The organism is Facklamia lactis, assembly GCF_015863205.1.
GTDB classification, from domain to species: Bacteria; Bacillota; Bacilli; order Lactobacillales; family Aerococcaceae; genus Facklamia; species Facklamia lactis.
This window is the reverse complement of sequence record NZ_JACBXQ010000002.1, coordinates 1-57,671: the sequence shown is the minus strand read 5'-3', so window position 1 is coordinate 57,671 and position 57,671 is coordinate 1. Positions and strand designations below refer to the sequence as shown.

Annotated in this window: 53 protein-coding genes and 2 pseudogenes (1 of these 55 running past the window's edge); 45 read left to right on the top strand and 10 right to left on the bottom strand. The window is 35.1% G+C overall.

The window, feature by feature from the left end; all coding sequences use genetic code 11:
• The 4 genes from HZY91_RS03170 to HZY91_RS03155 all read left to right on the top strand — a co-directional run.
• Positions 1-1,174, top strand: the 3' portion of a protein-coding gene (locus HZY91_RS03170; protein ID WP_197114719.1) for an acyltransferase family protein. 668 nt of this gene lie to the left of the window's left edge; the window shows 1,174 of its 1,842 coding nt (coding positions 669-1,842); the start codon falls outside the window, past its left edge; it ends in the stop codon at positions 1,172-1,174.
• 19 nt (positions 1,175-1,193) lie between these two features.
• Positions 1,194-2,120 (top strand): ribonuclease Z, encoded by a 927-nt coding sequence (gene rnz, locus HZY91_RS03165; protein ID WP_197114717.1) that lies wholly within the window; start codon positions 1,194-1,196, stop codon positions 2,118-2,120.
• Positions 2,121-2,181: 61 nt separating this feature from the next.
• Positions 2,182-4,509: a single-stranded-DNA-specific exonuclease RecJ gene (gene recJ / locus HZY91_RS10930; protein WP_197114715.1), complete on the top strand. Its 2,328-nt coding sequence runs from the start codon at positions 2,182-2,184 to the stop codon at positions 4,507-4,509.
• Complete coding sequence (locus HZY91_RS03155) at positions 4,509-5,021, top strand: adenine phosphoribosyltransferase (RefSeq protein WP_197114707.1); 513 nt, start codon at positions 4,509-4,511, stop codon at positions 5,019-5,021. Before recJ ends, HZY91_RS03155 begins: the two co-directional genes overlap by 1 nt.
• Positions 5,022-5,058: 37 nt before the next feature.
• Here the strand turns inward: HZY91_RS03155 and lexA are convergent, their stop codons facing one another.
• Entirely contained in the window at positions 5,059-5,673 is a 615-nt protein-coding gene (gene lexA / locus HZY91_RS03150) for a transcriptional repressor LexA (protein WP_197114705.1), read from the bottom strand.
• Between the two features lie 99 nt (positions 5,674-5,772).
• Between lexA and HZY91_RS03145 the strand changes: the two genes are divergently transcribed.
• The 7 genes from HZY91_RS03145 to HZY91_RS03115 all read left to right on the top strand — a co-directional run bounded on the left by HZY91_RS03145 (position 5,773) and on the right by HZY91_RS03115 (position 15,022).
• Positions 5,773-6,021, top strand: a complete 249-nt coding sequence (locus tag HZY91_RS03145) for a DUF896 domain-containing protein (protein WP_197115243.1) — start codon at positions 5,773-5,775, stop codon at positions 6,019-6,021.
• Between the two features lie 64 nt (positions 6,022-6,085).
• The gene (locus HZY91_RS03140) at positions 6,086-6,304 is read left to right on the top strand and encodes a YneF family protein (RefSeq protein ID WP_197114703.1); all 219 of its coding nucleotides are present in this window, start codon (positions 6,086-6,088) and stop codon (positions 6,302-6,304) included.
• Between the two features lie 362 nt (positions 6,305-6,666).
• Positions 6,667-8,421, top strand: a complete 1,755-nt coding sequence (locus HZY91_RS03135; RefSeq protein ID WP_197114701.1) for an ABC transporter ATP-binding protein — start codon at positions 6,667-6,669, stop codon at positions 8,419-8,421.
• The gene (locus HZY91_RS03130) at positions 8,411-10,192 is read left to right on the top strand and encodes an ABC transporter ATP-binding protein (protein WP_197114693.1); all 1,782 of its coding nucleotides are present in this window, start codon (positions 8,411-8,413) and stop codon (positions 10,190-10,192) included. Before HZY91_RS03135 ends, HZY91_RS03130 begins: the two co-directional genes overlap by 11 nt.
• Before the next feature lie 147 nt (positions 10,193-10,339).
• On the top strand, positions 10,340-11,701 hold the full coding sequence (locus HZY91_RS03125; protein ID WP_197114692.1) for a bifunctional metallophosphatase/5'-nucleotidase: 1,362 nt from the start codon (positions 10,340-10,342) through the stop codon (positions 11,699-11,701).
• A 226-nt stretch (positions 11,702-11,927) separates the two neighbouring features.
• Positions 11,928-12,944, top strand: coding sequence for a D-alanine--D-alanine ligase family protein (locus tag HZY91_RS03120; protein WP_197114691.1), 1,017 nt, complete (start codon positions 11,928-11,930; stop codon positions 12,942-12,944).
• A 605-nt stretch (positions 12,945-13,549) separates the two neighbouring features.
• A complete protein-coding gene (locus HZY91_RS03115; RefSeq protein WP_197114690.1) occupies positions 13,550-15,022 on the top strand; it encodes a M20/M25/M40 family metallo-hydrolase in 1,473 nt (490 codons plus the stop codon).
• A 51-nt stretch (positions 15,023-15,073) separates the two neighbouring features.
• On the opposite strand, the gene HZY91_RS03110 is transcribed toward HZY91_RS03115, so the two are convergent.
• A complete protein-coding gene (locus tag HZY91_RS03110; protein WP_197114689.1) occupies positions 15,074-15,703 on the bottom strand; it encodes a lysophospholipid acyltransferase family protein in 630 nt (209 codons plus the stop codon).
• A 109-nt stretch (positions 15,704-15,812) separates the two neighbouring features.
• On the opposite strand from HZY91_RS03110, the gene HZY91_RS03105 reads away from it, so the two are divergent.
• The 7 genes from HZY91_RS03105 to HZY91_RS03075 all read left to right on the top strand — a co-directional run bounded on the left by HZY91_RS03105 (position 15,813) and on the right by HZY91_RS03075 (position 22,716).
• Positions 15,813-16,601, top strand: coding sequence for a glutaminyl-peptide cyclotransferase (locus HZY91_RS03105; protein WP_197114687.1), 789 nt, complete (start codon positions 15,813-15,815; stop codon positions 16,599-16,601).
• Between the two features lie 17 nt (positions 16,602-16,618).
• Positions 16,619-17,758 carry a tRNA guanosine(34) transglycosylase Tgt gene (gene tgt / locus HZY91_RS03100; protein WP_197114685.1) on the top strand — a complete coding sequence of 380 codons (1,140 nt, stop codon included), beginning with the start codon at positions 16,619-16,621 and terminating at the stop codon, positions 17,756-17,758.
• A gap of 71 nt (positions 17,759-17,829) precedes the next feature.
• The gene (yajC, locus tag HZY91_RS03095) at positions 17,830-18,243 is read left to right on the top strand and encodes a preprotein translocase subunit YajC (protein ID WP_197114683.1); all 414 of its coding nucleotides are present in this window, start codon (positions 17,830-17,832) and stop codon (positions 18,241-18,243) included.
• A gap of 123 nt (positions 18,244-18,366) precedes the next feature.
• The gene (gene dinB / locus HZY91_RS03090) at positions 18,367-19,485 is read left to right on the top strand and encodes a DNA polymerase IV (protein WP_197114681.1); all 1,119 of its coding nucleotides are present in this window, start codon (positions 18,367-18,369) and stop codon (positions 19,483-19,485) included.
• A 12-nt stretch (positions 19,486-19,497) separates the two neighbouring features.
• Positions 19,498-20,313, top strand: a complete 816-nt coding sequence (locus tag HZY91_RS03085; RefSeq protein WP_197114671.1) for a ZIP family metal transporter — start codon at positions 19,498-19,500, stop codon at positions 20,311-20,313.
• Positions 20,314-20,405: 92 nt separating this feature from the next.
• The gene (locus tag HZY91_RS03080; RefSeq protein WP_197114669.1) at positions 20,406-21,737 is read left to right on the top strand and encodes a DRTGG domain-containing protein; all 1,332 of its coding nucleotides are present in this window, start codon (positions 20,406-20,408) and stop codon (positions 21,735-21,737) included.
• Between the two features lie 4 nt (positions 21,738-21,741).
• Positions 21,742-22,716: a DHH family phosphoesterase gene (locus tag HZY91_RS03075; protein WP_197114660.1), complete on the top strand. Its 975-nt coding sequence runs from the start codon at positions 21,742-21,744 to the stop codon at positions 22,714-22,716.
• Between the two features lie 47 nt (positions 22,717-22,763).
• Here the strand turns inward: HZY91_RS03075 and zwf are convergent, their stop codons facing one another.
• On the bottom strand, positions 22,764-24,206 hold the full coding sequence (gene zwf / locus HZY91_RS03070) for a glucose-6-phosphate dehydrogenase (protein WP_197114658.1): 1,443 nt from the start codon (positions 24,204-24,206) through the stop codon (positions 22,764-22,766).
• Between the two features lie 347 nt (positions 24,207-24,553).
• On the opposite strand from zwf, the gene HZY91_RS03065 reads away from it, so the two are divergent.
• On the top strand, positions 24,554-25,888 hold the full coding sequence (locus HZY91_RS03065) for a DEAD/DEAH box helicase (protein WP_197114656.1): 1,335 nt from the start codon (positions 24,554-24,556) through the stop codon (positions 25,886-25,888).
• 49 nt (positions 25,889-25,937) lie between these two features.
• Here HZY91_RS03065 and HZY91_RS03060 read toward each other — a convergent pair whose 3' ends face one another.
• Positions 25,938-26,837, bottom strand: coding sequence for a DUF1189 family protein (locus HZY91_RS03060; RefSeq protein ID WP_197114654.1), 900 nt, complete (start codon positions 26,835-26,837; stop codon positions 25,938-25,940).
• 91 nt (positions 26,838-26,928) lie between these two features.
• Positions 26,929-29,601 (bottom strand): YfhO family protein, encoded by a 2,673-nt coding sequence (locus tag HZY91_RS03055; protein WP_197114652.1) that lies wholly within the window; start codon positions 29,599-29,601, stop codon positions 26,929-26,931.
• A 186-nt stretch (positions 29,602-29,787) separates the two neighbouring features.
• Between HZY91_RS03055 and HZY91_RS03050 the strand changes: the two genes are divergently transcribed.
• From HZY91_RS03050 to HZY91_RS03020, 7 genes are all read left to right on the top strand, one after another.
• Positions 29,788-31,911, top strand: a complete 2,124-nt coding sequence (locus HZY91_RS03050) for a peptidoglycan D,D-transpeptidase FtsI family protein (protein WP_197114650.1) — start codon at positions 29,788-29,790, stop codon at positions 31,909-31,911.
• 79 nt (positions 31,912-31,990) lie between these two features.
• Positions 31,991-32,455, top strand: a complete 465-nt coding sequence (locus HZY91_RS03045) for a helix-turn-helix domain-containing protein (RefSeq protein ID WP_197114648.1) — start codon at positions 31,991-31,993, stop codon at positions 32,453-32,455.
• 14 nt (positions 32,456-32,469) lie between these two features.
• Positions 32,470-33,099 carry an endolytic transglycosylase MltG gene (locus tag HZY91_RS03040; protein WP_197114646.1) on the top strand — a complete coding sequence of 210 codons (630 nt, stop codon included), beginning with the start codon at positions 32,470-32,472 and terminating at the stop codon, positions 33,097-33,099.
• 96 nt (positions 33,100-33,195) lie between these two features.
• Positions 33,196-33,348, top strand: coding sequence for a 50S ribosomal protein L33 (gene rpmG / locus HZY91_RS03035; RefSeq protein ID WP_197114643.1), 153 nt, complete (start codon positions 33,196-33,198; stop codon positions 33,346-33,348).
• Positions 33,349-33,461: 113 nt separating this feature from the next.
• The gene (locus tag HZY91_RS03030) at positions 33,462-34,145 is read left to right on the top strand and encodes a rhomboid family intramembrane serine protease (protein WP_197114641.1); all 684 of its coding nucleotides are present in this window, start codon (positions 33,462-33,464) and stop codon (positions 34,143-34,145) included.
• A 12-nt stretch (positions 34,146-34,157) separates the two neighbouring features.
• Positions 34,158-35,117 carry an ROK family glucokinase gene (locus tag HZY91_RS03025; RefSeq protein WP_197114639.1) on the top strand — a complete coding sequence of 320 codons (960 nt, stop codon included), beginning with the start codon at positions 34,158-34,160 and terminating at the stop codon, positions 35,115-35,117.
• Between the two features lie 20 nt (positions 35,118-35,137).
• Positions 35,138-35,533, top strand: coding sequence for a rhodanese-like domain-containing protein (locus HZY91_RS03020; RefSeq protein ID WP_197114630.1), 396 nt, complete (start codon positions 35,138-35,140; stop codon positions 35,531-35,533).
• Between the two features lie 46 nt (positions 35,534-35,579).
• Here HZY91_RS03020 and HZY91_RS11190 read toward each other — a convergent pair whose 3' ends face one another.
• Positions 35,580-35,711: a DUF4044 domain-containing protein gene (locus HZY91_RS11190; RefSeq protein ID WP_197114629.1), complete on the bottom strand. Its 132-nt coding sequence runs from the start codon at positions 35,709-35,711 to the stop codon at positions 35,580-35,582.
• 146 nt (positions 35,712-35,857) lie between these two features.
• Here HZY91_RS11190 and gnd point away from each other — a divergent pair, with 146 nt between their 5' ends.
• The 3 genes from gnd to HZY91_RS03000 all read left to right on the top strand — a co-directional run bounded on the left by gnd (position 35,858) and on the right by HZY91_RS03000 (position 39,641).
• Complete coding sequence (gene gnd, locus HZY91_RS03010) at positions 35,858-37,303, top strand: NADP-dependent phosphogluconate dehydrogenase (RefSeq protein WP_197114627.1); 1,446 nt, start codon at positions 35,858-35,860, stop codon at positions 37,301-37,303.
• A 141-nt stretch (positions 37,304-37,444) separates the two neighbouring features.
• On the top strand, positions 37,445-38,146 hold the full coding sequence (locus HZY91_RS03005) for a response regulator transcription factor (RefSeq protein WP_197114625.1): 702 nt from the start codon (positions 37,445-37,447) through the stop codon (positions 38,144-38,146).
• 1 nt (position 38,147) lies between these two features.
• Entirely contained in the window at positions 38,148-39,641 is a 1,494-nt protein-coding gene (locus HZY91_RS03000) for a sensor histidine kinase (RefSeq protein WP_197114623.1), read from the top strand.
• Positions 39,642-39,688: 47 nt separating this feature from the next.
• Here the strand turns inward: HZY91_RS03000 and yidC are convergent, their stop codons facing one another.
• Positions 39,689-40,642, bottom strand: coding sequence for a membrane protein insertase YidC (yidC, locus tag HZY91_RS02995; protein WP_197114621.1), 954 nt, complete (start codon positions 40,640-40,642; stop codon positions 39,689-39,691).
• A 184-nt stretch (positions 40,643-40,826) separates the two neighbouring features.
• On the opposite strand from yidC, the gene HZY91_RS02990 reads away from it, so the two are divergent.
• The 13 genes from HZY91_RS02990 (at position 40,827) to rplS (ending at position 54,130) form a co-directional block, all read left to right on the top strand.
• Positions 40,827-43,637 carry a DNA translocase FtsK gene (locus HZY91_RS02990; RefSeq protein ID WP_328751687.1) on the top strand — a complete coding sequence of 937 codons (2,811 nt, stop codon included), beginning with the start codon at positions 40,827-40,829 and terminating at the stop codon, positions 43,635-43,637.
• 182 nt (positions 43,638-43,819) lie between these two features.
• Positions 43,820-44,848, top strand: coding sequence for a BMP family lipoprotein (locus tag HZY91_RS02985; RefSeq protein WP_197114619.1), 1,029 nt, complete (start codon positions 43,820-43,822; stop codon positions 44,846-44,848).
• Between the two features lie 152 nt (positions 44,849-45,000).
• Positions 45,001-46,566, top strand: coding sequence for an ABC transporter ATP-binding protein (locus HZY91_RS02980; RefSeq protein ID WP_197114617.1), 1,566 nt, complete (start codon positions 45,001-45,003; stop codon positions 46,564-46,566).
• Positions 46,566-47,651, top strand: coding sequence for an ABC transporter permease (locus tag HZY91_RS02975; protein ID WP_197114615.1), 1,086 nt, complete (start codon positions 46,566-46,568; stop codon positions 47,649-47,651). Before HZY91_RS02980 ends, HZY91_RS02975 begins: the two co-directional genes overlap by 1 nt.
• Positions 47,651-48,607, top strand: a complete 957-nt coding sequence (locus HZY91_RS02970; RefSeq protein ID WP_197114612.1) for an ABC transporter permease — start codon at positions 47,651-47,653, stop codon at positions 48,605-48,607. Before HZY91_RS02975 ends, HZY91_RS02970 begins: the two co-directional genes overlap by 1 nt.
• A 647-nt stretch (positions 48,608-49,254) precedes the next feature.
• Positions 49,255-49,581: a YlxM family DNA-binding protein gene (gene ylxM, locus HZY91_RS02965; RefSeq protein WP_197114610.1), complete on the top strand. Its 327-nt coding sequence runs from the start codon at positions 49,255-49,257 to the stop codon at positions 49,579-49,581.
• A gap of 19 nt (positions 49,582-49,600) precedes the next feature.
• Entirely contained in the window at positions 49,601-51,064 is a 1,464-nt protein-coding gene (gene ffh, locus HZY91_RS02960; protein ID WP_197114608.1) for a signal recognition particle protein, read from the top strand.
• Between the two features lie 89 nt (positions 51,065-51,153).
• On the top strand, positions 51,154-51,426 hold the full coding sequence (gene rpsP, locus HZY91_RS02955; protein WP_197114606.1) for a 30S ribosomal protein S16: 273 nt from the start codon (positions 51,154-51,156) through the stop codon (positions 51,424-51,426).
• Between the two features lie 38 nt (positions 51,427-51,464).
• Positions 51,465-51,740: a KH domain-containing protein gene (locus HZY91_RS02950; protein WP_197114604.1), complete on the top strand. Its 276-nt coding sequence runs from the start codon at positions 51,465-51,467 to the stop codon at positions 51,738-51,740.
• 133 nt (positions 51,741-51,873) lie between these two features.
• On the top strand, positions 51,874-52,398 hold the full coding sequence (gene rimM / locus HZY91_RS02945) for a ribosome maturation factor RimM (RefSeq protein ID WP_197114602.1): 525 nt from the start codon (positions 51,874-51,876) through the stop codon (positions 52,396-52,398).
• Positions 52,388-53,113: a tRNA (guanosine(37)-N1)-methyltransferase TrmD gene (gene trmD, locus HZY91_RS02940; RefSeq protein WP_197114600.1), complete on the top strand. Its 726-nt coding sequence runs from the start codon at positions 52,388-52,390 to the stop codon at positions 53,111-53,113. The genes rimM and trmD overlap by 11 nt, the downstream gene beginning before the upstream one ends.
• A 13-nt stretch (positions 53,114-53,126) precedes the next feature.
• On the top strand, positions 53,127-53,651 hold the full coding sequence (locus HZY91_RS02935; protein ID WP_197114598.1) for a histidine phosphatase family protein: 525 nt from the start codon (positions 53,127-53,129) through the stop codon (positions 53,649-53,651).
• Between the two features lie 131 nt (positions 53,652-53,782).
• Positions 53,783-54,130 (top strand): 50S ribosomal protein L19, encoded by a 348-nt coding sequence (gene rplS, locus HZY91_RS02930; protein ID WP_197114595.1) that lies wholly within the window; start codon positions 53,783-53,785, stop codon positions 54,128-54,130.
• Positions 54,131-54,229: 99 nt separating this feature from the next.
• Here rplS and HZY91_RS10920 read toward each other — a convergent pair.
• Positions 54,230-54,370 (bottom strand): annotated as a pseudogene (locus tag HZY91_RS10920) (site-specific integrase); the annotation flags it as partial.
• A gap of 103 nt (positions 54,371-54,473) precedes the next feature.
• Here HZY91_RS10920 and HZY91_RS02920 point away from each other — a divergent pair.
• Complete coding sequence (locus tag HZY91_RS02920) at positions 54,474-54,635, top strand: hypothetical protein (protein WP_197114591.1); 162 nt, start codon at positions 54,474-54,476, stop codon at positions 54,633-54,635.
• Between the two features lie 83 nt (positions 54,636-54,718).
• The gene (locus tag HZY91_RS02915; RefSeq protein ID WP_197114589.1) at positions 54,719-55,270 is read left to right on the top strand and encodes a hypothetical protein; all 552 of its coding nucleotides are present in this window, start codon (positions 54,719-54,721) and stop codon (positions 55,268-55,270) included.
• Between the two features lie 101 nt (positions 55,271-55,371).
• Here the strand turns inward: HZY91_RS02915 and HZY91_RS02910 are convergent, their stop codons facing one another.
• The gene (locus HZY91_RS02910) at positions 55,372-56,178 is read right to left on the bottom strand and encodes an Ig-like domain-containing protein (RefSeq protein ID WP_197114587.1); all 807 of its coding nucleotides are present in this window, start codon (positions 56,176-56,178) and stop codon (positions 55,372-55,374) included.
• Between the two features lie 306 nt (positions 56,179-56,484).
• On the opposite strand from HZY91_RS02910, the pseudogene HZY91_RS10915 reads away from it, so the two are divergent.
• Positions 56,485-57,348, top strand: a pseudogene (locus tag HZY91_RS10915) (DegV family protein).
• A gap of 21 nt (positions 57,349-57,369) precedes the next feature.
• Here HZY91_RS10915 and HZY91_RS02890 read toward each other — a convergent pair.
• Positions 57,370-57,671, bottom strand: a 302-nt coding sequence (locus tag HZY91_RS02890; protein WP_197114581.1) for an IS3 family transposase, incomplete at its 5' end; no start/stop codon positions are given.

The window sequence follows — 57,671 nt, the reverse complement described above, 5'->3', positions numbered from 1 at the left end:
ATTAAATCCTAAACCTATACCCAAAAAAGTAACCCTCATCCTCAATATTGTGGGGCTGATTGGGCTCATTTTGGCTTTTCTGATGGTTAAATTTATGTTTGGAACGAAGCCGTTTGCCTATCGTTTCGGTTTAACTTTATTTACGATTGTATCATCTCTATTAGTAGTATCTGCTATACACCCTTCAAGTATTTGGAATAAAATATTTTCTTTTAAGCTCTTTACTTTTATTGGTCAGCGTTCTTTTTCTTATTATTTATGGTATTATCCAGTCTATTTGTTAGTTCCTCAAGACTTAACATTCCTAAATAATAAACCTTGGCTAAACTATGGCTTACAAATTATTCTCATTGCAATATTAGCTGAAGGTACGTATCAAATTTTTGAAAAACGTAGTATCAGTTTACCTTTAGGACAAGATTTTAATTGGAAAAAAACACGCTACCAGCTAGATTATTTAAGGAAAAATCCGCATACGCTCTTTGGGGTCAAATTTTTAACAGGTTTTTATGTGTTTACGCTAATTATGGGGACGATTGGAATGGTGTTATCCTCACAAAACAAAGGGAATCAAGCAAGTAACGAAATTGAAACCATTATTAAAAATAATTTAGAGATAGCTGATAAAACTCAGCAGGGAGAAACAGAAAAAGTTGTTAATAATATTGAAGGTCTAGATCAAGAAGTATTATTATATGCGAATGGACTTGAGGTCACTTTTATTGGGGACTCAACTTTAGCGGCAGCGACAGAGCGGTTAAAAGATGTTTTTCCTAAGAGTATTGTTGATCCGGAAGTTGGTCGCCAACTATATAATTCTTATGATGTGGTATATAGTTTAGCTCAAAATGGTCAATTAAAACCGACTGTCATCACAATGTTAGGGTCGAATGGTACTTTTACGACCGGTCAGATTGATGATTATATCGAAGCGGTTGGTACAGATCGAGATCAGTTTTTTGTGAATGTCTTAGCTGAGCGTCCGTGGACGGATGATGCTAATAGGCAATTATTAAGCGCGGCTCAAAGATATGGTAATGTCAAAATTATTGATTGGGCCAATTATGCACGTGATCATTCAGAGTGGTTTGCTAGCGACGGTATCCATTTGAACGATGAAGGAGCGCAAGAGTTGGCTAAGTTTCTTGCTAAGGAAATTTATCGTCAGCGCTAGTATTAGGAAGGTTTTATATATGAAAATACAATTTCTAGGAACAGGAGCAGGTGTCCCTGCGAAACAACGTAATGTATCATCTTTAGCTTTAAAATTATTAGATGAATTAAATGAAATATGGCTTTTTGATTGTGGAGAAGGGACTCAACACCAGATTCTAAAAACGACTCTTAAACCGCGGAAAATCAGTAAAATTTTTATAACCCATTTGCATGGTGACCATATCTATGGTTTACCGGGGTTTTTGAGTTCAAGATCTTTTCAAGGTGGTGAAGGTCCTTTAGAGATTTATGGACCAGTTGGAATTAAGCAATTTCTTCAATCGACTTTATCCATTTCTAAAAGTAATTTGCTCTATCCTTTATCGATTTTTGAACTGAAGGCCGAAGGTGGCGAAATTAATTTTTCTAATCATTGGACAGTAACCTATATGCCTTTGGAGCATGGGATTTTGTCGTATGGTTATCGTATTCAGGAACCGGATGCCCCTGGCGAGTTATTAGTGGATAAATTAAAAGAATATCGCATCCCTAATGGGCCAATTTATGGCCAATTAAAAAGGGGAGAGTGTGTAAGGCTAGAAGATGGGAGGATACTGGAAGGCAAAGATTTTATTGCTGAGCCACGTCCCGGTCGGATTGTAACAATTTTAGGGGATACACGTTACACTAAAACAAGTATTTCACTGGCTCAAAGAGCCAATTTATTGGTTCATGAATCGACGCATGAAGCGAGTGAGGCAAAGATGGCTAGAGCATATTTTCATTCGACATCTGTCCAAGCTGCAACAGTTGCTAAAGAAGCTCAAGTAGAACAGTTGCTAATGAATCATATTTCTGCTCGATATATAGGGAAAGCCGTTTACCAACTTCAAGAAGAAGCAAGACAAGTTTTTCCTGCTAGCTATGTAGTGGATGATTTTGACGAATTTGATATTCATTATTAGCTTAAAATTAAACCATTTTAAAAGTTATTAATCATAATATAAATATGATGTAGGTGATTAAGTGAATTCATTTAAATATCAATGGATAGCTCAAAATAATGAGTATGATAATGATTTTAAGACAAAAATTCAGAAAGCGGGATTAAAATTTTCTCCCGCTTTTTTACGTTTATGTTGGAATCGTGGACTTACTAGTCCCGAATTAATAGAGGAAGCGATTAATCAACAACCAACAATATTTCATGATCCATTCGCATTATATCAAATGGATTTGACCATTGAGCGAATTCAAAAGGCTGTTAGTCAAGAAGAAAACATATTAATTTATGGTGATTATGATGCAGATGGTATTACTTCTACGTTAATTTTACAAGAAGCGATAGAGGCAATAGGAGGAAAGGTTCAGGTTTATTTGCCGAATCGTTTTATTGATGGCTATGGACCAAATATAAAAAGATATCAAGAATTTGTGGATGCCGGGATTCATCTAATAATCACAGTTGATAATGGTGTTGCAGGTCACCAAGCGATTGATTATGCCATGCAATCTGGTGTGGATGTGATTGTCACGGATCACCACGAGATACAAGAATCACTTCCGAATGCTTTTTCAATTATTCATCCTCGACATCCAAAAGGGAATTACCCTTTTGGGGAACTTTCTGGTGCAGGTGTTGCATTAAAAGTGGCCACAGCTTTGTTAGAAGAAATTCCTACTGAGGCAATTGAATTAGCAGCAATTGGAACAGTTGCAGATATGGTTTCTTTAACGGATGAAAATCGCACAATCGTACTTAGTGGTTTGACTCTAATGAAAGAGACTCAGCGAGTGGGGCTACAGCTGTTGTTGAAAGATTCGTTAGAGAAGAATGATAAGATAAATGTAGAAACAATCGGTTTTATTATTGGACCACGATTAAATGCGGTAGGACGTTTAGGAGATCCTACTCCTGCTTTAGAATTTCTTAGTACTTTTGAAGATATGAGAGCACAAGAATTATTAGTTTATCTCAATCATCAAAATACGAAAAGACAAGAGCTTGTTAAAGAGATTACACATTCAATTATACATAAAGTGGAGAGTTTAGAGGAAGTGCCTCTGGTGATTATTGCAGGAGAGGCGGAATGGCATCCTGGGGTTTTGGGAATTGTGGCAAGTCGCCTGACTGAAAAATACCAGTGTCCGGTGCTTTTATTCCACTATGATGATGAACGAAAAATATATAAAGGTTCGGGGCGTTCAATTGAGCATATCAATCTTTTTAATTGGTTATCGGAACATCGAGAATGGTTAATGAATTTTGGGGGACATAGTCAAGCTGCAGGTTTAACCGTTGAGGAAAAGAATTGGGATTCATTTTTAAAGGCAATGGCAGATGATGCTGAAGCAAAGCGTGATGTAATTCTCCAACCTATCCCATTGCAAATTGATTTAGAAATGCAAGCTGATGAAGTTTCGATTCAATTAATTGAAGAAATTAATTTATTAGGTCCCTTTGGAATTGATAATCCTAAACCAATAGTTGCTTTTTATGATGTGTTGATTAAAGAGAAGCGCTTAATGGGAAATGATAAACAACATGTTAAAATGGAAATCAAAACGTTTGAAGAAGATAAGAATTTGACAGGAATTGCTTTTTCGATGGCAAAGGTCTTAAATGAAGTCAAAGTGGGTAGCAGAATATCTTTGGTGGGGGATTTGAGCATTAATGAGTGGCGAAATAAGCAAAATGCTCAGCTCATCGTGAAAGATTTTGGCTCGAATGGGCCACTGTGGGTAGATTGTCGAGCGAGTGTTGTTCCGCCAGATTTATATCAATTGCCATCTAGTTTATTTGTATTTGATTCAAAAAAATACTGTGATCTTTTTGCCGATAAGATTCACAATAGTAGTAAGGTGATTACTTATTTTGATCAATTAGAATCAGAGTTAGACGGGTTGGCTAATTTAGTCATCATGGAACCTCCTCAAGATTTGACTCAGTTAAAAATAATTTATCAGAAAGTTGAATGGAAAAAAATATATTTGGGTTCTTATGTGTCAGAATCCAAATATTTATCTGGCACCCCGACTCGTAAGAATTTTGCTGATTTGTATCGATTTTTACAAATTAATAAAGAATTTAAGTTAGAACAGTTAGGACAAGTAGCTAAAGAACTCCAAATCCCATTAGTTAAAATTAAAACGATGATTGTAGTGTTTTTTGAAGCAAATTTTGTTAATATAGAAAATGGTCTTGTGACTATGCAAGAACATCGTCAAGAGAAGATCGATTTACTTAGCTTACCTGCTATGCAAAAGTATCAGTCAGCTATGAAAGCTGAGGCTCTCTTGAATTATGAAACCATTGATGTCATTCAACAGTGGATAGACGAGGAGATAATATAATGGACTACGAAAAATTTATTGCACGTGTGGATAATTACCCTGAGGAAGGAATAATCTTTCGAGATATTACACCTCTGATGGGAAATGGCGAAGCATTTCGAGCTGCTACTCAGGAAATTGTGGATTATGCAGAAGCATTAAAAGTAGACATGGTGGTGGGACCTGAAGCCCGTGGTTTTATTATTGGATGCCCAGTTGCTTATGCATTAGGAGTAGGATTTGCTCCTGTTCGTAAGAAGGGAAAGCTTCCACGTGAGACAGTGGAAACTGATTATTCTTTAGAATATGGGAAAAATGTTCTTCAACTTCACAAAGATGCGATTCAACCAGGGCAAAGAGTGCTATTAGCGGATGATCTATTAGCGACTGGGGGAACAATTGGGGCCTCAATTAAATTAGTAGAAGAATTAGGCGGTATCGTTGTCGGGTGTGCCTTTTTAATTGAATTAGATGATTTAAATGGTCGTGAAAAATTACAAGGCCACGATTATTTTACTTTAATGCATTATTAAGAAAAAGCCACTAGCTGTGTCTAGTGGCTTAATATAGTTAGAAATACCGAGTTAAGCTAACAACTTTGCCTAAAATACTAACATTTGAGAGGATAATATCTTCCATATTGTCATTTTCGGGTCGAAGGATAATATGGTTGCTTTTGCGATAAAATGTCTTACAGGTTGCTTCATTCTCATCAGTTAGAGCAACGACAATATCACCATTGTTAGCAGAGGATTGTTTGCGAACCGTAATCATATCACCGTCCATGATTCCGACGTTAATCATACTTTCGCCTTTGATAATGAGCATAAATAATTCACTGGGATCATATTGTAGATCAATCGGTTTTGGGTAATAATCCATCGCTTCTTCTTCTGCTAGAATTGGCGCACCAGCGGCAACATAACCTAAAAGTGGAACTTTATCTGGTTTGATCCCAAGCATCTTAAGACCAAGATGGGAGATTTCAATGGTACGAGTTTTACTTGGATCTCGATCAATAAAGCCTCTTTCTTCTAGTCGGTCTAAGTGACCGTGAACGGTTGAAGGAGAAGACAAACCGGCTCTTGAACCGATTTCCCTTACGGTCGGTGGGTAGCCGTTTTCTTGTAGGAGTTGATAAATACTTTCTAAGACATTTAGTTGTTTTGTTGTTATTTTAGTCATTTACACCCACTCTTTCTTTATGTTATTTTAATTATACCAAAAAGAGAAAGAGATGACAAACAAACGTTCGTAAAAATCTATTGAGGAGGAATTGTTATACTGTCCAAAGAAAAAATCAATCGTATTAATGAATTGGCACGTAAAAAGAAAACTAGTGGTTTAAGTGAAGATGAACAAGTGGAACAAGAGGAATTGCGTCAAGCCTATTTAGCTAATTTTCGAAAGTATTTAGCGACTCAAGTGGAAAGCGTTAAAATTGTTGATCAAGATGGTAATGACTTAACATCGGAAAAAGTTAAACAGATTCAAAAAGAAAAAGGTCTTCACCAACGCCAAACTGAAAATTAGATGGAAATTTAAAAATAAATTGTTTAAAATAGAATAGATATGTTCAAGAAGGGGGAGAAAAAAGATGCCAACTTTCGGATGGATTATTCTAGTAATTGTGGCCTTAGTAGTTGGGGCAATTGTAGGCTTTTTTATTGCACGAAAATATATGATGGATTATTTTAAAGAAAATCCACCTATTGACGAGCGAATGATTACTCAGATGATGGCACAAATGGGGCAAAAACCGTCAAAGAAAAAAGTTCAGCAAATTATGAATTCTATGAAAATGCAGAATAAATAGGTTTATATGAAAATAGAACTTGTTTTCAAAGATCTTGATTTTGCTTTTTAGAAACCTAAGGGACAGAAAAGGGGCAGAATTAGATCAAATAATCTTGTGTTGTTGTATAGCTGTTTTTGCTGAGAATAGATAGGAAGAAATCAAAAAAGTTCAGCAAATTATGAATTCTATGAAAATGCAGAATAAATAATTCAGCAAAAAAATAATAATCATGACAAGTGAAGTGTTATTGAGATTATACTTCACTTGTCATTTTTTTGTTTTTTATTTTAAAAATGGATCAGTATATTTGTAATGAAAATAGGAGAATGCTAGACTGAAAATATTAATGACAGTTAGTGCAGTAAAGGAGAGGAAGACTTATGGAAATGTTTTCCAAATTAGGCTGGTTTTTTAGGCAAGAGAAAAAAGCATATATCTTTGGGATATCAATGCTGGTTTTATTAAGCATATTAAATGGGTTTGTGCCGATGATTTTAGGTTGGATTATTGATTCTATGAATAATCAAACTATTTCATCCTCACAATTACTATTTTGGCTGATTACACTATTAATAATTGCAATCGTTCAGTATTTAATGCGTTATGCTTGGCGGACAGCAATCTTTGGGACATCTGCTAAACTTGAAAGAACTTTGCGCAGTCGATTGTTTCATCATTTCATGTCCATGGATAGTCATTTTTTTCAGAAATATCGGACAGGGGATCTGATGGCCAGGACAACGAATGATTTGAATGCTATCCGGATGGTTGCTGCAGGAGGGATTTTAACATTAGTTGATTCTCTTTCTCAAGGCTTGATTACCTTATTGATGATGTTTATTGTAGTGGATTGGCGATTATCTTTAGTTTCTGTTATTCCAGTTCCATTGTTGGCAATTTTTATCTCCTTTATAGGTCGTAAATTACATAGACATTCAAGAGAAGCACAGGCAGCATTTTCGGATATGAATGATAAAGTCCAAGAAAGTGTAACAGGAATGAAAGTTATAAAAACTTTTGGCGAAGAATCGTTAGATATTGATGATTTTAAGCTCAATACGAAAAATGTAGTGAATAAAAATCAAGCGGTTTATGTTTATGATGCGAGTTTTCGTCCAGCAAGTCAGTTAATAATGGGATTGGCAACCGTTATTGGTTTATTTTTTGGGGGATTTTTAGTTGTACGGGGTGAGCTTTCAATCGGGCTGTTAATTGCGTTTATCTCATACATTACGCGGTTAACTTGGCCGATGGTCGCGGTCGGTAGATTATTTAATATTCTGCAAAGAGGAGCCGCTTCTTATGACCGAATACAAGAAATACTTTCTGAGAAGTCTCATATACTTGAGGCGGATCATCCAATCAAAACAATGATTAAAGATCCTTTGAAAGTAGAGATAGGATCTTTTGCATACAATCAATGTGAAAATCCCGTTTTAAACAATATTTTTTTTGAGATCGGGAAAAGCTCAACATTAGGTATTGTTGGAAAAACAGGTTCAGGTAAGACAACACTTTTTAAATTGTTGATGCGTGAATATGACCATTATGACGGTCAAATTACTTTTAATGGTATTGATATTAAAGATTATTCTTTAGATGCTTTATTAACTAAGATTGGTTATGTTCCACAGGACAATTTCTTATTCTCAACTACGATTCGTGAAAATATTCGTTTTGCCAATCCAGAAGCTAGTCAAGATGAAGTGGAAACTGTTGCAAAATTAGCTTCTGTTCATGAAGATATTATCGGCTTTCCTAATGGATATGATACTTTAGTAGGAGAGCGTGGTGTATCGTTATCAGGGGGACAGAAGCAAAGGATAGCGATTGCAAGAGCGATGCTCGTCAATCCTAAATTACTCATCTTAGATGATTCTTTATCGGCAGTTGATGCCAAAACTGAAGAGAAGATTCTACAAGCTATTAAACAAGATCAATCGGAACGAATGACAATAATCGCTGCTCACAGAATATCGAGTGTTATGCATGCAGAAGAAATTATTGTTTTAGAGAATGGTCAAATTAGTGAACGAGGCAACCACGAAGACTTAATTGACCAAAAGGGATGGTATGCTGCAATGTATGCCCAACAAGAGTTAGAAGCGGAAGGAGATGATCGAGATGGAGAATAACTACCAATCTGCTTGGACTCAAAAAATGACCATTTCTGAACAATTTAAAGTTACAAAACGTATTTTTAAGTTTGCCTTACGTTTTTGGAAACAATTTTTAGGCGCGATTTTATTATCTGGTCTTTCCATTATCGTGTCTGTTACAATGCCGAGAGTCATACAAACATTTATTGATCAACACCTTGCCATAAAAAGTCTTAGTATGAAGGCTGCCCTTCTTTTTACCGTTATATATTGTGCACTTCTTTTATTTCAAGTTACTACCAACTATTTATCTACTTACTATTTCAATATGGCTTCTGAAAAGACCGTAGAAGCCATTCGTAATCGCCTTTTTGAGAAAATCAATCAATTAGGTATGCGTTTTTTTGATCAAACGCCAGGTGGTTCGATTGTTTCAAGAGTGACGAATGATACGGAGACTTTGAAAGAATTTTGGCGTGTTTTTTATGCGATGTTTGAAGGGGTCATTACAATTATTTCAGTGTTTATGGGAATGTTGGCATTGAATGTGAAGATGGGGTTAATCTTTTTGTTTTTTGTCCCGATTATGATTGCTTTTATTTGGTTTTATCAATCATATTCTTCACTTGTGTATCGGAAAATGCGAGAAAATTTAAGCCGATTAAATACTAAGATTAATGAATCAGTAATGGGCGTATCAACGATACAAGCTTTTAGACAAGAAAAAAGAGTCTATGATGAATTTAATCAACAAAATAAGCAACATTATTATAATCGAAGAACAATGGTTCAGATGAACTCCCTTTTATTAATGCCAGTTATTCATCTTTTGGAAGGAATTGCTCTGGCATTAATCATTTATATTCTGGGTAAGCAATTTTTTATGGGAGCAGTGGAAATAGGTGTTATATATGCTTTTACTCAATATGCCACTCAATTTTTCCGACCCATGGCAATGATGATGGATTCTCTCAGTTTATTACAGGATGGAGTTGTCTCGAGTTCAAGAATCTTACGCTACTTAGATCATCAAGAATATGCTCCTCAACAAATAGAAAAACCCAAGGCTATCATTGATCAAGCAAAGATTGAATTTAAGCATCTCACTTTTGCTTATGACGAACATAATAAAGTTTTAGATGATGTGACCTTTACCGTAAATCCAGGTGAAACGGTTGCCATTGTAGGTCATACAGGTTCAGGTAAATCTTCAATTATTAACGTGTTGATGAGATTTTATGAATTTCAATCTGGAGATGTTTTAATAGATGGACATTCGATTCGTGATTTTTCCTATGAGGAATTGAGAGAAAAGATTGGCTTAGTTTTGCAAGATTCATTCTTATTTTACGGAGATGTTGCAAGAAATATTCGTTTATTAGATCAAAGTATTTCTGATCAAAAAGTAAAAGAAGCTGCGGAATTTGTTCATGCTGATCACTTTATTGGAAACCACCCAGATGGATATAAGCGGTTAGTAATAGAGCGCGGAGCTGCTTATTCAAGTGGACAGAAACAGTTGATTTCTTTTGCTAGAACGATGGCAAGAGAACCTAAAATTCTCATACTAGATGAAGCTACCGCAAATATTGATACGGAAACGGAACATTTTATTCAAGATTCACTTTATAGAATGCGACAGGGGCGAACTACTATTGCGATTGCACATCGTCTTTCAACGATTAAAGATGCACACCAAATTATTGTGCTTGATAAAGGAAAGATTATTGAGCAGGGGAGTCATGAAGAATTGATCGCAAAAGAGGGAAGTTATTATCAAATGTATCAACTACAAACTATGAATTAAAAATTACCTCCTAGATTGCTAGGAGGTAATTTTTATAAGATAAAATATGTTAAAATAAATAATGGTTTATATTTGTTAATTATGAATAATCAAATATTAAAAACGTTTTAAAAGAAAAGAATTAAATACTTTATAAAGAGGTTGCTTATGGAAATAAATATTTATCATACTAATGATATTCATAGTAATTTTAATTTTTTAAAGCAAGTCAATCAATATATCTTACAGCATAAATGCGAGACTGATTTATACTTTGATAGTGGAGATTTTGCTGATTTAAAATCATTGATTGTTCAATCAGATAAAGGTGAAACCGCATTTGAATTGCTTGTATCTTCGGGGCTCGACTTAATGACGTTTGGTAATAATGAAATAGACTTGGGATCTGAGTCGATTGAAAAATTAGTTAGGCAAGGACTCCCTGTTATATCTGCTAATTTAGTAAGTGCGAGTGGGGAAAAGATTCCAGGACTATTTAGCTCGACAGTTCTTAATAAAGCAGGGGTTCGATTTTTAATTATAGGTTTAGCTCCCTATTATGGAGAAGGATTTAAGTGTGAAGGCTATAATCAATTCTTTAGTTTAGTCAATTTAAAAACAATTGAAGCGTTTGAAGCGGTTCAGACAGAGTTAGAGCGTCATAAAGGTTGTTATGACTATACTATTCTACTTTCACATAGTGGTTATGCAGTTGATAGAAAACTTTTAGATAATTTTCCGATGATTGATTTGATTTTAGGTGGACACTCTCATGACACTATCTCCCACCACCGTTATTCTCAATCTGGGATGGGAGAAAAATTGGGGAAAATAGTTCTTTCTGTTAGTAATAATAAAATTAAAGTCATCCAGAATGAACAAATTGATTTAAAAGAGACCGATAATTTTGAATTTGAAGAATTGTATCAAAATGCTAAATTAAAAGCTGATTCTTTATTAGCAACAGAATTACAAATAATTGAGGAGTTATTGTTTGATCCTTTTCATGAATGTCAGTTGATGAATTTTTTATGTGATGCTTTGTTTAAAAATTTTGAATCAGATTTTGCAATTATGCACCATGGAATAGCTGAGAAATCATTGATTCGACCGGTCTCAAGAAAATCATTAATTGAGAACTTTCCTTCTAAATTAAATCCAACTATTTATGAAATTCCGGGTGAACAAATAAGGGAAGCAATTCTTTTATCTTTTGATCAAGCTCATATCCGACAGACCGGACGTGGCGCTGGATTTAGAGGAAGCGTCCTTGGAGGGCTGGCTGTTAGTCACAATGTGAGAATTAAGAGAGAGGGAATTCAGGTATTAATTGATGGAATTCCATTAGAAGACCAAAAGATTTATAAAATCGTGACGGATGATTATTTACAGAGGGGAACTGGGTATCCAAGTTTAGCTGTGGATGACAATCAAGCTACTTATGACCATCGATTTATTCGTGAACTTGTTGAAGAGTCTTTAATGGATCCGGAATTATTTGCCATGATAAATGTGCGGAGGGTAATTTAATTTTAGTCGGATTTTCTTCTATGATTTTAGGTGAGTTTTGTGCATTCTAATGCGCTTTGATAATCATTAAGCGTACGGAAGTTAATTTGGAAACGTGAGAGAGACTATATTTAAAATGAATAAAGTGGTAGAATAATAGCTTACTAGTCACAAATATATGTTATTAAGCAATGAAATTTTTGTACGACGAAAGATATGGATAAATAAAAAGGGGAATGAATATCGGATGAAAATAGTTGTATTAGCCGGTGGATTGAGTGATGAAAGAGATGTTTCGTTATCATCTGGCTCTCAAATTGCAAATGCCTTAATTTCGAAAGGTCATCAAGTTTTATTAATGGATTTGTACTTAGGGTATAAAGGGTGTGAAAGTTTTGATCAAGCTTATGCGAAATATGGGCGAGAAGAATATCAGTATAAAGTACCAAATGTGGCACCGGATTTACAACAATTGATTCGTGAAAATGATCATCGTGAGAATGAAATTGGAGAACAAGTCATTCCAATTTGTCAAACAGCAGATATTGTTTTTCTTGGTTTACATGGAGGAATCGGGGAAAATGGGAAATTACAAGCTTTTCTAGATTTAAATGGCATTCATTACACAGGATCAGGCTATAAAGGAAGTTTATTAGCGATGGATAAAATCGTCTCAAAAGAAATAATGGCGAATAATGGAATCAAAACGCCGAAATGGAGCGTAATCAATCGCGATCATTCTGAGACAATTAAAGCGCCTGCAGTTGTAAAGCCTAATGACAACGGATCAAGTATTGGGGTCAAAATTGCTGAAAACCAAACAGAGTTGGAAGCAGCGATTGAAATTGCCAAACAATATTCTGATACAATTCTTATTGAAGAAAAAATTATAGGTAGAGAGTTTTCTGTGGGAGTGTTAGGGGAGCAAGTATTGCCTATCATTGAGCTGATTCCTAAACAGGGATTTTATGATTACGAAAATAAATATCAAGCAGGAGCAACTGAAGAAATTACCCCAGCCCAGTTAGAAGATTCCTTAACACAAGAGATGCAAGCGATCGCTTTAAAAGTCTTTAGACTTTTAGATTTAAAGGTCTATGGTCGAATTGACTTCTTATTAGATGATGAAAACCATATTTATTGTATTGAAGCTAATTCCTTACCAGGAATGACACCTACAAGCCTCTTACCGCAAGAAGCAAAAGTTGTGGGGATTGATTATGAAGCGCTTTGTCAGCAAATTGTTGATCTTTCTTTGCAATAAACTATTTAGGATAAGAAAAAAAATAAAAATGTATAAAAATATTATATATGAAGTTTATATTAATTAATCAGCCTCTTCTACAAATAGATAGTTAGTAAAAATTGAGTAGGCTCTCTTTATATATGGATGTGATAATATTTCTGTGAAAGTTACCTAAGATCTTCTCATATATGAGAAGATCTTTTTCTTATTAGAAAAGTAAAAGGAATTTTTGATTAAATGTAAATAAGATTAAAAATAATTTAGCAATCATACTATTTAAGATTATTAAAAATTAAAGATATTAAATAAATTTTGAAAATCTACCTGTTATATAGTGGAAGCTATATTGGTTATTTTGAAAGATATAGAAGAGAAAAGATAGATTGAAAACCTCTAAGTAAATTGTTAGATTAATGCTTATTTTCAGAATCAAGTAAGGTTTTTATAGAAAAATGAGACTTCACTTGAATCTCCATTAAGAAGAAAGAATGGAAGTGAAATAAGTATATTGAAAACCACTTTTTTATTATATTTTGGTTAAAAGTATAGATTTGATCTTTCTTAAATGCTAGTATTATAATAAAGTAAGGGCTTTCTCGCTCTAGTTTAAGGAGGGTTTTTATATGTTGAGTAGTAAGAATGGGAAAGGGTTAAGTCGTCAAACTTCCGAAAAGATTCATCGTTTTTCTATAAGACGAATGAAAGTAGGGGTTGTTTCGGTAATAGCTACTTCAATGTTTCTAACTTCAAATAATGTTGCTGAAGCCCAGGAAATAGTTGAAGAACCAGCAATGACAAGTGTTTCGGTGGAAGAAGCCATAGAAGAACCTGTTGCAGTAGAAACGTCTGCTGAAATCACAGCTATAGAGGAATCCGTATCGAATGTTGAAGAAAATGCAGTAGCAGTAGAGGAAACGACAGTGGAAGAAGTAGGAAATGATGAGACGCTTAAGGATGTAGAAGTTGAGCTAGTGAATGATGCAACTTTTGGTGACCAAGCTTTAGAACATGTAGAGTATTTATCGGAGGAGATTGGATCGCGTGTAGTAGGTACTGAAGGAGAAACGAAGGCTCGCGATTATATCATAAAAGAGCTACAATCTTATGGATATGATCCTGTTTTAATGCCGTTTGAGTTTGTTAACAAAGATGTTACCTACAATTCTAATAATATTATTGCTTATAAAAAGGGTGAAATGTTAAAGGAAGTAATTGTTGGAGCACATTACGACTCGGTGAATTCGGGAGGATCTCTTGGAGCTGATGATAATGCCTCTGGAGTAGGAGTGGTATTAGAAATGGCACAACGCTTATTAAATGTGCCAACCAAATATTCCATAAAATTTGTTGCTTTTGGTGCAGAAGAGATAGGGCTGCAAGGTTCAAAAGCTTATGCAGCTCAAATGTCTGAAGAAGAAATCAATAATACTGTTGCTATGATTAATCTTGATTCATTAATAGCTGGTGATAAAATGTATATTCATGCAGGTCTAGGTGGAGACTATTGGGTAAGAGATCAAGCTTTTGATATTGCAGATGCTCTTGGTATAGAAGGAATGGTTCCAAATCCTGGATTAAATCCTGAATATCCATATGGTGAAACTGGAGATTGGAGTGATCATGCGCCATTTAATAAATTAGGGATTCCTATTATGTATTTTGAAGGAACAAATTGGAATATTGGTGAATTAGATGGTTATGATCAAACTGAAAAATTTGGACCTATCTTCCACACAGGAATGGATAGCCTCACTTTCTTAAATGAAAATTATCCAGGGCGAGTAGAACATCGTCTTTATAGTTTTTCAGCTAATTTATATAACCTACTGATTAATATGACGGCTCCAGAAGATAAGCTAGAAGTAGACATTCCGTCTGAAGATAAAATGCCTGGGGATGATCAAAATGAAGATAAAAATGAAAACATTGAAGACAAGAATGATCAGTTAGATGTAGCTAGTGCTGAGGTGGACGTTATATCTCCAGCAAGCGTTGCGACTCTGCCAGAGACGGGAGAGACAAATATTGCTCCTGTTGTGGCTACGATTCTAGCATCCTTAGGAATAGCTTCTATTATTTATTCTAAGAAAAAATAGGCAGGAAATTTAAAAGACACTATCCAATCTCTCACTAGATAGTGTCTTGCTTTATTTTTTTGTAGGAGGGATATAGTGGTAACTAGGATCTAATTGTTGGTCTAAGTTATCAAATGCTTGAGCAATTTGATGATCAATTTCTGCTAGTTTTGCTTTATCATAATTGGCGGACTCATCATAAATAATGGGTTCACCAATCGCAATTTTAGCTTTTTTACGTTGAAAGAAATGTCCTGTTGTTAGTGGAGGTTGAATGGCCACGGGGACAATTGCTTTTTTGGAAAGTCTCTGGATAAAGGCTGTTCCGCTTTTTACCTGGGTAGAATACCGTGAGCCGGAAGGAAAGATTCCTAGATTCAGTTGATTTTCGGTCATTTGTTTTACCCCATGTTTAATGGTTTTGGGTGAGGGTTTTTCTCGATTTACTGGAAAGACGTATGCTTTTCTTAAGAGTTTATTGAGAATGAAATTATTAAATAAAGATTCTTTTGCCATAAAGGAGAATTCTTCCGGAAATAAATTGATCACGATATAAAAGGGATCTAAGTAAGAGCGATGAGTTGCTGCTAAAATATAGGTATCGTCTTGAGGGAGGTTCTCAAGGCCAATGACATACGATTTGCCATTGAAAAGACGAAAGATAAATTGTAAAATCCGAATTGCAAATTGGTAAAAAGTCATAGTATAGTCCTTTCAGCTACTTATTCATCCATTATTTTACCAGTCTTTATGTTAGATTCAAGATTAAGTTAATGATAGACTCTATAATAATGAAGAAAGGAGTCGACATATGAAAATCATATGGAAAGTATTAGCGATTATTTTGACAATTTTTCTCAATCCACCAATCGTTGCTGCTCAAACCTCAAAAGAAAAGATTGAACTTATAAAGGTCCATCCGGTAAACGAACGATATTTTACTCAAGGATTTGAAGTGGGGAAAGATGAGAACGTATATTTGGCGACGGGGTTGTATGGCGAATCGAAATTAGGAATTATTGATTTTAACACGGGCTTGCTAGAGACAAAGTTAAATTTAGAAAAGCAATATTTTGGAGAAGGGATTACGATAACGGATGAGGCTATTTGGCAATTAACGTGGAAAGAAAATACCCTTTTTAAATGGAATATAAATACCTATGAATTAGAAGAGACTTTTGACTATCCTGGTGAGGGGTGGGGATTAACCTATGATTCTGATCAAAAGTTTTTTTGGATGAGTGATGGATCTTCAAAGTTGTTTAAGCATGATATAGATACTTTTGAAAGAATTCAAGAAATAGAAGTGACTTATCAAGGGAAAGCGATTGATCAATTAAATGAGTTGGAATATGTCGAAGGTACCATTTACGCTAATATTTGGTATAATAATGAAATTGTGGCTATTGATCCTTTGAGTGGAAAAGTTATTGCTACTTACGATTTTGCCCCCATTATTCAGTCTTTAGATTTAACTGAAGCGCAACGAAAAGAAATGGATTCACTCAATGGGATCGCTCATATTGAAGGAGATCGTTTTTACATAACAGGTAAGATGTTTCCCTTTATTTTAGAAGTAGAATTAAGTAGTAAAGAATGAAATAAGGAAGGTTTTTTATGTCAGCAGTAAGCTATGAATTAATTAAAGAAGAAAAACATACAGGAGCTCGTTTAGGAATCCTTCATACACCCCATGGGAGTTTTGATACCCCGATGTATATGCCTGTTGGAACTTTAGCAACTGTAAAATCTCTTTCTCCTGAAGAGTTAAAAGACATGGGAGCGGGTGTTATTTTAAGTAATACCTACCATTTATGGTTACGACCTGGAGAAGAGATCGTTGAGGAAGCTGGAGGATTACATCAATTTATGAACTGGGATCAAGGTATTCTGACTGATTCAGGTGGCTTCCAAGTTTTTTCTTTGAGTAAAATTCGGGATATTGAAGAAGAAGGAGTTCATTTCCGTAATCATATTTCAGGTGAAAAGTTATTTCTATCTCCTGAAAAAGCCATTCAAATTCAGAATGCTTTAGGCGCTGATATTATTATGTCTTTCGATGAATGTCCTGATTTTCACCAGTCTTATGATTATGTCCAAGATTCCATTGCGAGGACCACTCGATGGGCAGAGAGAGGACTTAAAGCACATCAAAAGCCAGAACAACAAAGTTTGTTTGGAATTTGTCAAGGGGCAGGCTATAGAGATTTGAGAATTCAGCACGCTAGAGATTTAGTTTCTTTAGATTTTCCAGGCTATTCAATCGGCGGACTATCAGTAGGGGAAACGAAGGAGCAGATGAATGAAGTATTGGAATATTTGGTACCTGAATTACCTAGTCATAAACCCCGTTATTTAATGGGTGTAGGTTCACCCGATGCTCTGATTGATGGAGTGATACGAGGAGTGGATATGTTTGATTGTGTTCTTGCAACAAGAATTGCTAGAAACGGGACTTGTATGACTTCTCAAGGTAGATTAGTTGTAAAAAATGCGAAATATGCGCGTGATTTTCAGCCGATTGATCCCAAATGTGAATGTTATACATGTAAGCATTATAGTCGAGCTTACGTTCGTCATTTAATGAAATCAGATGAAACATTTGGTTTAAGACTGACATCTATCCACAATACGTTTTTCTTATTAGACTTAATGCGTAATGTGAGACAAGCTATTCTTGATGACCAGTTATTAGAATATAGGCAAGCCTTTAGAGAAGAATATGGTTATAATCAGCCTGATGCACCTGCATTTTAAATGTAAAGACGTGGCATCTATTAAGGAAAATTGTTATAATAAATAAGGAAAAGAAAGTGAGGAATGAATGAATGGAAATAATTTTTAGTCTCTTACCAATGCTCATTGTTTTTGTCTTAATGTATTTTATGCTGATTCGTCCACAAAAGCAGGCGGCCGAAGCTAAAAGACAATTGATCGACTCTCTTAAGCCAGGAGATGGAGTGGTTACCATTGGAGGTTTACATGGTCTAGTAGATGAAGTAGATCCCAGCGAAGGTATCGTTGTTCTAGATTGTGAAGGAGTTTTTCTAACTTTTGAGCTTCAAGCGATTGCTAATGTGAAACAAAGTGTAGGGAATGATTCTGCTACAGAAGTAGAAGATCTTTCTCCTCTTGATGAGAGTGATGAAGAAGTAGAAGATGACTTAGACAATAATTTAGAAGATGAAACACTTGATGAAAATAGTGATGATGACATCATTATTGAACCCAAAACGCATTAAAAATTGAGCAAATGATATCCAAATATAAAAGATTCAGGCGATAAGTATATCAGCCTGGATCTTTTTGTTTTAACTTGACTAAAACGAACGGATGTTTGTATAATGATCTTGAGGAGGGATAAAATGCAGTATGGTATCTTAACCTTTAAAGATCCTGTTCCAGATATATCTAGAAAAATTCTACACGTTGATATGGATGCATTTTATGCCAGTATTGAAATGCGAGACGATCCATCTTTAATCAATAAACCTGTAGTGATTGCGCATCATCCAAGGGAAACGGGTGGAAAAGGGATTGTCTCAACCTGCAACTATGAGGCAAGAAAGTATGGTATTCATTCTGCTATGTCAGCACTTGAAGCATTTAAACTTTGCCCACATGCTGTTTTTATCCCTGGCAACAGGTCCTATTATCGTGATGTCTCCCAAGAAATACATCAGATTTTTAATTCTTATACTGATTTGGTGGAGCCATTATCATTGGATGAAGCTTATCTGGATATTACTAAACAAAAGGAAGATAATATTTCTAGTCTTCAAACTGCCAGAGAGATACAAATTCGTATCAAAAATCAAATAGGTCTTTCTTGTTCCATTGGTGTTTCATATAATAAATTTCTTGCAAAAATCGCTTCTGATTACCACAAACCCTATGGTATAACTGTTGTTCGGCCAGAAGAAGCAATTGATTTTTTGCATCAACTGTCGATTGAAGATTTTTATGGGGTAGGACGTAAATCCCTTCCTCATTTTGAATCATTAGGAATTCGAACTGGGGCGGATTTAGCGGCTTATTCATTAGAAGAACTCATTACAGAATTTGGAAAAATGGGGCATTCTTTATACTATAAAGTGAGAGGCATTCATAATGTGCCTGTCAAAAAATATCGAGAACGAAAATCGATAGGAAAAGAAACCACTTTTCGAGTTTTTTTAATGAGTGAAGAAGCCGTTCTAAAAAATATCAAAGACCTTACTAGTAAAGTGGCAGATAAGTTAAAGGGGAAAGGCTTGCTATGCCAAACGTTAACCCTTAAAATTAGATACGATGATTTTCAAACCATCACGAGGCAGATCCATCTTGAAACTCCGGTTGATAATAAGGAATATCTTTTACGTCAAGCCTATCAGCTTTGGGAAAAACATGGCCATTTGGATCAAGATATTCGTTTATTAGGTATTTCAGTTTCAAGTTTTATTGATCCTAAAAATCAACCACAAGCTATAAAATTATTATTGTAAAGGAGCAGGGACATGGATTTTTTTCTTAGTTTAAATCCAATTGTGCAAGCTGGATTAGCAGGGGTATTTACTTGGTTATGTACAGCCCTAGGGTCATCGACTGTTTTTTTTGTCAAAGAGGTTAATCAGCGATTTTTAGCAATGATGCAAGGTGCTGCAGGGGGTGTGATGACAGCTGCCTCCTTTTGGTCGCTTCTTGCCCCAGCTTTGGCACATGCTGAAAAGCATTTGGTGGGAATTCCTACTTGGTTTCCAGCAGCAATCGGATTTGTTTTAGGTGGAATTTTTTTAAGAATGGTTGATAAGTTTGTTCCTCATCTTCATTATGCAGGAGATCATGGGGATACAGATCCAACTGATTCAAAATTATCGAGAACATGGATGCTTTTTCTAGCGGTCACCATTCATAATATTCCTGAAGGTATGGCGATCGGAGTTGCATTTGCAGCAGCGGCATCAGGAATTGAAGGGGCGGCTTTGGCATCGGCTATCTCTTTGGCGATAGGAATAGGGATTCAGAATATTCCAGAGGGTTCTGCTTTATCTTTACCTTTAATGGCTGAAGGACGCAGTAAAAGAAAGGCTTTTCATTTAGGACAAATGTCAGCCTTGGTCGAACCTTTTGGAGCCGTTATAGGAGCAGCTGCTGTTCTTGTTATGCAAACACTCTTACCTTATGCTTTATCATTTGCTGCAGGAGCCATGATATTTGTAGTAGTAGAAGAATTAATCCCTGAGTCGCAAACTTCTGGTAATACAGATGTTGCCACCTTAAGTTTCATGGTAGGATTTGTGATCATGATGATTTTAGATGTGGCATTGGGATAACTGTTATATTATTTTAATATTTTCTAGGTAAAAAACTTACAAACTGTTATAATATTTATAATACTTTGTAAGTTTTTTATGGAGGCCGAAAGATGGTTACTAAGCATGATCGTATTATACAATATATTCAATCATTACCTATTGGCAGTAAAATTTCAGTGAGAAGTTTAGCAAAACAAATGCAAATGAGTGAAGGGACTGCCTACCGAGCAATCAAAGATGCAGAAAATGAAGGGTTAGTTTCAACAATTGAACGAGTGGGGACTATTCGAATAGAACAAAAAATAGACAATATTGCTGGAAGTTTAACTTTTTCAGATATCCTACCTTTAATCGATGGAGAAATATTAGGAGGAGAAAAGGGATTAAATAAGCCTTTATCGAAATTTATTATTGGGGCAATGACCTTGAGCGCGATGGAAAAGTATTTTGAGAATCACTCGTTGATCATTGTCGGTAATCGTAGTGAAGTTCATCGTCACTCTTTAAAGAATGGGGTAGCAGTCTTAATTACTGGCGGATTTAAAGCTGATCCAGACGTGGTAGCTTTGGCTAATCATTATGAACTTCCAATTATGAAGACGAGCTACGATACCTACACTGTAGCAAGTTTAATTAATCAATCGATGAATGAACAGATGATTAAACAAGAAATTGTGACAGTTGAAGAAGTTTACACATCGATTGATAAGACAGTTTCTTTAGCTCCTACTGATACAGTTGAAATATTTCATCAAAAGTCCGAAAAAACAGGATTATCAAGATTTCCAGTCGTTAACAATAACCGTTTAGTTGGGGTGGTAACAGCTAATGACTTAATTGGCCGAGGAGAGAAAGTTTCAATTGAAAGAGCGATGAGTAAAAATGTTATTACAGTAAAATTGCATATGAGCATTGCCTCAGTGTCATATAAAATGATTTGGGAAGATATTGAGATGATACCTGTTGTGGCTGATAATCTACAACTGTTGGGTGTCATTTCGCGTCAAGATGTCATGAAAGCGTTACAAAATATTCAACAAGAGACACAGACTGTTAATACTTATGAAACTGAATTACTGAAGCATATTGAAGAAGTTACTCCAAATTCATATAACCGGAATTACGATTACTGTCTAGAAGTTCAACCGCAAATGGTAAATACGCTTGGATCTATGTCTTATGGCAGTCTATGTGAGTTAATCACACAACTAGCAATTCGAAAGGTTAAAGATGTAACCGGTCACAATAATGTGATAGAATCCTTTAATTTGAATTACTTCACAATGATTCAGTTAGGTAATCAGATTGATTTTCAAATTGAAATTTTAAATCATAATCGTCGTTCCGCCACAACAGAAGTAAAAATTTTTATTGAAAATATACTGGTTGCACAAGCCCTTACAGAATCTCAAATGGTAAATAAAAGGATCAAGGAGGTTTAAAGTCATGATTATCAATATAGAAAAAATCAATGAATTCTATCAATTAATTAAAGCATATGACACCATTATTATTCATCGTCATGTAAGACCTGATCCAGATGCTGTGGGTTCACAATTAGGACTTAAGGCATGGATTCAAAATACGTATCCAGATAAAACCGTTTTAGCTGCAGGAACCATTGGAGAAAGTTTAGCATGGTTAGGAAAAATGGATGAAGTCACTAGGGATGACTATCAGGATGCTCTCGTAATTGTGGTTGATACAGCAGATCAACCTAGAATTGATGGAAAAAATTATAAGCAAGGGAAGTCTTTAATAAAAATTGATCATCATTTATTAGTTGATTCTTATGGCGATTTAGAAATAGTTGATGAGAATGCTTCTTCTACAGCTGAATTATTGACACAAATGGCTATTCACCTTTCTGAAGTTTTGCCAATTAATAAAGAAGTAGCGGATTTATTTTATGCAGGAATAGTGGGAGATACAGGCCGCTTTCAATTTTCTAATACCACGGATCAAACATTTCTTTCAGTAGGGTATTTAATGAAGAATGGCTTAGATAATGTGACAATTAATAATTATTTTAATGAATTGGAGATAGAAGAGCTTCGTTTTCAATCTTTAGCTATTTCGCGAATTAGGCAACATGAACATGGAGTGGCCTCACTTATTATTTATCAAAAAGACCTGATCGATTATGAAATCAGTGAAGAAGCGACTAATTCCATTACGAATATACCTGGCCGGATTAAGGGCGTAATTTCTTGGGTTGTTTTTATTCAGCAGGCTAGTGAGAGTGAGAAATTTCGAGCAAGAATTCGATCCAAAGGACCGAATATTAATCCTGTAGCGATTGCTTTTGATGGTGGAGGTCATGCAATGGCATCAGGAGCGAACGCAACAGACAAGCAATCTCGCGACCGATTAATTGAAGCTTTAATTGAAGTCAATCAACAGTATTTAGAAGAACTATAACGAACCCCCCTCTATTTAGTCAAATAGAGGGGGGTTCATTTATAGGATTATTTATTAATCCAATTTTTTTGATCTCTTAATATTATTTCTTGTCCAGCTTTGGGACCGTCAGATTGGGCTGGATAATTTGGAAAGCAAACCGTGTCTTCTTGAGCCCAGTAGTGCTGAATTCGATCGATAAGACGCCAAGCGTATTTTGCTTCAAGATAGTGAGTAAAATTATTTAGATTGCCTTCAATGCAATCTAATATAAGTTTTTCATAATCTTTAGGAAGCTCTGAGCAAATCTCAGGTGGAACAGTATAAAAGAGATTTAAGGGCATTATTTCTTCTTGATGAGTGGAATCTGACTGAGAAAGATAAAGGCGAATACCAGGGTTTGGAGCTAATTCAAATTGTAAATAATTAGCGGGAATATCTTTTTTGATTTGTTTAAAAACAATTTTAATATCCGTTTGTTTTGTTGACATGTGTTTGCCGGAACGAATGTAGATAGGAGTATGTTGCCATCCACCATAGTCTATTTTTAATTTCAGTGCTATAAAAGTCTCTACTAAAGATTGTTCGTTAATATTTTTCTCTTCTCGATAACCAGGGTGTTGACCATCAAGACTAGGACCATATTGCCCTCTAACAATATTTAATTCTGCTTGATCCCACCCATCAAAGAGGGTAAGGTTTTTTAAAATCTTAATTTTTTCATCACGGATCTCAGAGGCATTGAAGGCGGTAGGTTCGAGCATTGTCACAAGAGCTAATAATTGAAGCGCATGATTTTGGATCATATCGCGACTCACACCACTTGTTTCATAATAAGAGCCACGATCTTCCACTCCAATCGATTCATTCAAAGTAATTTGAATATGATCAATTGTTTCTCCTGTCCAAATTGATTTCATGATATGATTATTGAATCGAATAGGTAAGATCTGATTGACCAAGCTTTTGCCTAAATAATGATCAATTCGGTAGATTTGATTTTCTTCAAAAGATTCTTCCAATTGTTTTTGCAGTAAATCTGCAGACTCTTCACTATAGCCAAAAGGTTTTTCTATGATGAGTCGGTTATATCCAGTATTTGTGATTAAACCTTGAGTTTTCAAGTGTTTGGTGATAATTGGGAAGAGTTGAGGCGATAAGGAAATATAAAAAATACGATTCCCCTCTGTTTGGTAGGTTTGATCGAGTTGTTCTGCTAGTTGTTGCAGGTTTTTATATTGATCAGTGTCATGAACATCATGCGGTTGGTAATAAAAGTGGGATGCAAACATCATCGCTTCTTTTTTGTCTTTACAATGATTTATAATATTAGCAATCACAATTTGTCGATAATGATCATTTGTCCACTCTCGACGTGCTGTGCCAATAACGGCAAAATGATTTGAAATTATTTTTTTTCTATACAATTGATAAAGGGCAGGATAAAGCTTGCGTTGTGCTAAATCTCCACTTGCCCCAAATAAGGTAATTATTAAACGATTATTCTGCATAAAAGCACCCCCAAATTCACACAAATTTTATTATAACCAAAACTCATATCAGCTTCAAGATAGGAAGATGTTTATATCCTGTGTTAATGACTTATGCTATAATATTGAGAGGAAAGAGGCAAAAGATGGATAGAAAGGTTAAGGCTTATGTTGAGAATACCTTTATTAAATAATTGCTTCGGAAAATTCAGAGAAAAGTATTATATAGAAAAGAAATTAATGAAATTTTCAAGAAAAAGATTGACTTCTTTGCTATTGTAAAACGGTTTTTAGTGGAATAACACTATCCGAAGAGAGAACGATCAGGAGCAACTGATTAATAGACTTTTAAGAAATAGGAGAAATATATGAAATTTATAGATTTAGATATTAAAAACTTTCTAAAAGATGGCTTAACAGCAATCCATTTTGAAGAATTAACAGCTGTTCAAGAGGCGGTGATTCCTAAATCATTAAAAAAAGAAAGTTTAATTGTACAGTCTCAAACAGGATCTGGAAAAACGCATGCTTTTTTAATTCCTATTCTTGACCAAATTGATCCCTTGAAGAATGAAGTTCAAGGAGTCGTTACAGCGCCAAGTCGTGAATTAGCGAATCAGCTATATGAGGTTGCACAGGAATTAGTTGCTTTCTCAAAAGAAGGAATACGAGTAGCAAATTATGTAGGGGGAACGGATAAGTTACGTCAAATTGAGAAATTAGACAATCAACAACCTCATCTAGTCATTGGGACTCCGGGTAGAATATTTGATTTAATGTCTGCAAATGCTTTGTGGGTTCAAACTGCAAGTATGTTGGTAATTGACGAAGCAGATATGACGTTGGATTTAGGTTTTCTTCCCATTGTGGATGAAATAGCTTCTCGAATGGCGCAAGACTTACAAATGATGGCTTTTTCAGCCACAATTCCGCAACAATTATCGGTATTTCTAAATAAATACATGGTGAATCCCCAACATGTCAAAATTGAAGCGGGACAAGTTCTAGTAGATCAAGTAGATAATTATTTAATTAATACAAAGGGACAAGATCGGAAAAGATTGGTGTATGATTTATTAACCATGGGACATCCATTTCTTGCGATGGTGTTCTGTAATACAAGAGAATATGCGAATGAATTATCTCAATATTTGAAGGATCAAGGTTTAAAAGTTGCGACCATTCATGGTGGAGTTGAGCCAAGAGAACGCAAACGAATTATGAAACAAGTTAAAAATCTAGATTACCAGTATGTTGTGGCTTCTGATCTTGCTGCTAGAGGGATTGATATACCTGGCATTTCATTAGTAATTAATACAGAGTTACCACAAGATTTAGAATTTTTTGTTCATCGTGTGGGACGAACTGCTCGTAATCAGCTCGCAGGTACAGCCTATACCTTTATTACTCCTGATGATGATAAGGCTGTGGCTAGCTTAGAGGCTAAAGGAATTGAATTTACAGAGGTAACTTTATCCAAGGGCGAAATAAAAGAAGTTGAGCAACGATATCGTCGAAGTAGACGACAAAATACTCAAAGGAAGGAGTCTGACCCAAGAGTAAAAGCCTTGATTAATCGAAATAAAAAAGCCAAAGTCAAGCCCGGATATAAACGAAAGTTGACAGAAGAGATAAAAGAGCATCGTCGTTCTCAAGCTAAAAGACAGACTAAATTAAATAATCGGCGGGCAAGAAAGAAATAATTATTAAAAATAAACAAAAAGCTATTTCAGAATGGAAATAGCTTTTTGTTTATTTTTGATTATCTTCTTCTTTTTTCAGTCTATGATCTACAAGGTTTTTAAATTCTTCAAAAGTTAGATCCTTCGTTTGTAAATCTTTCACAATATTATGCAAATGTTGAGTATGATTTTTAAATGATAGATAAATTAAAAAGATAATTAAAGCAATAAATAAATAGTAATTGACATGGAAAGAGGGGATAAAAAAGCGAATGATTTGAATCATTAAGAGTGGAACGAATGACGTTATAATACTCATTTTCATACGAGCCAAAAGAGGAAGCGGCATATTGAGTTTAACATTCAGTAAGCCAGCAAAAAGACCTGTTAGTAGCATTAAGTACCAATAAGTTAGAAAGGCGATCATCATGCAGGCGAAATATATAATGATTGTAATGGCTAGCGATTGATTTGAAATTGCTAGAATTTGATCTTTTAGGACTTCCTCATTGGAAAATGTTTTTAAATTCATTGTAAAAATTTGTGGGCTACCTTTTGTGTAGAGAATCATCTGGTCTTTAATAATAAATAAATTAATTAAAGTTGAAGGATCGATTTGATTAGGATTCTTCGTTTGAAGTTGAATTCCTCCATGGATGTCTTTGTTTTGAACTTGATCATCAACAATTAATTGAAAATATTCTGAATGATAGTAAAGTGCTTTCTCTTTATCTTCTAGTTTTAATTCCCCATTTTCTACCTGATAATGAGGAATATATTCAGTCGAAGATAGAATATTATCTTTTAGATTCTGGACGACAGGTTGAATTTCTATTTGATAATTAAGACCAATCAGTGCAGAAATGAGACATGATAGCACAAAGAGGTATCGCCACTTTATATGTAAAGCTTCGATATAAAAACGTGGATTCTCAAGTCCACGTTTTAAAAGTAAAACGACAAATTTCAATGTATTCTTCCTTTATAATTATAATTAGTTTATTTGAACTGTTTGAATACTACTATCTTAGCTAAAAGAAAGGTAAAGCGCAATAAGTATACTAAGATTTTATAGAATAAGTCGTTTCTCGAAATAAAAACTTTTGATCGAGTAAGACAAGTAGTATCCCTATTAGGGTGCTAACTAATCCATACCAGATAGTATTGGGGAAATAGGTCATGCTTATATTATGGGGACCTTTCGTTAATGGTAAGGCCATCATTGTATCGGATAAAACAGGAATAGGTTTTATTTTTTTGTTGTTGACGGTTATCTTCCAATGCTTGTCATAAGGAAGAGGAATTAATAAATAACCTTTTTTTTGTTGGATATCTATGGTTCCTTGAATTTCGTTCTGTTTAAAAGAGATCACATCGAATAAATGATTTTGTTTAGAATTGATCATTTCTTCATATCGTTTCAAGTCAAATTCATATAAAGAAATTAAATTTGATTTTAAAGAATCCTTTTTGAGGTTAACTCGAATATTTTGATCACTCTGGATATGATTGAAACTTGCGTTTGTGATCTGACGTCCTTCCGCTGGCGTGTAGAAAGAGTATTTATCGTTATTAAGTTGAATCGAAACGTTACTATTAGAAAATTGGCTCGGTAGAGTGAAATAATAAGGATTCTCAGACTCTGTATCAAAATAAAGGGTAAAAGATCCTTTTTGATCTTTACTGGTAGCTCGGTAGGTATAGAAATCTCCATCTCCCTTATCTGCCACTTCGAGATTATTGTATACAACCTCATTAAATGCTTTCTTTTTGAAGTAAGTTTCCCCGTTTCCTTCATAGTCAATTAATTGAAGAAGCATTTCTTGATTGTCTATGGGTAAAAAATCTTCAAATTTTGCGTTAACAATTTCAGGGGAAACTTCTACTGCAAAACCTAATCTTTCAGTGTTCTCATGCGTAACATAGCGATTTTCTTTATCAAGAATAGGATAAGCATTGATATCAAAATCACTGGCTCTTCGATAGAGCACATAGCCATCATCTTTTGTATATATGCGGGTGTTGGATGAAATATCAAGTAAATATCGGATGTCAAATAGGTCATCGGTGAAGAGCGTGCCGTTCGTATAATTAACAGCATTACTAGTGTTAGGTAACCCTAAAAACCCATATAATTGAGTAGTTCGGACTTCGATTGTTGACCCAAAATGATCTAATCCGTGATAGTGATTATACATTGCCTCATTCTTAGTTCTTTGGAAAGTTTTATGGATTCTGTAGAAGCTACTATCATCATGTTTCAGTGGATCAACTGCTTTAGATAATGTTGAAATATAATCATTAAATTTGGACGGTTGAACATAATTGTCTATTTCTGACAAAATTAAAACTGCATTTGTTGTAAGTTCGAAACAAGTTACTAAAAGAAGAAGAGAACTTTTAATGTGTTCAGGTAACATTGTTAATTGCATAATGACTAATAAAATGACGAAAAAAGCTAAGGACATAAAAAGTTTTTCTGGGGTGTGATAGGAATAGTTTGTATATTTAAAATAACCAAAGGTGATAACTGCCATACTTATAAGGACGATCACAATTTGATAAATTGGAATAGTTTTCGTTGTTCGATCGAATGCTTTAATTGCTAAAGTTAACATAAAGAATGAAAAAGTGAATGAAAAACGAAAATCATACCAGATTGGGAATTGTCCACCGTGCCATAATTTATCAAGTAGTTCGATCGAAAAGGAAAAATAAAAAATAATGATGATAATAAGGCTGGTGATTTTTTCTGATAGTTTAATGTTTCGATTAAAGAAATAAAAGAACACCAAAAGCCAAGTCAACATACCTGCATATATATTAGGCGATCCAGAAGACATTTCATCATAGACAAAGCCTCCCATGAACATTTTAGACCAAACATCAACAAAATGATGCTCTTGTACGAATTCAAATATTAATTCAGTTTCGGGATCAAGTTGGGCTCCTTTACTAGCAGTCATGGAATCTACGGTTGGTACAAGAACTATACCTGCTATGAGAACAGCAAAGATCGAATATTTGATAAATATAAAATACTGGATGATAAATTTTTTGAAAACAAATTGATCTTGATTTTCGATAATAAGATAAGCGGCATAAAGCGCTAAGAAAAAGCAGACCATCATTCCTATGTAGTAATGAAACATAATAAGCAAAGCTAAACTAATAACGTATAACCAGGGTTTTCTTCCTTTTATTATATAGTCAAGCCCCAAGGCTACGATAGGAAGAAGAATTAGAGCATCAAACCACATGATATTTAATTGGAATGTAATGGTATAAGACATAAAAGCATAGCACTGTGCAAATGCCATGGCAATATAGGGATTAGATTGATATTTTTTTTGATTGAAATAGAAAAAAGTAGTGGAAGCGGCTAATATTTTGGCGATGGTGAGAAAAGTGACGCCTAAATCTAGATTATTTTCATTAAAAAATAGAAAAATCAAGTTAAAGGGGCTGATTAAATAGTAAGCCCATAACCCAATCATTTCACCCCCTATTCCTTTTTCGAAGGAATAGAGGAGTTGGCGGGGATCACTTAATAGTGTCTTGCGAAAAGTGCTGAAAAAATCAATATATTGCTGTCCTAAATCAATAGTGAGCATTGTTCGGTCTTCAGGACCTCCGAAAGGAATAAATTTAAAAATAATTGCCAAAATGATCATAATGGTTAAAGAAAGAGTGGCATTTAAAATATATTTTACTGATTTAACATTAGATAACATAAACAGACTCCTTAAAAATAAAGTATCATTAGTGCTAATTAAATATACCCTTACATATTAGCAAAAGTTAGCATTCGCTGCATTGATTTTCAATAAAATATTCACTGCCTCTGGTTTGATCTTAGATAATTATTTGCTATAATTGGTAAGAATTTAGAAATTAAGCCAAAGAAAGTATGAGATACAATGCCTAAATCCAATTACCAGTTAAAAAAGAAAAAAAATCGTTCACATATCCCACGCCGCCTCAATTTGTTGTTTTTTGTGGCGTTTTTAGCCTTTACGGCATTATTTGTTCGATTAGGATTCTTACAATTATATCGAGGGGAAACCTTTACCGGAATGGTTCAAAGAACAGAATCTACTTTATCAACAGGATCTGTACCTCGTGGAATGATCTATGATAGTCAAGGTGAAATTGTAGTCGGAAATCAACCACAACGTGCTATTTTATATACGAGGGATCGAGATTCACAAATTACAGGTGAAAAACTAGTAGAAATCGCTACTCAGTTGGCTTCCTTGATTGAAATGCCTACTCAAGGAGTCACAAAATTAGATATGCAAGACTATTTTGTAGTGACCAATATGAATACTATTCGTTCTCGTTTAAGCGAAGAAGAATTGCTTTTAAGTGGACCGGAAGCTTATCAAGCTCAACTCTCAAAAGTTCAAGATGCTGATTTAGATTTTTCCGAAGCGGAATTAGAGGTCATCGCAATTTATAAGAGAATGGCTTCAGCATATGCTTTATCAACTGTGTCTGTTAAAAATAAAAATGTTTCGCAAGAAGAGATCGCTCGTGTCAGTGAGAATCTAGCTGATTTGCCAGGGATTCAAATTGGGACAGATTGGCAAAGAACTTATCCTAAAGGCGAAATGTTTCGTTCAATTTTAGGACAGGTGTCAACAGAAGAGCGTGGTATCCCAAGTGAAGATGCGAAAGACTTGTTATCAAAGGGCTATGCTATGAATGATCGAATTGGGATATCATATCTTGAAAAACAATATGAAACAGTTTTACGTGGAACTAAATCAATTCATAATATTGTCACAGATGCTAAAGATGATATCCTACAGAATAAGGAAATCTACCAGGGCTCTAAAGGTAATAACCTTGTGTTGACAATTAATACAGATTTTCAAGCTAAACTCGACAAAATTGTTGAAGATAATTTAAAAGATATGGGAGAAAATCAGGGCTTAAATGATCGTGTTTATGTTGTGGCTTTAAATCCTAAAAATGGAGAGGTCATAGGCGTTGCTGGCAAACGATTTGCTTATAATGAAGATAAAGATGCCTATAATTATGAGGAAATTCAAGATGATGCGCTTGGAGCCATCAACACCTCTTATGGTATGGGATCAAGTGTTAAACCGGCAATGGTGGCGATGGGATATAAAGAAGGTGTGATTTCGTTAACAGATAATGTTTTAACGGATGAACCATTAAAATTCCAAGCTTCGCAAGAAAAATCTTCGGTTTTTAATCGTAGTGGTAAAATGGATATCAATGACATTCAGGCTTTACAAATGTCATCTAACATCTATATGATTAAATTGGCTATGATGATAGGTGGACAATTCAATTATGAAGAAGAGGGACGTTTAAATATTAATCCAGATACGATTAGTATGCTCCGTAAAGATTTCTCTGAATTTGGTTTGGGGACACGCACAGGTATTGATTTACCAAATGAATCTGAAGGTTTTACACCAGCTAGTGAGCAGTTAGTGTCGGCGCTTGATTTATCATATGGACAATTTGACTTATATACTCCGTTACAAATGGCTCAGTATGTATCGACCATCGCTAATGGAGGGAAACGATATTCGCCTAGATTAGTCAAGGAGATTAGAGGAACAGATTCGGATGGTAAATTGGGAGATGTGATCTCAACTATGCCACCAAAATTATTAAATGTTATCGATATTGACCCTGCTGAAATGGAACGTATCCATGAAGGAATGCGGCAAGTTTCTCATACAGATCAAGGAACTGCCCGCTATTTCTTTATGAACTATCCTTTTGAGGTCGGTTCTAAAACAGGAACAACAGAAGCTTTTTATGCTGGTCCGATCCAATATGCCCAGAATGATCCTGTAACCAATGCTACATATGTAGGATTTGCTCCTTATGATGATCCAGAAATAGCTATAACAGTAGTAGTACCTTATTTAGATGAGAAGTCATGGGGACGAGAATCAACTCGAATTGCCCATGAAGTGATGAACGCTTATTTTGAATCGAAAGCAGAAACTCGAAAAACAATACAAGAATATAAAAAGACTGCCCAGGTAGTGGAATAGTTTATAAACTATATGGGACTTTTATATAAATCTTCTTATTTATTTGTTAAACTAGAGAAAAGATATTAGAGGTGAAAAAATGGATATTTGGATTTTAGTCATTGTATTATTGGTGATTGCGATTATTTTCTTTATCGCTTCTGCCTTTGCCAAAGATGGCAATAATACAGAATTAGAAAAAGTTATTAATGAGCAGGGTGAGCAGATTGATCATTTACAGAGACAATTACGCAATTTAGAAGCGGATGTCTTTGGGGGAGAGATGCCAGTTGATAAGGTGGAGCCCTTAACTGCTGAAGAGGTTTATTACCCAAGCGAAGAAAAAGAGCCGGTAGTGGAGCCTGCGACTAGCGTTGATCTTGATTCAGAAGATATTGATATTGAAGAACCAGAAGTTATCAATTATCAGGTGTCTGATCGTACAAGAGAGGATATTATTCGATTCTATTCTCAGGGCTATACTTTAAATGAAATTGCTAGAGAAGTTGAAGAAGACCAAACAACGATTCAATATATTATCGAAGAATATATTGAAAATCGCTAGATAGGAGGTCTGACATGAAAAAACAAAATTTACGTTCGTTAGGAGTCGGGTTTTTAGCTTCCAGTATTTTAGCAGGTGCCTTTGCAGTTTTTTTTCAAGGACATGTGCCAGTTGATGGGATTACATTGCCCAGTCTGTTTGAAGGCCAAAATACTGAATCTTTCCAAGAACAATACGATAAAGACCAGTCAACGATTGCTGGCTTGACACAAGAAAAAGATGAAATAAGTCGTCAAAAAGAGGAATTTTCTAATCAAGTTGAACAGTTAAAAAATGATAATGAATCTTTGCAAGAAAAACTAGACGAACAAAGTAATTTGCAGAAGGATCAAGAAGATGAGTCTGTGGATGAAAAGGAAGAAACTTCAGCAGAAGAAGTAGAATCTAACGAAGAGGATACAACTGAGGAAGTAGAGGCACCAGAAGATGGAGCATTTGCAATCACGGATGGTGAATCTTCAGCAGAAATTGCGAGCCGTTTGGAAGAAACAGGTTATATTGATTCAGCAAGTGATTTCCAAGAATTGATCGATCAATGGAATTTAGAATCGGTGATTCAGGCTGGTGATTATGAATTATCTAAAGATATGTCTATTCACGAAATTGCGAGTGAGTTGACGAATGGAGTATACTATTATCAGTAATGTTAAAATAATATAGCTATTCGAATCATTTAATGATATAATGCTAAAGTGCTGTTTTAAGCGAATAACAAATTTTCATCAGTTTGGAGGGATACCATGCGCGTAAACATTAATTTGGAATGTACAGAATGCGGTGAACGTAATTATTTATCAAATAAAAACAAACGTAATAATCCAGATCGTCTAGAAGCAAAAAAGTATTGCCCACGCGATCGCAAAGTAACTTTACATCGTGAAGTGAAAAAATAATTTATCTTATCTAAAGTTGGAGTTTAATGACTCCAACTTTTTTGTTTTCTACAAAATTTTTGTGGATAGTGTATAATATATTGAATAGAGTGTATAGAAAAGGAGAGCCGAAAATGATGCAAAAAAAGTTGGATAATACCTCTTATATAACATATACGATTGTTGGGATTAATCTGATGATTTTTCTCTATATGTTGTTAAAGTTTGGCACCACCACTTCAGTAGAGGCTCTGGTCCAAATGGGAGCAAAATCTAATATTCATATCGTATTTAGACATGAGTTTTGGCGTTTGTTATCGGCTGCTTTTATACATATTGGGTTTGAACACCTTTTATTCAATAATCTGTCAATCTATTTTATTGGGATGGATTTGGAGAAATTGATGGGACATTTAAGATTTATAGTTTTATTTATTTTTTCTAGTCTGGGAGGTAATCTATTTTCATTTGCGTTTAATTCAAACGTTTCTGCAGGAGCTTCGACAGGAATTTTTGGACTTTTTATCTCTTATGTAGTACTAGCTCAAATGTATCCTCACCTTTTGGCGTTAAAACAAAGGGCCACTAGTTTTTCAATCTTAATTATTCTGAATATTGTGACCGGTGTAATGGGGACTGGAGTAGATAATTGGGGGCATATTGGAGGAGCAATCTTTGGGGGACTTATTACCTTGTTAATTGGCTTGGATAAGCGATATTCTAGTAAAATCAACTGGAAAATTCGTCTGGGTTCACTGGTGATACTTATCTTGCTATCCTTGCTATTATTATATTTTGGGTTTCAAAAAGTATTATAGAAAGGAAATATTATGGTAAAAGAGAAGATAATTGCAATCGATTTAGGAGGAACTTCTGCTAAACTCGCTTTAGTTAGTACGACAGGTAGTATTATCTATCAATGGGCTTTACCTACTGATTCAAGTGAGGAAGGTCTGTATATTGTGCCAAATCTAATTCAGTCTATCCAGTCTGAGTTGAAAAGTCGCAATGAATCAATCAATGAATTTTTGGGTATTGGTTTTGGAACGCCAGGTACGGTTCAAGAGAATGGATCTGTAGTAGGGGCTTATAACTTAGGTTGGCAGCGGGCGCATCCTGTGAAAGAGTATTTTGATCAGGCTTTTGATATCCCTTTCTATATTGAAAATGATGCAAATGTTGCAGCCTTAGGTGAGCAGTGGCAAGGCGCTGGAAAAGGTTTTCAGGATGTGGGGATGTTAACGCTTGGAACGGGTGTAGGAGGTGGAATTGTAATGAATGGTAAAATAATTACAGGCTCCACTGGTTCCGCTGGCGAAATCGGGCATATTACAGTCGACTTTACTGATGATTTTTTATGTACTTGTGGGAAGCATGGTTGTTTAGAATCTGTTGCATCGGCAACTGGAATTTTAAATTTAGCTCATCATTTAGCAACCTACTATGAAGGCAATTCACGACTCTATCAAGCCACAATAAAGGACGAGAGGCTAAATGCGAAAATGATTATTGATGCTGCGAAAAATGGAGATGATTTTGCTAGAGTAGTCTTTGAACATTTTTGTCGTTATTTGGGCTTAGCTTGTTCTCATTTAGCAAATATTTTAAATCCTTCAGTGATTGTGATTGGAGGAGGTGTTTCTCAGGCCGGAGATTTTTTGTTAAATCAAATTCTTTCTGAATTTGAACATTTTGTCTTTGCACCGATTAGAAATAAGACAAAAATTCAACTTGCTCAGCTTGGGAATGATGCAGGAGTGATTGGGGCAGCATCATTAGTTATTCAATAATAGAAGGAGTGTAAGTAAACATGACATTTTTACAGTTTTTATTGATTTTTGTATTAGTGATTATTCTTTTAATAGGGTTATATTTGGGCTGGCTATGGTTAATGCGTAAACGTTCAGCTACTATGGCTAATGCGCATGAATTGAATGAAAATATAAGAAAAGTATCTGTAATTGATGTAAGAGAGCCTGCGGAATTTGATGCGAAACATATTCTTGGAGCAAGAAATATTCCAATCTCCCAGTTCAAAATGCGATATACTGAAATTCGTAAAGATAAACCAGTTTATCTATATGATGAAAACTATTTTTTTGCTTCTAGAGCAGCAAATATTTTACGTAAATCAGGTTATGAACAGGTGTATATTCTAGAAGGTGGAATTGATAAATGGTTTGGTAAGATTAAAACAAATAAATAGAGAAAAGGTTCTATGACATTAAGCATCATAGAACCTTTTCTAATAGTTAGTTGAAATAGTTGGTAATGGTTAATACTAAAGTAAGAACTAGCCCAATAACCATGGTGAAAATCATAAGGATAGCCATTATTTTGATCAATCGATCATATTTACTTTTTTTATTTTTTTTATATTTCATTAATAGTGCCTCCCAGTAAATCTATATGTGTATTGTACACAAAAGAAAAAATGACTTCAATTTTTCTGATGAATAGTTCGAGGCTTTAATTAAATTCTTAACTCTGATAAAATAAGTCTGATTAATGATAAAGGAGTTTATAGGATATGACACTGGCACAAGTTGGAGTAATTGGAATGGCTGTAATGGGGAAAAATTTAGCCTTGAATATTGAAAGTAGAGGTTACGATGTTGCTATTTTTAATCGTTCAAGTTCGAAAACGGAAGCTGTGATTCAGGAAAATCCGCACAAAAAGCTTGTTCCTCGATATAGTCTTGAAGAGTTTGTAAGCAGTCTTGAGAAACCACGTCGCATAATTTTAATGGTTAAAGCAGGTTTTGCAACAGATGCAACCATCCAATCATTAATACCTCTGTTAGATAAAGGAGATATATTAATTGATGGAGGGAATACTTTCTTTAAGGATACGATTAGAAGATCAGAAGAATTAGCTAATTCAGGTATCCATTTCATTGGAATGGGAGTTTCTGGTGGTGAAGAAGGGGCTTTAAAAGGACCAGCACTCATGCCAGGTGGACAAAAAGAAGCTTATGAATTAGTAGCGCCTATTCTTGAGCAAATTGCTGCTAAAGCTCCAAGTGATCAAGAACCTTGTGTCTCCTATATTGGGGAGAATGGAGCGGGGCATTATGTAAAAATGGTTCATAATGGCATTGAATATGGAGATATGCAATTAATAGCTGAGTCCTATGATATTATGCGCCATTTCTTAGGGATGGAAGTAGATGAGATTGCGCAAGTTTTTAAAGAATGGAACCATGGAGAATTAGATTCTTATTTAATTGAAATTACTGCAGATATTTTAACTAAAAAGGATCCGGTTTCAGGCGAAGCGATGGTCGATGTGATCTTGGATCGTGCGGGAAATAAAGGAACAGGGAAATGGACTTCTCAATCAGCTCTTGATTTAGGTGTCCCTCTTCCGACCATCACAGAGTCTGTTTATGCTCGGTATATCTCAGCGATGAAAGAGCAACGATTGAAAGCTTCTGAAATCTTATCGGGACCACATCATGACCCTAAGCGATTAGAAGAAAATCAACAGGTATGGGTTGAAAAAATTCGTCAAGCACTTTATTTTTCAAAGATCATGTCTTATGCTCAAGGATTTGCACAATATCATGCTGTATCAGAAGCGTTTGAATGGGAGTTAAATTTTGGAGAAATTGCTAAAATTTTCCGTGCGGGTTGCATTATACGTGCTCAATTTTTACAGAAAATTAGTGATGCCTATACTAGAAATCCAGAATTAGAGAATTTATTATTGGATGATTATTTTAGAGAGATTACGGACGCATACCAAGCAAGTGTTAGAGATGTAGTAGCTTTATCAGTTCAAGCGGGGATCCCAGTACCAGGTTTCTCAAGTGCTATCGCTTATTATGATTCTTATCGAACAGCTGTTTTACCGGCGAATATTATTCAAGCTCAAAGAGACTATTTTGGTGCCCATACTTATGAGCGTATTGATCGTCCGGGTTCTTACCACTTTTTATGGGATCTCAATGAAGAAATAAAAATTGAAGAGTAATCCCTCATATAAAACATTTAGCAAAATGAACAAAAAAGGAGTTTAACCTAAATTTTGCTAATAAAATTTGTGAATAATAATAGTTATTTTGTCGTAGAAAGTGTACAATAATAGCGACAGTAAAAAGGAGGAAGCGTTTTAATGGCAGAAAATCCTAAACATCGTATTCTAATTGTCGAAGATGAGAAAAATTTAGCACGCTTTGTAGAGTTAGAATTACAGCATGAAGGTTATGAAACAGAGATTTGTTATGATGGGCGTTCTGGTTTAGAAAAAGGGTTAGATGGAGAATGGGATGTGATCCTTCTTGATTTGATGTTACCAGAATTAAATGGATTAGAAGTGGTTCGACGAATTCGCCCAATCAAAGATACTCCTATTATTATTATGACGGCACGCGATTCTGTAATTGATCGGGTTTCTGGTTTAGACCAAGGGGCAGATGATTATATTGTAAAACCTTTCGCAATCGAAGAATTGTTGGCCCGACTGCGAGCATTATTCCGACGAATAGAGAATGAAGAGGATTCAAGAGCGCAACATCAGCCTATCGTTAAGTATCGTGATTTAGTCATTGAAAAAGCAAGCCGAATTGTTCGACGTGGTGAAGAGGTTATTGATTTAACAAAACGAGAATATGAATTATTGCTTTTCTTGATGGAAAACGTCAATATGGTGATGTCTCGCGATGTGTTACTTGAACAAGTTTGGGGCTATAAGACTGAAGTTGAAACAAACGTGGTAGATGTTTATATCCGATACTTGCGTAATAAAATCGATCTTGAAGGGCAAGATTCCTATATACAAACTGTTCGCGGAACCGGATATGTGATGAGAACATAATATGAGTCTTAAACAATGGTTTCAATCAAAACAGCCCCTTTCGCTTAAGTGGAAATGGGGCATTTTGTTATTTGTTAGTTTCTTAGTCGTTGCAGCTCTATCTTTAAAAATATATCAACAACTTACTTTGTCTGATTATAGGGATCAGCTAAGGACATTTCATCAGGAAAATTTTGAAGATATTCAAAAGGAACTTTCTCTTTCGAATGGTGCTTTTAATAGTTATTCTTTTAAGCCTATTTCGTCGAATGTCGATACGACTTCTTCGCAACAAAAAATAGTTGATATTTTTGCTAATAATCGTGTAGTAATAAGGGTGTTTAATCCTAAACAACAGTTGGTGTATGAAACTAAGCCTCTATCTTTACCTTTAGAATCTTCTCAAGCTGAGTTGAAGGAAATAGAATATCAGGGGAAACATTATATTGTAGGGAATAGACGAATATTGGCAAAAAATAATAGTCAATTACTAGGAACTATTCAATATATCGTTTTACCAGATATAGAAGATCAATTTGTTAGAGGACAAAATCGTTATTATCTCCTTGCGGCAATCATTCATCTTATTTTGTCTTTAGGACTAGCGTTTATTCTCTCGAATTTTTTCTTAAGACCTCTATCATATGTAAACAACACTTTAGATTTGCTTGAAGAAGATAATCTATCGGAAGTACGGGTAATGAAACCGAGAAGCAATGATGAATGGAGTGACCTTAGTCTCCATGTTAATCGGTTGCTAGATAAAATTGATCTTTACGTGAGAAATCAGAAGCAATTTGTGGAGGATGTTTCGCATGAATTGCGAACACCAGTTGCAATTGTAGAAGGACATCTGAAGATGTTGAATCGCTGGGGGAAACAGGATACAGACATTCTGGAGGAGTCGATTGCAGCCTCCTTGCAAGAAATTACGAGAATGAAAGATTTAGTACAAGAAATGTTAGATCTTTCTCGTGCGGATCATGTGGATATTGATTATAAGGATGAAATAACTGAGATTGTGTCTACGACACGTCAAGTATTTAATAACTTTACAATGCTTTATCCTGACTTTCAATTCTATATTGACAGTGAACGAGACGATGAAGAAATTTATGTTAAAATGTTTCGAAATCATTATGAGCAAATATTAATTATTTTGTTGGATAACGCTGTTAAATATTCAACTGATCGTAAAGAAATTCATTTATCTTTAAGCCAAGGTATTAGTAAGGTTCAGATTGCAGTGCAAGATTTTGGCGAAGGAATGACTGAAGAAGATAAAGAAAGAGTATTTGCTCGTTTTTATCGTGTTGATAAAGCTCGATCACGACATAAAGGTGGAAATGGACTAGGTTTGAGTATTGCTAAGCAATTGGTTGAAGGGTATAAGGGGATAATTAGAGTAGAATCAGTTTATCAGCACGGTTCAATCTTTTATATTGAGTTTCCCATTATTACGGATCAAAGGCAATTGTATAAGAGTAAGAAAATTGCAGAAGAAAAATTAATATAAATTAAAAGAAGAGACTCATAAATGACGAGTCTCTTCTTTTGTTTTAGTTATTTCTTTTGTTTCCCAGCGTTACGTTTTTTTGAATTTGCTTTAACGGGAACGATTCGTTTGGCGTTCTCTTTTTCAATAGCTTCCTTTTGTTTGCGAACTTTTGATTGTCGCTTTTCTCGAGGAATATTTTTATATTTTTCAACTTGTTGATCTATTTCTTTTTGAATTTTTGGTTTAGCCACGTGGTTCATATAAACTTGCTGAAGTAGTGACCAAATTGAGCCTGTTAGGAAATAAAGTCCCATTCCAGCGTTAGAAACAAAAGTAAACCATCCGAGCATAAGTGGATTCATAATGAGCATAGAACTTTGCATTTGGTTTGCTGTCGGGTTATCGGCAGTAGGTGTGGGATTTGATTTCTGCATGAGCCAACCTGTAAGAAAAGCAGAAACAGCTACTAATACTACAATTAGAATACTTCGTTCTCCTAAGTCGATACCAAGAAAACTTGATTCAGCAATTTTATCTGAGGAACGGACAGCAGCATAGACAGCCGAGATAATGGGTAATTGAATGAGCATTGGTAAGCAGCCAGAAACTCCACTTAACATACTAATATCATATTTTGAATAGACCTTCATAAGTTCTTGTTGTAAAGCAGCTTTTTCTTGTGGGTCATCTGTTTCATTCATTTCATCTTGAATCTCTTTTATTTCAGGTTGAGCATATTTCATTTTGGCAGATGAGGTCATTGTTCCCTTTGTCATTTTATAGGTAGAAGGGAGCATAAATAAGCGGGTAATAATTGTAATGATAATGATGGCGATACCATATGATCCCCCGAATATATTGGCGATCCAATCCATAAAGCGGGCGGTAGGGATACCGACATATTCATAAATAGCACCACTTGGATTCCCTGATTTATCATAGCTCACACAACCTGAGGCCATTAGTGCAACCATCGATATGAGAAAAATAAATTTCCAGTGTTTTTTTATAAAGTTCATGACACACACTCCGTTTTTAATTCGTTATATTAATTTTTACTACATGCTTAGGCAGTCTGTACTATTTTATGCTAAAAGTTAGTAGATATCAACAGAAAATATTTTTTACGGGGTTCGATATTGACAAAAATTAATGATATAATAACGAATGCATGTTCTAATGACGAGAAAAGGAGTGGATTGAGTGGTCAAAAAAGGTAGTCAATCAACCAAAAGAAAAAAAGCCAGTCAGTCAACTAAGATACAAAAATATCAATCAATTTATCTATTACTTGGTCTTTTTGTGGCTTTCCTGAGCTTTATCGCTTTATTTAATTGGGGATTTGTTGGATTAATGCTAGCGAACGGTTTCCGGTTAATGGTAGGTGAAGCATACTCACTTATCTTATTTGTTTTTTTATTATCTGGAATCACTATGATGATAAAAGGGAATATTGTAAGAGTAAACCCACGACGATTAATAGGAGGCTTGTTAGTTCTTATTGCGATCACAGGGGTATTGCACTTTGTAGAGTTTCATCATTATCTTAAAGATTATCCAAACCTTTCAGTTTTTGATTATACTTTCGAATTATACCGTAATGAACTGTTAACCCAGCAGAATAAATATAGTTTAGGTGGAGGAATGCTAGGAGCGGGACTTTATGCATCCATGGGGTATTTATTTGGTAAATGGGGAGCGTATATTTTCTTTTTTGCAATTTTTCTGATTGGTTTAGTTTGTCTAATGGATGTTCCTTTAACAGCTGGATGGCAGGCTTTGAAAGAAGCTTTTCTCAATAGTTGGAAGTTGATCAGACGTTTATTCCCAGATTTTTCTGAGATGCGTTCAATCTTTAATGAAGAAAAAGAGACGGTCTCAACAAATGGAGGAAGACAAGAAGTTGATTTCAATAAGGAAGGAGAAGGTGTTTTAGAAAGTGAACAGAAAATTAGCAAACAAGAGGCAGAAACACTAGAAGAAATCTCTCCTCAAGAACAGAAAAAGCAAGATCAGAGCAGAAATCCAATACAAAATATTTGGCAGTCTTTTCAGAATTTTTTCTTATCTACGAATGCAGAAAAGGTTGAAGAAAGTGCAATGTCAACCTTAAGCTCAAATCAATACATGCCGACAATCGAACGTGAAGAGGCACCGGTTTATAAACCAGATAAGGAATATGTGTTTGAAGCATATCGACATTCAGATCCTAAAGCGAATACGGCAGAGATGCGTAGGCAAACAAGGCCTGAGAATGGCAAAGTATTAGATCTTGATTTTTTTGATCAGATGAATCCAGTGCCCGATGAAATGAAAATAGAGCAGCCTGAATCGATAGATCGATCAGCCGACGTTATTCAAGTGGATACAGATGAAATAGAAAAGGACGGCAGTTTAGAAGATTTGGTGCAGTCTATGCCAGAAGAAGCTAATCTTGAAAATAAGTCTCTATCGAAGAGTGTTTCAGAGGCTCCTACAGCTAGTCATTGGCAAGAATCAAGCAGCGAACGTCAGGCTTTAACTGATGATGGGATGGATAATGTGCTAAGTAAAGGAGAGCAGATTGAGGCTGTTAAAGCAAAAAGAAAGGAAATTCAAGAATATCAGTTACCTGGTAAAGATCTATTAAAAAAATTACCTGCTGTAGATCAATCAGAAGAATATAAGCGGATCAACCAAAATATTGAGAAACTTGAAATTACGTTTGAAAGCTTTGGTGTCGATGCTAAAGTAGTGAAAGCTAATTTAGGTCCTTCGGTTACCAAATATGAAATTCAACCAGCGGTAGGAGTTAAAGTGAGTAAAATAGTAAATTTAGCGGATGATATCGCTTTGTCTTTGGCGGCTAGAGATGTAAGGATTGAAGCACCTATTCCGGGGAAATCATTAATAGGAATTGAAGTGCCTAATACTCAAGTGAGCCCTGTTGCTTTTAGTGAAATTATTGATGCAGGTTTAGAGAGTAACAATCTGTTAGAGGTTCCTTTAGGTCGAGACGTTGCTGGTTCTGTCTGCTTAGCTGACTTAAGTAAAATGCCTCACCTATTGATTGCAGGTTCAACTGGATCAGGAAAATCCGTAGGCATTAATGTGATTATTTGTTCTTTATTAATGAAAGCAAAACCTGAAGAAGTTAAATTTTTAATGGTGGATCCTAAAAAAGTCGAATTGACACTTTATAATGAACTACCTCATTTACTCTCTCCAGTTGTTACAAACCCGCGTAAAGCTGCGCGTGCGCTTAATAATGTTGTGGAAGAGATGGAGAGAAGATATGAGCTATTTGCAACGACCGGTGTGAGAAATATTGATGGTTACAATGAACAGGTAGAACAGTGGAATCAGAAGGAAGGTACAGGCTACGAACGTTTACCTAAGATTGTGGTTTTCATTGATGAATTAGCAGATTTAATGATGGTTGCCTCAAATGATGTTGAAAATGCGATCATTCGGCTGGCTCAAATGGCACGAGCAGCTGGGATTCATATGATTATTGCGACACAAAGACCATCGGTAGATGTTATTACTGGGATTATTAAAGCGAACGTCCCATCTCGCTTAGCTTTTGCCGTTTCATCAGGAACAGATTCGAGGACGATCTTAGATGCGGTGGGTGCTGAAAAATTACTTGGTCGTGGAGATATGCTCTTTCAACCGATGGGTAAGAGTAAGCCAATCCGTGTTCAAGGCGCTTATATATCTGATGATGAGGTCGAACGTATTACTGATTTTATTAAAGACCAGAGAAGTGTCAATTATGATGAAAAAATTCTTGTTTCTGATGATGACAGTCAAGACGTAACCAATGCTTCTGATGATGAATATTACCAAGAGGCGGTAGAATTAATTTCAGGTCAAGAGACTGTAAGCATTTCGCAACTGCAGCGTAAATTTAGAATTGGTTATAATCGTGCGGCTAGACTGATAGATGATTTAGAAGCACAGGGACTTATTTCATCTCAAGATGGTAGTAAACCAAGACAAGTTTTAATGGATCAAATCATGGAAGATTAATCTCGCTCTCAGGGTGTTTAAATTGCTTATTCCAGTTATTGGCCGTATAATAGCTTTGATAACGTATGCATTGGTGATTAAATTTGAAAGCAGTCATAGATTGAAGTTTTATTCAATTATTTTGTTTTCGGTTAGAAAATTCACGATACTCTATTAGTTTTTTTTTAAGAAGGAGAAATTTTATGAAGAAAATCATGACATCTTTATTAACTACAACCGCGCTAACAGGTTTATTTGCCCCTACTATCATTCAAGCGCAAGATGCTCTAACGATTGCTATGGTGACTGATCAAGGTGGAGTGGATGATAAGTCATTTAATCAATCTGCTTGGGAAGGCATTACTGCTTACGGTGAAGAAAATGGTTTAACAGAAGGGTTAGAAGGATATACTTATATTCAATCTAATTCTGACTCTGATTATATTACGAATATGAATTCTGCTGTGTCAGCTGGGTTTGATTTAATTGCTGGAATTGGCTTTAAATTGGAATCAGCAATTGATGAGATTGCTCAACAATATCCAGATAAACAATTTTTGATCGTTGATGCATTGGTAGAACAACCCAATGTCGCTTCTATTAATTTTCGAGATAATGAGGCTGCTTTTTTAGCAGGAGTAGCCGCCGCTAAAACTACTGAAACAGATCATTTGGGCTTCATCGGAGGAGTAGAAGGAGTCATTATCGATCGTTTTGAAGCTGGATTTATTGAGGGCGCAAAAGCTGTTAATCCTGATATTGAAGTTCAAGTGGAGTATGTAGGTTCATTCGCTGATGCTCCGAAAGGAAAACAGATTGCCGCTGCTATGTATGCAAATGATATTGATGTTATTTATCAAGCAGCGGGAGACTCTGGTAATGGAGTTTTCTCTGAAGCAAAAGATATTGTAAGCAATGACCCTTCTAAGAATATCTGGGTGATAGGCGTAGATATGGACCAAGAAGCTGAGGGAATTATTGAAGTAGACGGGAAAGAGCGACAACTCACCTTGACATCTACTCTAAAAGAAGTAGGTTCTGCAGTGAAAACATTTGCTGAAACAAGTTCTAAAGATGGTTTTAAAGCAGGAAATCAAGTGTTTGGTTTAAAAGATGGTGGTGTAGGTATTACTGAAGGTAATCTCTCTGATGATGCGAAAGCAGAAATTGAAACTTATAAAGAAAAGATTATAAATGGTGAAATAGAAGTGCCTGAGACACCTGCTGAATAATATTAATACAATAAATGTGTAATATTAACGCCTTAATTGTGATGAGCCTATCCAATTAAGGCGTATTTAAAATAAAAAAAGCTAATTTACTTTAAAAATTTTTTAGATATAATATTATAAGCGAGACAGTGTCGACACAGAGAGGGGATCCTATGGTTTCAGAACATGCAGTGATTGAAATGCAAAATATATCTAAACGTTTCGGAGATTTTTATGCAAATCGTAATATTAATTTAAAGCTTAATAAAGGTGAAATCCATGCTCTTCTGGGAGAAAATGGAGCTGGGAAATCAACACTAATGAATATCTTATCTGGTTTATTAGAACCTACTTCTGGTCAAATTATAATAGATGGGAAGGAAGTTATAATTGATTCACCTACTAAAGCCAGTGAGTTGGGAATTGGAATGGTTCATCAGCACTTTATGTTGATTGATGATTTTACGGTCGTAGAAAATATTATTCTTGGAGCTGAACCCAAAAAAGGGATTGTACTCGATAAGAAGCAAGCACGCAAGAGAATTGTTGAATTATCTGAGCAATATGGGCTCTCGGTGGCACCTGATAAAAAAGTAGAACAGATATCGGTAGGAATGCAACAAAGAGTAGAGATACTCAAGACTTTATATCGTGGGGCCGATATATTGATTTTTGATGAGCCTACTGCTTCTTTAACACCTCAAGAAATTGATGAATTGATGGTGACGTTAAGAAAATTAACAAAAGAAGGAAAATCGATCATTATTATTACTCATAAACTGGATGAGATAAAACAAGTAGCAGATCGTTGCACGGTTATTAGAAGAGGCGAATCTGTTGATACAGTTGACGTTGCAATGACTTCTGCGGTCGAATTAGCTAACATGATGGTAGGACGGAATGTCACGTTTAAAACCAAAAAACAAAAAGCACACCCAACAGAAGTCGCTTTAAGTATTAACGATCTTCATATAAAAGATAATCGTGGAATTACTTTAGTCGATCATTTATCTTTTGAAGTTCATCATGGTGAAATAGTAGGAATTGCTGGAATTGATGGGAACGGACAATCAGAGTTAGTCCTTTCGATTACTGGATTATTACCAGCTGATTCTGGACAAATTTTTCTTAATGGGCAAGAAATTACGCAGAAGAATCCGCGTCAAATTTCTCAAATGGGATTAGCGCATATTCCTGAAGATCGGCATAAATATGGTTTGATTTTAAAAATGAAGCTAGAGAACAATATGGTATTAAAAGATTATTACCGTTCACCTTTTTCTAAAAATGGTTTTTTGAATTTCAAGTCTATCGAAGAGCGTGCGAAGTGCTTGATTAATAAATATGATGTCCGTACGGTATCGGAAAAAGTACCGGCTGCTGCATTGTCTGGAGGAAACCAGCAAAAAGCTATTATCGCTAGAGAATTGGAAACGCATCCTGATGTTTTAGTCGCAGCAAATCCTACAAGAGGCCTTGATGTGGGGGCGATAGAATTTATTCATCAATCGCTTATTGATGAGCGAGATAACAATAAAGCAGTGCTTTTGATGAGTTTTGAATTAGATGAAATATTAAATGTATCTGATCGTATTTTAGTCATGTATGATGGCAAAATTGTAGCGGATATTCCAACTGATGAAACAAATGAAGAAGAGTTAGGCTTACTTATGGCAGGAACTTCTTATGATACGGTTCTGAAAAATCGGCAAGTTGTTGAAGGGAGTGCGGCGAACTAATGTCAGGAATTTCAAAATTTATCGTTTCAATTGCTTCAGTTGTGATTGGATTAATTTTCGGAGCGCTTTTAATGTTTGCGTTTGGATATGATCCTATCACTGGTTATGAATCTCTTTATCAAGGGGCTTTTGGGAATCCGTTCTCAGTAGGTCAAACAGTTCGTGCAGCAACGCCTTTAATTTTTACTGGGCTAGGATTCGCAGTTGCTTATACGGCAGGCTTCTTTAATATTGGATTGGCTGGTCAAGCACTTTGGGGTTGGTTTGCTTCTGTTTGGGTAGGCTTGATGTTTCCGAATGCTCCAATTTGGATTGTTTTGCCATTGGCGATTGTAACAGGAGCCTTAGCTGGAGCCCTATGGGCCGCAATTGCAGGAGTATTAAAAGCTTATTTCAATACGAGTGAAGTGATTGTGACAATTATGTTGAATTATATATCCATTTATATCGTAGATTATTTGATTCGATATGTATTAACAGATAAAGCCGATCGAACGCCTTCAATTGGAGCGAATGCTAGTTTAAAAATAGCTTGGTTGTCAGAGCTAACTAATAACTCGACTATTCATGGAGGAGTATTTTTAGCTATTGTTGCAGCAATTATAGTGGCTATCCTTATGGCTAGGACTGTTACCGGTTTTGAATTGAAATCAGTAGGATTAAATCCTCATGCTTCAAATTATGCAGGAATGTCCGCTAAGAAGAATATTATTCTAGCTATGTGTATTTCTGGGGCACTTGCAGGCCTTGGAGGCGTGATGAATGGTTTAGGAGAATTTGGCTTTATCAATTTACAAAATGGAGTAGCACCTGCAATTGGTTTTAATGGTATGGCAGTTGCCTTGCTCGGCATTAATCATCCGATTGGAATTATTTTTGCAGCTTTTCTTTTTGGAGCATTAGAGACAGGCGCGTCGACGATGGCTTTATTTGCAAAAATTCCATCAGAAATAGTGGATATTGTGATTGGGATCATCATATTTTTTGTGGGTGCCAATTATATTATTACTTATTTTCTCGAACGATCAAAGAAAAGGAAATCGCTTCATCAATCTAAACTGGGTCAAGAAGGAGGAGAGTTATAATGTCTATATCATTAATAGCGTTGATAGTATCGTCAACTTTAGTGTATTCTGCCCCTCTTATCTTTACGGCTTTGGGAGGAGTATTTTCTGAACGATCTGGCATTGTAAATGTTGGCTTGGAAGGAATTATGGTAATAGGCGCTTTTTCGTCTGTTTTATTTAATATTTCTTTTGCTCAAACATTTGGTAGCATGACTCCGTGGTTAGCGTTATTAGCAGGAGGTTTGGCTGGTACTCTTTTTGCTCTTATCCATGCAGTTGCTACAGTTCATTTGAGGGCAGATCATATTATTTCAGGAACTGTTCTAAATTTAATAGCGCCAGCTTTAGGTGTTTTTTTAGTCCGTGTTTTTTTTGAAGGAAAAGGTGAAACACCTATGATCCGTCAATCATTTGGATACACTACGGTTCCATTGTTGAATAAAATTCCGATTATTGGGCCGATTTTCTTTCGATCTACTTCGGCTCCAGCATATATGGGGATTTTAGTAGCTGTGATTGCTTGGTTCATTATCTTCAAAACAAGTTTTGGGTTAAGATTAAGATCGGTTGGAGAGCATCCTCAAGCAGCTGATACATTAGGTATCAATGTTTATGCAATGAAATATGCAGGTGTTTTAATTTCAGGCTTGTTTGGCGGTTTGGGGGGAGCGGTATTAGCGAATACTATTACATTAAACTTTTCTATTTCAACAGTTGCGGGCCAAGGATTTATGGCGATGGCAGCTATGATTTTTGGTAAATATAATCCTCTGGGAGCTATGGGAGCCGCGATATTCTTTGGCTTTGCACAATCTTTGGCTGTCATAGGGTCACAAATACCTTTAATATCTAGTATTCCACCAGTTTATTTACAAATTGCTCCTTATGTGGTGACCATTATAGTGTTAGTTGGGGTAGTGGGGCAGTCACGTGGACCAGCAGCAAATGGCACCACTTATGTAAAATCAAAATAAACAAATCTTTATTTTCTAAAAAGATTAAGCGTCATGTGGATATTCTGAAGTTTTTTGCATGAATATGTGAGACTGATTTTTATGTATCATGAGAAGAACTTAATATAAATGAATGAAATGAAGTGACGGGAAAGGGCAGGCATAATTCTTATGGGTTATGTTTGTTCTTTTTTTGCCCGTAGTATCAAAAAACTGTTAGTCGTTCTTTTTTTAATGATGATTAAAAATATAATCTATTTGTCGTCCCTTATAAAGAATGATAAAATATTGAGAGTGATTAAAATAGTGAATATATCACGTCCTAAAGTTGAGAATGTGATGTGAAAATTTATCATTTATTAGGTGAAAGAGACTTCTTTTCTAACACGAAAATTGTCTACGAATTTGAATAACTCTCCAATTTTTAGTCAGGATACGATCAATTATCGGTAATGTATTATTGATATCTATTATTTGTAGAGTATTCTATAGTTTTTGCGATTTATGATGGTTAAAATTTAGTACATACTGTGAAGGTTGGAATGTTTTGAGCATTCTTTAAATAATGTATAAAATTTGCTAGAAACCATATACTATATATTACCTACTTGACTAATTGCTTAAATGAAGAGGTTCATTATTATAAGCAGGAATAGGAGGTTAGTAGAATGTCTTTGGAGAAAACCGTTCATATTAATCAACTTTTATCATATTATGGAGTGTTGTTAACTGAAAAACAGCAAAATATGATGGCTTCTTATTATGAAGAAGATCTTTCTTTATCAGAAATTGGAGAAAACTATCAAATTAGTCGTCAAGCTGTATATGATAATCTTAAACGAGCAGAATGTTTATTAAAAGAGTACGAAGAAAAATTGAGGCTATTAGACAAAAGTAATCAGCGTTTAGAACGATATGATCAACTCAAGCAAGTATTGACCAAAAATCAATGTGCAGTTGAAATAGTTGAAGAATTAATTCAAAAAGAATTATAAAGAATTGAGGAATAAGAGTATGGCATTTGAAGCGTTATCCGAGCGTTTACAAAGTTCGATCTCACAAGTTGGGAAAGGCGGCACAATTAGTGAAGCTGATTTGAAACAAATGATGAGGGAAATCCGACTTGCCTTATTGGAAGCGGATGTCAATTTTAAAGTTGTTAAAACATTTGTGAAGAAGGTTAATGAAAGGGCTTTAGGCTCAGAAGTTCTAAAATCTTTATCTCCAGCTCAACAAGTTGTTAAAATTGTTGACGAAGAATTAACAGAGTTAATGGGAGGGGAACAAGTTCCGTTAAATTTCTCTGTTCAACCTCCTACGATCATCATGATGGCAGGTTTACAAGGAGCGGGGAAAACAACAACTGTTGGAAAATTAGCTAAGTTTGTTCAAGAACAAGGAAAGAAGAAACCATTGTTGGTAGCAGGCGACGTTTATCGTCCTGCTGCAATTGATCAACTTCAAACAATTGGTCAGCAATTAGGATTTGAAGTTTATAGTCAAGGAACAAATGTTAGTCCAGTGGAAATTGCTCAGAATGCGGTTCAACAAGCGCGAATGAATGGCAATGACGTTGTCTTAATTGATACAGCTGGTCGACTTCATGTAAATGAAGAATTAATGAATGAATTACGTAATATTAAAGCCGCAGTTCAACCGCAAGAAATTTTACTTACAGTGGATGCTATGACTGGGCAAGATGCGGTTAATGTTGCGGATGCTTTTAATGAAGCGCTTGATATTACAGGGGTAGTCATTACCAAATTAGATGGTGATACTCGGGGAGGAGCAGCTCTTTCGATTCGTTCCATCATTGATAAGCCGATTAAGTTTACTGGCCAAGGTGAGCAATTAAATGCACTTGAGCCTTTCTATCCAGATCGTATGTCTAGCCGTATTTTAGGTATGGGCGATATGATGACTTTAATTGAGAAGGCTCAGCAAGATTTTGATGAAGAAGAAGCTCAAAAGATGGCTGGAAAAATTAAAGATGCCTCTTTTGATTTTAATGATTTTTTAGATCAAATGGATCAAGTTAGAAAGATGGGACCTTTAAAGGATCTGATGAAAATGATCCCAGGTATGAACAAAATCCCTGGTATAGAAGATTTTAACATCGAAGAGAAAGATATGAATCGAATTAAAGCGGTTGTACAATCGATGACGCCATATGAGCGTGAAAACCCAGACGTTATTTCGCAAAATCGTCGCAAACGAATTGCGGCAGGGTGTGGTCAAAGCTTACAAGAAGTGAACCAACTAATTAAGCAATTTAACCAGACAAGGCAAATGATGAGTCAAATGTCAAATGGGAAAATGGGTAGCATGAACAAGATGATGAATCAGATGCAACAACAAGGTGGAGGAATGAAGGGGATGCCACCGATGGGCAAAATTCAATCACCAGAACAAATTGAAAAGCAAAAAGAGCAGAAGCAAATAGCTCGACTGCTTAAGAAAAAGAAAAAAAGAAAATAATTTTAACTGTAAAGCAAAAAGACTTTACACAGATCTGAATTTCTGATATTATACATAATTGTGATATTAGTTATGGAGGTGAAATTATTATGGCAGTTAAAATTCGTTTAAAACGTTCAGGGGCTAAAAAGCGTCCTTTTTACCGTATCGTAGTTGCAGACTCACGTTCACCACGTGATGGACGCATTATCGAGAAAATTGGTACTTATAATCCTGTATCAGAGCCAGCGGAATTAATTATTGAAGAAGAGAAAGCTTTACAATGGTTAGCAAATGGTGCACAACCATCGGATACAGTTCGTAACTTGTTCTCGACTCAAGGGATTATGCAAAAATTTCATGAATCTAAACAGTCTAAATAAGCAGGTCAATATCGTCAATAGATAAAGGATGTGCTCTAATGGTAGAACAAATTCAAAGTTTAGTTCGAACGATCGTAGAACCTCTGATTGATCATCCTGAAGAATTTAAGATCGAAGTTCATGATTCGGAAGAGTTTATGGAATATCATTTAATTTTACACCCAGATGATATCGGACGAATTATTGGTAAGAAAGGGCGCGTGATACGTGCTATTCGTACCATTGTTTATAGTGTTCGAATGAGAGATCAAAAGCGTTCAAGAATCGTCATTGCAGATGATTTGGATCAAGAAGATGAATCAACAGTAGAATAGTTCTGAAGGTAGTGTCATGGACGCTACCTTTTATTATTTTCATTTAATCCAGAGCCTGATAAGAATCATTTGACTCCCTTTCGAGAGATTATTTGATATACTAATTAGGGATTTTAAATAAAGGAGAAATTAAATGGAGTTTTTTCGAGTAGCAAGAATTGTTAATACATTTGGTATTCGTGGGCAAATGAAAATATTAATCGATACAGATTTTATAGAAGATAGATTTAAGATAGGAAATCAGCTTTATATTTTACACGACAATCAAATGGTTCGAAAGGTAATTGTGGAGTCTCTGCAACAGCATAAAGGTGCCTATTTAATTCAGTTCAAAGATTTATATGATATAAATCAAGTAGAACAATTTAAGGGAATGTCTTTAGCGATTTCTGCAGAAGATCAACATGAACTTGAAGAAGATGCCTATTACCATCATCAAATAATCGGATTAGATGTTTTGACTCTTGATGGAAAACGCTTAGGAACGATTAAGGAAATTCTAGTGCTAGGTTCCAATGATGTTTGGGTGGTACAGCCAATAAACTCTAAGCGTAAAGATATTTTATTACCTTTTATAGGAGATGTTGTCAAAAAAGTTGATCTTGAGAAAGGTCAAGTTTGGGTAGAGCTGATGGAGGGATTAATAGATGAAGGTTGATGTATTAACACTATTTCCTGAAATGTTTGCTCCCATGAATCACTCTTTAATGCGTCAAGCACAAGAAAAAGGTTTGCTGGATTTTCAAACCCATGACTTCCGTCAATTTTCTGTTAATAAACATGGGCATGTGGACGATTATCCTTATGGTGGTGGTGCTGGAATGTTACTGCGTCCAGAGCCCATTATTAATTGTTTAGAATCCCTTAAACTCTCTGATCATGCGAGAATTATTCTGCTTGATCCGATCGGCACACCATTTACTCAAGAAAAAGCCGAAAGCTGGGCTACGGAGGACCATTTAGTTTTTATTTGTGGTCATTATGAAGGCTTTGATGAGAGAATTCGATCGTTTGTGACAGAACAAGTTTCTTTAGGAGACTTTATCTTGACGAATGGAGAGCTTCCAACAATGGTAATGGTTGATGCAACTGTTAGGTTAATTCCGGATGTGGTTGGGAATTCAGCTTCGATTGTCCATGAATCATTTCAAGATAAATTATTAGAGTATCCTCAATATACTCGGCCATCAGAGTTTAGAGGTATGTCTGTACCAGAAGTTTTACTAAGTGGTCATCATGCTAATATTGAACGGTGGCAACATCGTGAAAGTTTACGCCGTACTTATAAATATCGACCTGATTTAATTGATTTTGAAAAACTTAATGACCAAGAAAAAGAGTGGCTTAAAGAATTTCAGTTAGATCAAGAATAGGAAAGATAGCAGTATGCAATTTGTATTTGTTAAAAGTGGTTTAACTCTTTTAAATGAAAATCATCAAATTCAAGGTTCTTACGATCTGCCTTTATCAGAGAAGGGGAAAGAACTTGTATTTCAGTATTCAAACCGATTGGAACCTTATCAACCTACTTTTATAGTGACTTCTATGCAAAGAAGAAGTAGAGAGACGGCAGAAATATTAATTAATAGAAATGGTTGGCAAGAAGTAGAATGGTTTAGAGATAGTCGATTTAATGATCGCCATTTTGGCTTTTGGGAAGGGAAAAAGGTAGACGATTTTTTGGAGTTTTCAAAAGAATCAATTATTCAACATATTCCAGGTGGAGAATATCATTTGAATTTTTTAGAAAGAATTCATAAGGCAATGTGGTCGATTCAAGAAAAAGTAATCCGAGAGCATAGTGTGATTGTGATGGTATTAGATGAGAGAGTTATTAAAGAAATTCTTAATTTTTTAAACAATGACTCATCTAATGGATTAAATGATCATATTGTAGAATTCTTCTATTAAACTTGAAAAGCCCTTTACAAGTTTTAAATTTCTAGTATAATATTAAAAGTGGTCATGAGACCTTAAATAAACGATATTCCGCTAAATAGAGATTAGCTATTTAAGAATGTTTGTTGGAAGGAGAAAAAAGAATGAGCCAAATAATCGATAAAATTACTGCAGCTCAATTACGTAATGATATTCCAGACTTTCGTCCTGGAGACACTGTAAGAGTTCACGCTTTAATCGTTGAAGGTGATCGTGAACGTGTACAAATCTTCGAAGGTTTAGTCATTAAGCGTCGTGGAGCAGGTATTAGCGAAACTTACACTGTTCGAAAAATTTCAAATGGTGTGGGTGTAGAACGTACTTTCCCAGTACATTCACCACGTGTTGCTAAATTGGAAGTTGTTCGTAAAGGTAAAGTTCGTCGTGCGAAATTATATTATATTCGTGCATTATCTGGAAAAGCTGCCCGTATTAAAGAACGCGGAAGATAATCAGACTGAAATTAAGCATCAAGAAAGGCTTTATATAGCCAATATTGGTGCTTTTTTTGTTGTCTGAAAGTATATTGAATACGTTTTGAATACGTTAATTTAAAATGCCATGTATTCAGCGAACTTATCAGCATATTCATCACGCTTTTTATCAGTTACATGAGCATAAATATTCATAGTCGTTTTGATGTCTGTGTGGCCTAAACGTTCTTGAACAATTTGAATAGGTGTATCGATTTCAAAATTTGGTGAAATGGATAGTGGAACTAAAAATTTAATTGTCATTATTGGCATGATTGTGGCTGCAATAGGCCCATTACTGATGATTTTAGGTGGTCTAGCTATGGCTATTTCGTTTTTGCTAACGCCAGTTGGATTAGTTGTGGCTGGGGTAACTGCTTTAGTTGGTATAATTATTGCAGCATTTCTTAATTGGGATTCAATTGTTAAATATTTTTCAGGAGCTTGGAATTTTTTTCTGTGTAGCAGCTACTCTAGTATTTAATGCTTTGGTTAATAGTATTCAGCAAGGTTGGGCTAACGTAAAAGCGAAAACGTCAGAATTAGCTTCTTCAATGACAGCTAAATTTGATGCAAATCAAAGCAGCAGCTCATGCTAAATTTGATGCTATAAAACAAGGGATTACAAATAAAATCAATGCAGTTAAAGAGGCTGTTCAAAATGCAATCAATAAAATTAAGTCAATCATGAAATTTTCGTGGAAATTACCACATCTTAAATTATCGCATATAAGCATATCTGGTAGCTTTAGTTTGAGTCCTCCTAGCGTTCCTAAATTTGGGCTTTCATGGTTTGCAAAAGGTGGTATTTTAACACAACCTACCGTATTTGGAGCTAATGGGAATAATCTCATGGCTGGCGGTGAGGCTAGAAAAGAAGCAGTACTGCCACTTAATGCTGAAACGCTTGGCGGAATAGGTCGAGGAATTGCTAACGCTACAGGGTTTGGAAACATGGCAAATATTGAAGCTTTGTTAAAACGATTGATTGCAAGTAATGAGAGACCAGTTGTTGTTATGTTGCCGAATGGACAAGTGATTTTTGAGTCAATTAAAAATTATAGCGATCAATGGACGTCATCTACCGTTGATTGGACTGAGAGGGGGCTTACTATTTAAATTTTCGTAGGCATAAAAATAAGCCATCACTTAATTGTGGTGGCTTGTTGCTTATTTTCCTTTGAATCATTATGTTAAATAAAAATAGTTTGCCTTAGTTATTATTTTTCATTGATATGATTGGTAGGATTTGCTACTTGAACTTTAACTTGTTGAAAAGCTTGCTCATTTGTTGCTGAATTAGAAGTTACATTTAATAGGTCACCTTTTGCTAATTGAATTGTACTAGGAACATTGATTGTCCATTCACCTTTATCATTTGCAGTGACAACTTCTTTATCGCAAGTTTTATCAAAAAAAACTAAAACAGTAGCGTTTGGGGTAGAGGTACCGTTAATTGTCTGATTCTTTTCAAAGACTGTATTTACTTTGACAAAGTTTATTTGCGCTTTAGATTCCTTTGAAATTTCCGAATCCTTTACTGCACTTGTTTCTGAAGTGCTAGTCGCTATTTCTTTAGCTTCATTATTTTTAATGGACCCCTTGTTGTTTTTTAATTCTGCTTGGGCATTAGAGTCAGCTCCAACAATAACTTCTTCATAAAAGATGTTTCCTTTCTTATCACCAGTCGTTGCTTTTACAATATCACCATTTTTTAATCTAGATCCCTGGGGCACATTTACCGACCAATTTCCATCTGAATCGGCGTCTACTGTCTCTTTGTTTGAATCGGAAAATTGAACGGTTACAGTTGATTCTTGGCCAGCTGTACCAGATACAGAAGTATCATCTTGGGCAACCGCATTAATTGTTATCTGTTTATGTATTGTTTGGATATAAACGGGTTGACTCTCTTCGGCATATATTTCTAGGTTAGTTATTCCTAAAGCTATTGGACTTAGCAAAAGCATGGTGCATGTTGAGGCTATCTTGAAACTATTTACTTTTGTTTTTTTCGAATTGAACACTTTACATCATCCTTTAAATTAATATTTTGTTTTCTCGATACAGTACAAAAAGGGTAACAAATAGAAGTGAATTTTTGTATTTAGGTGTATGAATTAATTATGAACTTTTTGGTAATCATTTTTATACTATTCTTTATAATACATGGTGTTTACATTTTCTTTAAAGATTGACTATTTTTGATGTTAGATTTTATGTTAAAGTTAAAATACTAATTAGGAAACATTAAAAGACATTTTATGAAAAGATAATACGGACTTGAAGACTTCTTCAAATATATTTAAAATGGCTTTAATAAAATACTATATATGTATATATTCAAAGGAGCTTTTAACATGGTAATAATTACAGACTCATCTTCAGGTATTGATATAGAGGAAGCAAAAGGATTAGATATTGAAATCGTTCCTTTAGTTATAACTATGAATGGGGAAAATTTTATTCAGGAAACACCGTCACAGATAGACTATTTTTATTCAAAGCTGGAAACAACAAATAATTTACCAGTTACTAGCAGACCTTCACCAGAAAATTATTTGAAATTTTATGATAAAGCAGAATCGATAGGAGAAGACGTGTTAGTTTTAACGCTTTCACATGGCTTAAGCGGAACATATGAAAGTGCAATGGTTGCTCGTAATATGTCTAGCTGAAAGGAGCATATCTATGTAATAGATACTAAACAAGCTATTTTGTCATTAAGATTAGTCGTAGAGTATGCTGTAGAATTAAATAAAATTAGCAATAATCCGGAAGAAATAATTGAAAAAGTTCAAAGCGTTTGTGAGAGAGCTACTGTTTATGGAGTGGCAGGGACTTTGAAATTTTTAAAAATGGGTGGTAGAATACCCAAATCATTAGCGACTATTGGTGAAGTACTGTAAATAAAACCAATTATCGAATTAAAAAATGGTAAATTAGTTGAAGTTGGAAAATCAAGAGGTTTCGGTTCTGCAAACAAAACCATCATTGATAAATTTTTATTAGATGAGTTCGACCCAAAATTTCCAGTTTACTTTGGTTATACTCAAAATATCCAATTGGCAGAGACTTTAAGAGAGAATACTCTTATACAACGCAGTATATCTAATACTGGAATATATCAAATTGGTCCAAGTATCGGTTCACATTTAGGTTGTAAAGGAATAGCAATTGCATATGTAAAAAAATAATAGTGGAATGTCAACAGTTTCTTAGACACTTTTCATGTGTAAATTTTTATACGCAACAGGCGTTAAATAATGTAATGAAGAATGTGGTCTAAAATTGTTGTACCCATTCACATAATCAAATAATTCTGTTTCTAGCTGGTTCAAGCTTTCAAATCTCATTTGTTTTACAAATTCAGTTTTGATTGCTTTCATCGTCGCTTCTGCAACAGCGTTATCATAAGGACAGCCTTTTGTGCTTAATGAACGTTTGATGTTAAATGTTTTTAAAACTTCATCTATCAATTTGTTGTCGAATTCTTTACCTCTATCTGTATGAAATAATT

What these genes read in the sequence shown, in the direction of transcription:
- rnz (WP_197114717.1), top strand. Translation starts at nt 1,194, where the DNA reads ATGAAAATACAATTTCTAGGAACAGGAGCAGGTGTCCCTGCGAAACAA.
- HZY91_RS03155 (WP_197114707.1), top strand. Translation starts at nt 4,509, where the DNA reads ATGGACTACGAAAAATTTATTGCACGTGTGGATAATTACCCTGAGGAA.
- lexA (WP_197114705.1), bottom strand. Translation starts at nt 5,673, where the DNA reads ATGACTAAAATAACAACAAAACAACTAAATGTCTTAGAAAGTATTTAT.
- HZY91_RS03140 (WP_197114703.1), top strand. Translation starts at nt 6,086, where the DNA reads ATGCCAACTTTCGGATGGATTATTCTAGTAATTGTGGCCTTAGTAGTT.
- HZY91_RS03135 (WP_197114701.1), top strand. Translation starts at nt 6,667, where the DNA reads ATGGAAATGTTTTCCAAATTAGGCTGGTTTTTTAGGCAAGAGAAAAAA.
- HZY91_RS03130 (WP_197114693.1), top strand. Translation starts at nt 8,411, where the DNA reads ATGGAGAATAACTACCAATCTGCTTGGACTCAAAAAATGACCATTTCT.
- HZY91_RS03125 (WP_197114692.1), top strand. Translation starts at nt 10,340, where the DNA reads ATGGAAATAAATATTTATCATACTAATGATATTCATAGTAATTTTAAT.
- HZY91_RS03120 (WP_197114691.1), top strand. Translation starts at nt 11,928, where the DNA reads ATGAAAATAGTTGTATTAGCCGGTGGATTGAGTGATGAAAGAGATGTT.
- HZY91_RS03115 (WP_197114690.1), top strand. Translation starts at nt 13,550, where the DNA reads ATGTTGAGTAGTAAGAATGGGAAAGGGTTAAGTCGTCAAACTTCCGAA.
- HZY91_RS03110 (WP_197114689.1), bottom strand. Translation starts at nt 15,703, where the DNA reads ATGACTTTTTACCAATTTGCAATTCGGATTTTACAATTTATCTTTCGT.
- HZY91_RS03105 (WP_197114687.1), top strand. Translation starts at nt 15,813, where the DNA reads ATGAAAATCATATGGAAAGTATTAGCGATTATTTTGACAATTTTTCTC.
- tgt (WP_197114685.1), top strand. Translation starts at nt 16,619, where the DNA reads ATGTCAGCAGTAAGCTATGAATTAATTAAAGAAGAAAAACATACAGGA.
- yajC (WP_197114683.1), top strand. Translation starts at nt 17,830, where the DNA reads ATGGAAATAATTTTTAGTCTCTTACCAATGCTCATTGTTTTTGTCTTA.
- dinB (WP_197114681.1), top strand. Translation starts at nt 18,367, where the DNA reads ATGCAGTATGGTATCTTAACCTTTAAAGATCCTGTTCCAGATATATCT.
- HZY91_RS03085 (WP_197114671.1), top strand. Translation starts at nt 19,498, where the DNA reads ATGGATTTTTTTCTTAGTTTAAATCCAATTGTGCAAGCTGGATTAGCA.
- HZY91_RS03080 (WP_197114669.1), top strand. Translation starts at nt 20,406, where the DNA reads ATGGTTACTAAGCATGATCGTATTATACAATATATTCAATCATTACCT.
- HZY91_RS03075 (WP_197114660.1), top strand. Translation starts at nt 21,742, where the DNA reads ATGATTATCAATATAGAAAAAATCAATGAATTCTATCAATTAATTAAA.
- zwf (WP_197114658.1), bottom strand. Translation starts at nt 24,206, where the DNA reads ATGCAGAATAATCGTTTAATAATTACCTTATTTGGGGCAAGTGGAGAT.
- HZY91_RS03065 (WP_197114656.1), top strand. Translation starts at nt 24,554, where the DNA reads ATGAAATTTATAGATTTAGATATTAAAAACTTTCTAAAAGATGGCTTA.
- HZY91_RS03055 (WP_197114652.1), bottom strand. Translation starts at nt 29,601, where the DNA reads ATGTTATCTAATGTTAAATCAGTAAAATATATTTTAAATGCCACTCTT.
- HZY91_RS03050 (WP_197114650.1), top strand. Translation starts at nt 29,788, where the DNA reads ATGCCTAAATCCAATTACCAGTTAAAAAAGAAAAAAAATCGTTCACAT.
- HZY91_RS03045 (WP_197114648.1), top strand. Translation starts at nt 31,991, where the DNA reads ATGGATATTTGGATTTTAGTCATTGTATTATTGGTGATTGCGATTATT.
- HZY91_RS03040 (WP_197114646.1), top strand. Translation starts at nt 32,470, where the DNA reads ATGAAAAAACAAAATTTACGTTCGTTAGGAGTCGGGTTTTTAGCTTCC.
- rpmG (WP_197114643.1), top strand. Translation starts at nt 33,196, where the DNA reads ATGCGCGTAAACATTAATTTGGAATGTACAGAATGCGGTGAACGTAAT.
- HZY91_RS03030 (WP_197114641.1), top strand. Translation starts at nt 33,462, where the DNA reads ATGATGCAAAAAAAGTTGGATAATACCTCTTATATAACATATACGATT.
- HZY91_RS03025 (WP_197114639.1), top strand. Translation starts at nt 34,158, where the DNA reads ATGGTAAAAGAGAAGATAATTGCAATCGATTTAGGAGGAACTTCTGCT.
- HZY91_RS03020 (WP_197114630.1), top strand. Translation starts at nt 35,138, where the DNA reads ATGACATTTTTACAGTTTTTATTGATTTTTGTATTAGTGATTATTCTT.
- HZY91_RS11190 (WP_197114629.1), bottom strand. Translation starts at nt 35,711, where the DNA reads ATGAAATATAAAAAAAATAAAAAAAGTAAATATGATCGATTGATCAAA.
- gnd (WP_197114627.1), top strand. Translation starts at nt 35,858, where the DNA reads ATGACACTGGCACAAGTTGGAGTAATTGGAATGGCTGTAATGGGGAAA.
- HZY91_RS03005 (WP_197114625.1), top strand. Translation starts at nt 37,445, where the DNA reads ATGGCAGAAAATCCTAAACATCGTATTCTAATTGTCGAAGATGAGAAA.
- HZY91_RS03000 (WP_197114623.1), top strand. Translation starts at nt 38,148, where the DNA reads ATGAGTCTTAAACAATGGTTTCAATCAAAACAGCCCCTTTCGCTTAAG.
- yidC (WP_197114621.1), bottom strand. Translation starts at nt 40,642, where the DNA reads ATGAACTTTATAAAAAAACACTGGAAATTTATTTTTCTCATATCGATG.
- HZY91_RS02985 (WP_197114619.1), top strand. Translation starts at nt 43,820, where the DNA reads ATGAAGAAAATCATGACATCTTTATTAACTACAACCGCGCTAACAGGT.
- HZY91_RS02980 (WP_197114617.1), top strand. Translation starts at nt 45,001, where the DNA reads ATGGTTTCAGAACATGCAGTGATTGAAATGCAAAATATATCTAAACGT.
- HZY91_RS02975 (WP_197114615.1), top strand. Translation starts at nt 46,566, where the DNA reads ATGTCAGGAATTTCAAAATTTATCGTTTCAATTGCTTCAGTTGTGATT.
- HZY91_RS02970 (WP_197114612.1), top strand. Translation starts at nt 47,651, where the DNA reads ATGTCTATATCATTAATAGCGTTGATAGTATCGTCAACTTTAGTGTAT.
- ylxM (WP_197114610.1), top strand. Translation starts at nt 49,255, where the DNA reads ATGTCTTTGGAGAAAACCGTTCATATTAATCAACTTTTATCATATTAT.
- ffh (WP_197114608.1), top strand. Translation starts at nt 49,601, where the DNA reads ATGGCATTTGAAGCGTTATCCGAGCGTTTACAAAGTTCGATCTCACAA.
- rpsP (WP_197114606.1), top strand. Translation starts at nt 51,154, where the DNA reads ATGGCAGTTAAAATTCGTTTAAAACGTTCAGGGGCTAAAAAGCGTCCT.
- HZY91_RS02950 (WP_197114604.1), top strand. Translation starts at nt 51,465, where the DNA reads ATGGTAGAACAAATTCAAAGTTTAGTTCGAACGATCGTAGAACCTCTG.
- rimM (WP_197114602.1), top strand. Translation starts at nt 51,874, where the DNA reads ATGGAGTTTTTTCGAGTAGCAAGAATTGTTAATACATTTGGTATTCGT.
- trmD (WP_197114600.1), top strand. Translation starts at nt 52,388, where the DNA reads ATGAAGGTTGATGTATTAACACTATTTCCTGAAATGTTTGCTCCCATG.
- HZY91_RS02935 (WP_197114598.1), top strand. Translation starts at nt 53,127, where the DNA reads ATGCAATTTGTATTTGTTAAAAGTGGTTTAACTCTTTTAAATGAAAAT.
- rplS (WP_197114595.1), top strand. Translation starts at nt 53,783, where the DNA reads ATGAGCCAAATAATCGATAAAATTACTGCAGCTCAATTACGTAATGAT.
- HZY91_RS02920 (WP_197114591.1), top strand. Translation starts at nt 54,474, where the DNA reads ATGGCTATTTCGTTTTTGCTAACGCCAGTTGGATTAGTTGTGGCTGGG.